This is a genomic window from Pseudoxanthomonas sangjuensis (genome assembly GCF_010211755.1).
GTDB lineage: Bacteria > Pseudomonadota > Gammaproteobacteria > Xanthomonadales > Xanthomonadaceae > Pseudoxanthomonas_A > Pseudoxanthomonas_A sangjuensis.
Window position 1 is genome coordinate 1 of the sequence record NZ_PDWR01000005.1, and the last position, 55738, is coordinate 55738.

Genomic DNA, 55738 nt, shown 5'->3' on the forward strand with positions numbered 1-55738 from the left:
GTCGGGACGCGAGATCCGGTGTGCGGCCCCTGCTGAATTACGGTGCGGCTACACCGAGGCGTTATCGGGCGCGCACACCGGGCTCTCGGCGCTTACAGTAGGGGAAAGCAAAGACATAAGGCGTTAGCTCTTCAGGGGAAAACACGTGGGTCCAAAGTCCTATATCTTGGCCGCCGGGGCCACCCTGTCTCTTGCTGCGGGTGCTCTTGCTCAGCATTTCTACCCATACGCGGAGCGCAGTCCGATAGACATCGGCGTTGCCATTCTTGGCGCGATCCTGATTTTCGCTTGGTACCGGCTGGATGCCGCTCAACTGGGGTTTCGCCGTAGACCTTTGTTAAACGTCGCGGTGATCGCCGTCGCCATTCTCGGGTTGCCTTACTATTTCTTCCGTTCCCGCGGATTCAAGCGCGGACTCGCCGCAACCGGCCTGTTCTTGCTAGCCATTTTGTCGTCTGGTGTCTTGACTATTCTAGGTAGTGCCGCCGTTTACGGGCTGCAGAGCTAACAATTCATTCAAGCCGAACCCGCTTCGCGGCTCGGCTTAATTCAGGCGTTAGCGCTCATGACAGCTCGCAATGCATTGCCAAGAGTCTGCCTGGCCGTACTGATTGCGATTGTCCTTGCCGTCATCCTTGCGATTGCGTCCAGTTGGCTTTTGCAATGGAACACGCCGGGCGACCTGCTTTTTGACCAAGGTCTTGTCCAAAGCTTGGCCCTTGGCGTTCTTCCAACGGCAGCCGTCATCGTCAATTTGCTCATCGCCTCTTACAGAGCCGCTGAGAGACATGCTTGGGCGTGGTTAGCTGCCTCTTTAATTATCTGGCCCTTGAGCTTCTGGTACACAATTGTGGAGGCCCGCGGTGAGCGCTAACAATTCATTCAAGCCGAACCCGCTTCGCGGGTCGGCTTGATCCAGGCCCCAGGTAGCGCACCCTTCGCGGCCGGCATCGGCCTCCGGAAGGAGGGGCGCCATGGCCAAGTTCCGGTCTCCCCTCCCCGTGCGGCGATGGTCGTGCCCGACGGCAGGCGGGAGGCGCCAGGCCGTGCCCGGGGCCACCGGCATGAGACGCCGGTCCGTGTTGGCCGCAACGTGGACTTTCATTCGTTCCACCTTTGCAAGCCCGCATCCGCGTGACCCGATGAGGGACGACTTTGGGAAGCCGGGAGACGACCATGATCCGTTTCTTGTTTCTGTTCCTGGGCCTGTCGGCTTTTGCTTCTTTCGCCGGCGCGCAAACCCCCGCCCCGCGCCCCGCGGTAATCGACATGCACGTCCACGGCGCGAACACCACGCCGCAGCAGGCACGCGAACGCATGGCCGCGCTGAACGTCCGGTACCTGTTCGTGCAAGTCCTGGCGCCGGAGTTGCCCGCCTGGAATGCCGCGTTGGGCGGCGACAATTTCCAGCCTTCACTCGGCTTCCCGTGCCCGGGCGGTCGGGCTCCGTTCGTCGACCGCCCGTGCTGGGAGGGCACGTCGGACTTGCCGGACCCCGCTTGGGTGCGCGAGGAATTGCGCAGCGGCCGGATCAAGGCGTTCGGCGAGCTCGTGCCGCAGTTGTTCGGCATGGCGCCGGGCGACGAGCGCCTTGAACCCTATTGGCAGCTCGCCGAGGAATTCGACATCCCCGTTGCCATCCACATGGGACCCGGGCCGCCGGGCGCCGCGTACGGGTCGGGCGCTTCCCCGGCGAAGTTCCCGGACTTCCGCATGGGCGCCGGGAACCCGCTGCTCCTCGAGGACCTGCTGCTCCGCCACAAGCGCCTGCGCCTGCTCGTGATGCACGCCGGATGGCCCTATTCGGAGTCCATGATCGCACTCCTCTACGCCCACCCGAACGTGTATGTCGATGTCGGGGCGTTGCAGGCCGGGTTCATGGTGCCGCGGGCGAGCTACTACGCTTATTTGCGCAGCCTGGTCGATGCCGGCTTCGCCAAGCGCATCGTGTTCGGCTCCGATTTCCCCAACCAGGTGGAACCGGGCATCGACGCCATCGTCTCCGCCGAATTCCTCAGCGACGCGCAGAAGTCGGACATCCTTTGCGGCAATGCCACGCGTTTCTTGCGGCTGGACGGATCCACGTGCACGCAGTGACCGCATGCCGCTTCCCGCTGCCGGGAACCAGGGCCGCACGACCCTCGGCATGAAGAAGGCGCGGGCCGGCAGTCCGGCCCCCGCTCAGTCCAGCGGCAACGGTGCCTGCAACGGCTCGATGGTGCCCTCGCCGCGCATCACTTTCTTGAACTCGGCGCGGCTGACCGAGACGTAGCGCTCGTTGCCGCCGATCTCGACCTGCGGCCCGTCCAGCACCGCGCGGCCGCTGTCGTCCACGCGCACGGTCATCGTCGCCTTCTTGCCGCTGTGGCAGATCGTCTTGATCTCCTGCAGCTCGTCGGCCCAGGCCAGCAGGTACTGGCTGCCCTCGAACAGCTCGCCGCGGAAGTCGGTGCGCAGGCCGTAGCACAGCACCGGGATGCGCAGGCGGTCGACGACCTCGCTGAGCTGCCACACCTGCGCCTTGCTCAGGAACTGCGCCTCGTCGACCAGCACGCAATCGAGCTTGCCGTGCGCGGCGATGTCGGCTTCGACCCAGCGCTCCAGGTCGGCCGCGTGGTCGAACGCCGCGCCTTCGGCCTTCAGCCCGATGCGCGAGGCGACCGTGCCGCTGCCGGCGCGGTGGTCCAGCTTCGGCGTCAGGATCGCCACGCGCATGCCGCGCTCGCGGTAGTTGTGCGCCGACTGCAGCAGCGTGGTGGTCTTGCCGGCGTTCATCGCCGAATAGTAGAAGTAGAGCTTGGCCATGCCGGCATTCTAACTGTCGGCCACTGTCGCGACCTGCAGCAGCGCTCAATCGCCGCTGTCGGCATCGCCGTCGCGCAGCACTTCCACGTCGCCGACATCGACCCGCGGGTCGAGCAGGTTGCGCCACACCCGGTCCTGGGTTTGCCAGTACAGATCGAGTTTCCAGTAGTCCTCGGCGTACAGGCGCTCCGGGTCGATGCCGGTGGCGGTGCCGTTGACGAACGCGGTGATGCGCAAGGCATTGGCGCCGGAATAGCCGAGCAGGCTGCCGGTCGACCTCGACAGTTCGCGCCGCATCGCCTTCGCCTGCCGCGCCTTGGCGGCTTCGTCGCCGTACTCGGCCAGCATCGCCCGGTCGCGCTGTTTGGCGAGTTCGCGTTCGTCCGGCGCAAGCGCGTTCCAGTACGCCAGCTTCATGTCGGTGAAGATCGGGTAGCCGCGCTCGGCGGCCAGCGCCATCCACAGGAAGCCCTCGACGCGGTCCCGCGTCACGCCCTGTCCGTTCCAGTACATCTCGCCGAGCCGCGCCTGCGACGGCTTGTCGCCGTAGCGGGCGGCGAGCAGGTAATGCTTGCGCGCCGCGTCCGGGTTCCCGGCCTTGTCGCGGCGGAAGCCGGCGTTGCGGTGGAACAGGTCGGGGTGGCCTTCGAGGAAACCGTCGGTCGCGGCGTCCGGCGGCACGTCCGGGACGAACGCGCGCGGCTTCGCCGCATCGGCAGCCCAGGCCGGCGCGGTCGCCAATGGGACGAGAAGCGCGATGGCGATCATCTTCCTGCGCACGGAATCGCTCCAAGCAGCTGTCGACTTCGCACAGGATAGCGCCAAGCCGCGGCGGCCACGATAAACTGACGGCCTATACGCAAGCCCCGTCCGATGCACTCCCTCAACCCCCCCCAACGCGCCGCGGTAGCGCATACCGAAGGCCCGCTGCTGGTGCTGGCCGGCGCCGGCAGCGGCAAGACGCGCGTGATCGTCGAGAAGATCGCGCACCTGGTGCAGTCCGGGCGCTACCCGGCCAAGCGCATCGCCGCGATCACCTTCACCAACAAGGCCGCGCGCGAAATGCGCGAGCGCCTGGCGAAGCGGCTGAAGGGCGACACCGGCGAAGGCCTGACCATCTGCACTTTCCATGCGCTGGGGCTGAAGTTCCTGCAGACCGAGCACGCCGCCGCGGGACTGAAGCGCGGCTTCTCGATCTTCGACGCCGACGATTCGCACGCGCAGCTCAAGGACCTGATGCCGGGCGCGAAGCCGGATTCGATCGAAGCGATCAAGTCGCTGGTTTCGCGCGCGAAGAACGCCGGGCTGTCGCCGGAGCAGGCGCTGGACGCGGCGCGCACCGCGCGCGAGGTCGAGGCGGCGAAGCTGTACGCGCGCTACCAGGCGCGGCTGACCACGTTCAACGCGGTCGACTTCGACGACCTGATCCGGCTGCCGGTGCAGATCCTCGAGGGCCACGAGGAAATCGCCCTGGGCTGGCGCGAGCGCATCGGCTACCTGCTGGTCGACGAATGCCAGGACAGCAACGACGCGCAATACCGCCTGCTGAAGGCGCTGACCGGGCCGCGCGGCAACTTCACCTGCGTGGGCGACGACGACCAGAGCATCTACGCCTGGCGCGGCGCCAACCCGGAGAATCTTTCGCAGATGGCGAAGGACTACCCGAAGCTGCAGATCGTCAAGCTGGAGCAGAACTACCGCTGCAGCAACCGCGTGCTGCGCGCGGCCAACGCGCTGATCGCGCACAACCCGCACGAGCACCTGAAGAAGCTGTGGAGCGACCAGCCCGACGGCGACAAGATCCGCGTCTGGGAATGCCGCGACAACGAGCACGAGGCCGAGCGCGTCGCCGCCGAGATCAGCTTCCTGCACACCGCGCGCGACGCGCCGTGGAGCGAGTTCTGCATCCTGTTCCGCGGCAACCACCAGTCGCGCGCGCTGGAGAAGGCGCTGCAGCTACTGCGCATCCCCTACCACCTGACCGGCGGCACCGCCTTCCTCGAACGCCAGGAAGTGAAGGACGCGCTGTCGTGGCTGCGGCTGGTCGCCAATCCCGACGACGACGCGGCGTTCCTGCGCGCAGTGCAGTCGCCCAAGCGCGAGGTCGGCGCGACCTCGCTGGCCAAGCTGGCCGAGATGGCCCAGCACGCGCACCTGCCGATGGCGCGCGCGGCGCAGGCGCACGGCGCGCTGAAGGCGCTGCCGGCGCGCGCGGCGAACGGGCTGAGCGAGTTCAACGACATCGTCCACGACCTACGCGAGCACGCGGCGAAGCTGACCGCGGCCGATCTGTTGCGCCGTCTCGCGGAGAAGTCCGGCCTGCTCGCCGACCTGCGCGCGCAGTGCAAGGACGAGGCGACGTTCCAGCGGCGCAAGCAGAACCTCGAGGAACTCGCCGAGTGGTTCGAAGGCGGGCGCGGCAGCGCCGGCGACCTCGCCGCGCAGCTGGCGCTGCTGTCGCGCAACGACAAGGACGACGGCGGCAACCAGGTGCGGCTGATGAGCCTGCACGCAGCAAAGGGGCTGGAGTTCCGCTACGTGTTCATCGTCGGCTGCGAGGACGGCACGCTGCCGCACGAGACGGCGATGGAGGAGGGCTCGCTGGCCGAGGAACGGCGGCTGATGTACGTCGGCATCACCCGCGCCAAGCAAGGGCTGTACCTGAGCTACAGCAAGGCCACGCGCCGCTTCCGCGAAACCGTGCGACTGATGCCGAGCCGCTTCCTCGACGAACTGCCGCAGAGCGAGTTGCTGCGCGACGGCACCGACCCGGAAGCGGAAGCCGAGCGCCGCAAAGAGCGCGCCAGCGCCGGCATCGCGGCGATTTCGGCGTTGTTCGACGATTGATCTGCAAGGTGGGCCCCGCCCCACCATTGCGCGTCGCGGCGAACGCATGCGGTGGGCTTGAGCCCGCCCTGCGGCGTCTTTGCGGTTGCAGGTCGGCGTCACGCCCCCGACGGCTTTCCTGCCCCCGAAAGCGGATGGAAATCAATGCATTGCATGACGGCGTCCTGAATTCCGAAGGGTTTGCGTTGGCCAAGATGAACCCCTTGTTCGGAGACTCGTCATGAATAGGGCATCGCTTTGGATGACTGTTGTTTCGGGCACGACGCTGGCGCTTTCGTTTGCTGCGCACGCCGGCGACAAGGACGCCAGGATCGCCCGCGCGATGAGCGCGGGACCGGCGCAGATCGCCGCCAAGGCAAGGATCATGGAGCCCGACGGTACGGTGCTGCGGGAGGGATCGAATGGCTGGACCTGCATGCCGAGCATGGGCCCGGGCATGGATATTCCGCTATGCAACGACGCGACCTGGATGGCGTTCATGCAGGCGTTCGCGGAGAAGAAAGCGCCGAACCCCACCAGCGTCGGGATTGGCTACATGTTCGCCGGCGACATGCCGGTCAACAACGACGACCCGTTCGACACCACCCGGGACCCGGGCGAAACCTGGGTAACCGAAGGGCCGCACATCATGGTGATCGTTCCGAACGCGGAATCCACGCTCAAGGACATGACCAGCGACCCCAATGCCGGTGGCCCGTACGTGATGTTCAAGAATACCCCGTACGCGCACATCATGATCCCGACCGGCCCGCGGGCAACGCCCGGGGAAAACCAGTAAGGCCCAGCGTTCCCCGATCGGGACAGGCCGGCGAAGGCGGGCGCGGGACGTGCCCGCCTTGCCGGCCTCATGCGCGTGGGCACCAAAGGGGTTCGCCCTGCATCTTCCTTGCAAGGCGCAGGGCGATGATGGGTTTCGTTTTGCTCAACCCATCCTACTCGCTCGTTCAGATCCCTATTTCCGACCTTCAAACTTGGCCGGAGCCAATGGCCTGGCGAAATTTCTTCAGTACGACTTGCCGCGCTGCCTGATGAGCGTCATATGCATCCATCAGTTCAGGAAGCAAGGCGGCAGGTTTTCCGGTTATTTCTATGTCGCGTCTAATCCTTGGCTCCAATTGGGTCTTGGATAGAAGATTGCCAAGAGTCCGTAACGCAGCGATATAACTCGTGGCAGAGGCCTTGTCGGCCTCTGTAATGTGCAGGCCATGCCTTATGAGTAGGGCATTGGTCTTGGCGACCATTTCATCAAACGCTGTTGGCTCGAAGCTGTTTGATCTGACGAACAAGTGAATGTCTTCGAGCGACTGCCACACCTCCTTGTATGCGGCTTCGCGATCATCGATAAACCGGCCGGACAGCTTCCCGCGTTTCCATTGCAGATAGCCGATGGTAGCCACGCAGATCGCGACTGCAGCAGCGATAATTTCCTTTGTCGGGAGTTCCATATGCCTCCCCGGGACATTGCTGTTATCCGGCACGCTCGCCGACATGACGGATAATAGCCGCCAAACCACCCGCAGGAACACGTGCCCATGACCCGCTCCAGCCCCGCCTGGCAATGGATCGGCTTCGCCATCGCGCTCATCGGCGTCGGCTTCAAGTACTGGCAGCTGCCGCACGCGCAGGCCTCGCAGCTGCCCGGCGCGCTGCTTGGCCCCGGCCTGGTCGCGGTCGGCGTGGTCGCGATGCTGCTGCGCGCGTTCGGCACGGCGCGATTCCGGAAGGTCTGGCTGCTGGCCGCCGCGACGGTGCCGGTCGCGGTGCTGGTGCGGATGCTCGCCGACACCCAGCAGCACGCCGGCACGCACCACTCGGGGCTGTCCGAACTGGCCATCGCCGCCGGCCTCGGCCTCGCCGCATCGCTGCTCGGCACCGCGATCGGCAGCCTGTTCCTGCTGCGCAGCAGCCGGCGCCCGGGCTGAGCCGCCGCGATGCCGTCGATCTTCGTCCTGCTCGGCATCGCGGTCGCGTGCTACGTGGCGTGGGCCGTGGCCAGCGGCAGCATCGTGGCGCGCAGCGGCATCCGCATGCGTTCCATTCGCCGCGACGAATCGCCACACTACTTCTGGTTCGTCGCCGGCTGCTACCTGCTGCTGGCGCTGGCCCTGATCTTCGTCTTCTGAGCCGACCATGAGCGACGCCGACACTTTCCGTTTGTTCTCCGACTACAACCGCTGGATGAACGGCAAGCTCTACGACGCAGCCGCCGCGTTGCCGCACGCGGAACTGATGGCGGACCGCGGCGCGTTCTTCCGTTCGATCTTCGCCACGCTGAGCCACCTGGTCGTCGCCGACACGATCTGGCTCAAGCGCTTCCGCCAGCACCCCTCCGGCGGCGTGCTGGAACCGCTGGACGCGATCCCGGCGCCGGTCGCGTTGAACGAGTTGCCGTTCGCCGAGTTGCCGGCGCTGCGCGAACGCCGCGACTGGCTCGACGCGCGCATCGCCGGCTGGACGGCGATGCTGGACGAAACGGCATTGGCCGTGCCGCTGGAATACGCCAACACCCGCGGCGAGCGTTTCCGCCGTCCGCTCGCCGGCCTGCTGCTGCACTTCTTCAACCACCAGACCCACCACCGCGGGCAGGCGACCACGCTGTTCCACCAGGCCGGCATCGACGTCGGCGTCACCGACCTGCACACGCTGGTGCCGCACCTGCGCGACGCCTGAAACCGCAGCGCAAAGCGAAGCCCGGTAGAATTCCCCGGATTCCCGTTCCGGTCCCCGCCATGCGCCCGATCCTCCTGCTCGCCTGCGCCGCGCTTGCCCTGGGCGCGTGCAAGTCCGCTTCGTTCACCGCGCCCGCCGCCGCACCGGCCGCCACCGGCCCGGTCGGGCCCGCCGCGCCGACCGCGCCGGCCGACGACAACCTCAACGCGGTGCTCTGGGTGCAGACCGCGGTCGAATACAGGGCGCTCAGCGAACAGGCCTACCGCGCCGCCGCCGACCGGCTGGACCAGGCGCTGAAGGAAAGGAACTGGGACGCGCTGGTACCGGAAGAGCGCGCCAACGCCGCCACCGGCTTGAAACCGGCGGTGGTGCTCGACGTCGACGAAACCGTGCTCGACAACTCGCCGTACCAGGCGCGGCTGATCCGCGACGGCAAGTCCTACGACGACGCGACCTGGGACCTGTGGGTCGCCGAGAAGAAGGCGAAGGCGGTGCCGGGCGTGGTCGATTTCGCCAAAGCCGCCACCGCGAAGGGCGTGACCCTGGTGTACATCTCCAACCGCGCCGTGCACCTGAAGGAAGCGACGCTGGCCAACCTGCGCGCGGTCGGCCTGCCGGTGGCCGGCGACGACGTCTTCCTCGGCCTCGGCACCGTGGTCGAAGGCTGCACCCAGCCCAAGGCGAGCGAAAAGAACTGCCGCCGCCAGCTGGCCGGCCGCAAGTACCGCGTGCTGATGCAGTTCGGCGACCAGCTGGGCGACTTCGTGCAGGTGAAGGACAACAGCGCGGCGGGCCACGCCGCGCTGTACGACGAATATGCCGACTGGTTCGGCGAACGCTGGTTCATGCTGCCGAACCCGACCTACGGCGCGTGGGAAACCCGCTACAGGGGCGAGGCGCGCCGCCAGGCCAAGCGCGACGCGCTGGACGTGGCGGAATGAGCCGCGTGCCGCTGCAACTGGGTCCGCGCGAACGGCTGATCTTCGCGCTGGATGCGCCGGACCGCGCCGAGGCGATCGCGTGGATCGACCGGCTCGGCGATTCGGTGCGGTTCTACAAGATCGGCATGGAGCTGCTGGCCTCGGGCGACTACTTCGTGGTGCTCGACGAACTGGCCAGGCGCGGCAAGAAGGTGTTCGTCGACCTGAAGTTCTTCGACATCCCCGCCACCGTCGCCGGCGCGATCCGCGGCCTGTCGCAGTGGCCGGTGACCTTCTGCACGATCCACGGCTGGCACCCGGCGATGATGGAGGCCGCGGCGGCCGCGCGCGGCGGCGAGCTGCGCCTGCTGGCGGTGACGGTGCTGACCTCGATGGACGGCGGCGACCTGCGGCAGATGGGTATTTCCGCCGAACCGATCGACGCGGTCGTGCAGCGCGCGCGCGCCGCGCAGGCCGCCGGCATCGACGGGGTGATCTGCTCGGGGCAGGAAGCGGCATCGGTCCGCGCCGCGACCGGCGCCGGCTTCGACATCGTCTGCCCCGGCATCCGCCCCGGCCCGGCCGGCGACGACCAGAAACGCACGGTCGGCGTGACCGAGGCCTTCGCCCGCGGCGCCGATGCGATCGTGGTCGGCCGCCCGATCCGGCTGGCGGCCGATCCGCGCGCCGCGGCGGAAGCGGTGCAGGCCGAGATCGCCGGCGCCCTGCGCGGATGAACCGGCAGGCCGACCCGAACCCGCCTTGCGTGTGGCGCTTCGGCGCGGTCGAGGTCGACGAGCGCGCCGCCACGGTGCAGGTCGCCGGCCAGCCGGCGCAACTGGACTGGACCTGCTTCGCGATCCTGCTGGCGCTGCTGCACGCGGCCGGTCGCCCGGTCGGCAAGGACGAACTGCTGCAGGCGGGCTGGCCCGGGCGGATCGTGCACGAGAATTCGCTGGCCAAGGCGATCGGCCGCCTGCGCCAGGCGCTGGGCGACGACGGGTCGGCGCTGGAGACCGTGCATGGCCACGGCTACCGGCTGGCGCCTGCCATCCGCGCCATCCCGATGCCCGACGCCGGGGAACCGCTCGCGACGGCGGTCAACGCAGGGGCTTCCGATGCGAAGCGGAAATTCCCGCGCCCCGCCCTGTTGCTGGCCGCAGCCGCGGCCCTCGGCTTGGCGTTCTGGCTGGCCGTCCGCGTGCCGGGCCAACCGCCCGCCGGGAACGCGGCGTCCGCGAAAGCCGCCGCTTCCCTGCCGCTGCGCACCGAATCGCCCGACACCACCGGCCGCATCCTGTGGGTGGACGACAATCCGGGCAACAACGAAAGGCACCGCCGCCTGTTCGAACAGCGCAAGATCGCCGTCTACAACGCCACCAACAACGTCGATGCGTTGAGCCTGCTGGCGATGAAACGGTACTCCCTGGTGATTTCCGACATGGGCCGCGGCCGCGGCCGGGAACCGCTGGCCGGGCTCAAGCTGCTGCAGGAAATGCGCCGGCGCGGCGACCGCACGCCGTTCTACGTGTTCACCTTCGAAGCCCCGGACGACCTGCGCCGCCTGGTCGCCGAAGCGGGCGGGCAAGGCTTGGCCGACGACCCGCAGGAACTGTACGACCTGGTCCTGCCCCTGTTCGGACCCGCGCCGGCGGCCCGCTGAGGCAGCCGCACATCCCGGATTCGATCCCGGTCACACAATCAGAATCAAGGACTTGCATTGCAATAATTCAGGTATTGCATCAGCTTGGGCCAGCCGCTAGGCTTGTCCCGTCCGGCCCGTGCCGGAATCGCGCCACAACAATGTCCTCCGGCTTCGGCCGGTTATTCGGGGGCCGGGCCAAAAGCGCCGGCCCCTTTTTTGTCGCCGCCATCCACGGCGGGCATCCGCCGGCCATCGCCGGCGCGGCGCCGAGTCGTGCCCGCCCCGCCCGCAGACCGTGCCGCCGTTCCTTGTGCGGCGGCGATGCTGCGGCCAAGATTCGGGCATGGGGAAATCCGTGCCGCACAAGCGGGGGCCGGGCGGTATCGGGGCCGCCGTCGCCGTCCTGCTCGCCGTCGCCGTCGCACTGGCTGCCTGCAAGCCGCAGCCGGCGGCGACGCCAGCCGAACTGCCCGGCGCCGCCAGCGAACCGGCCAGCGCGGTGCGCAGGCTGGCGCAGCGCCTGCACGACAACGACCTGGTCGGCTTCGCCACCGCCGCGGTGCCGGCCTCCGAATACGTGCGCCTCCGGGCCGCGTGGCGCGACAGCGGCAGCCGCTGGCCGCTGACCCTGCTGCCGCTCGACGACCAGTTGCTGCCGTTGCTGAAGACTCTGTCGGCGCCGGAGGCGGAAACGCGGCTCAAGCGCGGCTACGACCTGCAGTTGGCCAACCAGAACCGCGACCTGCGCGACGCGGCGCGCAACCTCGGCCTGTTCGGCGTGAAGTACGTGCAGGAACGCGACGAATACACCGAGGAAGAGCGCCGCCACTACGCGCAGGCGATCGCCGCGCTGAGCGCCTGGGGCCAGCAGGCGCCGCTGGGCGACCCGAAGCGCGCGCACGCGACGATCGACCGGCTGTGCGCGGCCGCGCGCCGCACCGGCATCGACAACGACGAAACCCTGCGCACGCTGGGCATGGAACAGAGCCTGCGGCGGCTGGCGCCGTTCTTCGCCGAGATCAAGGCGGTGCTGGACGACAGCTACGGGTTGCCGCTGGACCAGGCGCTGACGGACCTGCGCAGCGGCCTGGTCGCCGAACTCGGCGAGCACGCGCAGGTGCAGGTGCGCTACCCGCTCGCCGGCAAGGAAATCGACACCGTCGTCGACCTCGAACGCCGCTACGGCCGCTGGTACCTGGCCGGCTACCTGCGCGATGCGGAGAAGATCCTCGCCGCGATCCCGCCGCCGCCGCCGGAGGAAGCGGCCCCGGAACCGGCGGGCGCCGCCGCGACCAGGCCCGCCGACTGATCCGGCCGCCGGCGCCTGCCCCCGGGAACGGCTGGGCCATAATGTCCCGATGCCCGAACAGAATCCGCTGCCGTTCCCCGATTCCCCCGCGCCGGCCGAGCCGACGCCGCAGCCCCCGGCCCCGGAGCACCGCCCGCCGCGCCCGGTACGGCGGCCGCTGTGGGCGCGGCTGCTGGGCCGGATGGCGGACCCGTGGCTGAGCCTGCGCATCGAGCCGGAGCTGCCGGCCGAGCTGGTCGACGGCCGCCCGGTCTGCTACGTGCTGGAGAACTACGGCCTGTCCAATGCGCTGATCCTGGACCGGGCCTGCCGCGAAGCCGGCCTGCCGCCGCCGCTGGCGCCGCTGCCCGGCGACCCGGCCGGGCGCAAGCGCGCCTACGTGGCGCTGTCGCGGCGCAACGTCGGCCCGCCGCTGCCGGACGGCAGCAGCGCCTCGCCGAAGAGCCATTCCGGCTCGCTGGCCAAGCTGCTGCAGGCGCACCGCGCCGACCCGGCGCTGGACGTGCAGCTGGTGCCGGTGTCGATCTTCGTCGGTCGCGCCCCGGACCGGCAGAGCGGCTGGTTCTCGGTGCTGTTCTCGGAAAACTGGGTCATCGTCGGCCGCTTCCGCCGCCTGCTGGCGATCCTGCTCAACGGCCGCCACACCATCGTCCGCTTCTCCGCGCCGGTATCGCTGCGCGAAAGCGTCGACGAGGGCCTGGAGCCCGAACGCACCGTGCGCAAGCTGTCGCGCGTGCTGCGCACCCACTTCCACCGCATCCGCGAGGCGGTGATCGGCCCCGACCTGTCGACCCGGCGCCTGCTGGTCGACCAGGTGCTGGCCGCCGAGCCGGTCCGGGAAGCGATCGCCGACGAGGCGCGGCGCAGCAAGTCCAGGCCCGAGGACGCCTGGAAGAAGGCGCAGGCCTACGCCTGGGAGGTCGCCGCCGACTATTCGAACCCGGTGGTGCGCTCGGCCAGCTTCCTGCTGACCCACGTCTGGAACCGCATCTACGCCGGCGTGCTGGTCCACCACCTCGACAAGCTGAAGGAAGCCGCGCCCGGCCACGAAGTGGTGTACGTGCCGTCGCACCGCAGCCACATGGACTACCTGCTGCTGTCGTACCTGCTGTACGAACGCGGCATCGTGCCGCCGCACATCGCCGCCGGCATCAACCTCAACCTGCCGGTGATCGGCACCATCCTGCGCAAGGGCGGCGCGTTCTTCCTGCGCCGCAGCTTCCGCGGCAACCCGCTGTACTCGGCGGTGTTCTCCGAATACGTGGCGCAGCTGGTGTCCGGCGGCTACTCGATGGAGTACTTCATCGAGGGCGGGCGCTCGCGCACCGGCCGCCTGCTGCCGCCGAAGGGCGGCATGATCGCGATGACCGTGCGCGCGTTCCTGCGCCAGCCGAAGAAGCCCGTCTTGTTCCAACCCGTTTACATCGGCTACGAGAAGGTGATGGAAGCCCGCAGCTACCTCGACGAGCTGGGCGGCCGGCCGAAGGAGAAGGAGTCGATCTGGGCGCTGCTGTGGGGCATCCCGAAGGTGCTGCGCAGCAACTTCGGCCAGGTGGTGGTGAACTTCGGCGAGCCGATCGCGCTGACCGCCATGCTCGCCGAACACGCGCCCGGCTGGGACGGCAAGCCGGTGTCCGAGGACGAGAAACCGGCGTGGCTGTCCGACACCGTCGACGCGCTGGCGTTGCGCATCAACACCAACATCAACCGCGCCGCCGACGTCAACCCGATCAACCTGCTGGCGCTGGCGCTGCTGTCGACGCCGAAGCACGCGATGGGCGAGGCCGACCTGGTCGCGCAGATCGAACTGTGCAAGCACCTGCTGGCCGACCTGCCGTATTCCGACCGCGTCACCGTCACCCCGCATACGCCGGAGCGGATCATCGCCCACGGCCTGGAGATCGGCGTGCTGCAGCGGATTTCGCACCCGCTCGGCGACGTGCTCGACGTGGTCGACGAAGACACCGCGGTGCTGATGAGCTACTACCGCAACAACGTGCTGCACCTGTTCACCACGTCGTCGTGGATCGCCTGCTGCTTCCAGAACAACCGGCGCATGGCCCGCAACCGGCTGCAGTCGCTGGGCAGGTCGCTGTATCCGTTCCTGCAGGCCGAGCTGTTCCTGCCGTGGAGCGAGGACGAATTCGCCGAGCGCATCGACCGCACCGTCGAGGTGTTCATCCGCGAAGGGCTGCTGGAACAGGTCAGCGAGGACGACGGCGGCATCCTCGCGCGCAACGCCGGGCAGACCGACGAGGTATTCCGCCTGCGCGCGATCGGCCATTCGCTGCAGCAGGCGTTCGAGCGCTACTACATCGCGATCAGCGTGCTGGCCAAGAACGGCCCCGGCACGCTCGGCGCGGCCGAGCTGGAAAGCCTGTGCCAGCAGGCCGCGCAGCGGCTCAGCCTGCTGTACGCGCCGGCGGCGCCGGAGTTCTTCGACAGGACCCTGTTCCGCGGCTTCATCCAGAAACTGCGCGAGCTGCGCCTGGTGTGGCCGGACGAGAACAGCAAGCTGTTGTTCGACGAACGCCTCGACGCGTGGGCGCGCGACGCCAAGGTCATCCTCGGCCGCGAGCTGCGCCACACCATCGAGCGCGTGAGCCCGGAAGCGGCGAAGCCGGAAGTGGAACCTCCGTTGGAATAGCCCCGCCTGGCTACCTATACTTGCCGCGCGGCATGCCGACGGCTGCCGCATGGGGAAATTCCAACAACCATTCCGGGGGATGTTCTAGATGCGAATCGCCTGTTTCGCGCGCCTGTCCGCGTGCGCAATCCTGCTTGCCCTGCTGACAGCCTGTGCGCCGTCTTCGTATGCCGTGCGCAATCCGGCGCCGTCCGGCCTGATATTCGACGGCACTGCGCAGGCAACGACAACGACGCTCAACGTGGTCGACAGCCGCACCGGCAACGACCGCGTGTTTTCCAGCGGCGTGTTGCCGGCGGCGTTGACGGTGGATGGCGCGCCCGTCGAGGCCTACGCCTACCTGACCCGCAACCTGCAGGCGGAACTGGCCTCGCGCGGCGTCGACACCGAAGTGAAGAACGCGACCGGCGTCCTGCCGCAGCTGGACCTGAAGTCCTTCCGCATGCAGAACCACCGCACCAACGCCTACAGCCCGTTCGTGACCTTCACGTTCCTCAGCGGCGACCTCGTCACCGACGAAGGCGCGCATCGCCTGGGGGTGTTCGTCAAGCGCGGCAAGGTCCCGGTCTGGAGCTTCAACGAGGTGATCGAGCCGACCCTCAACGAGCCCCTGTCGCTCGCGATCAAGGAACTCGCGGCCAAGATCGCGGGCCGCCTGTACGGCGCGCGCAGCAGCGATGCCGAAGTCGACCGCCTGGCCGCCAAGCTGTCCACCCGCGGCGACAACAGCTACCTCGATGTGTATGCACTGGGTTTCACCAACAATCCCAAGGCCATCGCTACCGTGCAGGCGCTGACCAAGGATCCCGACGAATACGTCCGTATCGCCGCCATCTCCTCGCTGGGCACGCTGGGCGCCAGCGACCAGCTGCCCCTGCTGGAGTCGATCTACCGCGACGGCAACATGTGGCAGGACCGGGCAATGGCGCTGAAGGCCATCGGGGATCTCGACACCGCCGAGGCACGCGCCTTCTTGTCCGAACAGCTCGCCGGCCTGAAGGCCGCGCCCGCCAGCAACGAGACCAACTGGACCCTGCAGGTCATCGGTCTTTACCAGTAACGCACCCGGAATCCGCCCAATCCGGAAAGGCCCGCCCAGTGCGGGCCTTTCCGTGCCTGCCATGGGCTTGCCTGGCAGCGTCGGTCGACCCGGTCCGGCGACATGGGTGCCGACAGTCCGTCACGGCCGCCAGCGCGTATACACCGGGCGGTAGTCCAGCCCGCCGCCATCGATGGCGTCGCGCCAGCCGGCGGGCAGCGGCCCGTCGACGCGGACGACATCCGCGGACAGCATCGGCGTCAGGTCCCAGCGCGGCGCCAGGTAGGCCTGGAACCGGTCGACGAACCGCTTCCGGTCGAGCTGCCACTGCGCCCGCGCCGGCAACCGGTACGGGAAGACCGCGGAATAGAAGATGCGCCGCGCCATCGGCTCCTGCACCACGCAGCGCAGCAGCACGGTCCCGGGCGTCCCCACGCCCGGGTCCCCCACCCGCTCCGGAGCCACGGGCGTCGCCCTGGCCTCGGTCACGTCGTCGTGCGCGTACATCGCCCCCCCTTCGACCCGCCCGGCTCTGCCCGGCCGGCTGGACCGGAATCCAGTTCACCCCAAGCCCGCGCCCCGATTCATTCCCCGTCCCTGAAAACTTCTGAATACTTCTGAACGCCCGCGGAAGTGCGTCGAAACCGCCTGCCTGCGCGGGCCGCGGCAAGCGCCGCTTCGGGCGAACGCGGGCGGCCGGGCGGATCGCTGCGCGCCGGGCGACCGGTCAGGCCGGCTGATCGGGAATGAGGGCGCTCTCGAGCCGGGCGATGCAGTCCTTCAGCCACAGCTTGCGCTTCTTCAGCCGCTTGACCGCCAGTTCGTCGGCCTGCATGCCGGCGACCAACCGCTCGATTTCCGCATCGAGTTCGCGGTGCTCGAGCTTCAGCTCGGCCAGGCGCTGCGCGATCTCGGCGGGATTGGTCGGTTCCACGCGGCCAGCATACACAAGCCGGGCGCAGGCGCGTCATCGCGCCCGGCTACAATGGCGATCCCGATGAACAGCGCCGTCGTTCCCCTGCCGCAAGCCCTCGCCGACCCCGCCCCGCGCGACCCGCGCCGGGTCGAACGCGAGCACGCCAAGCTGGCCAAGCGCCTGCGCCGCCAGGTCGGCCAGGCCATCGCCGACTACGGCATGATCGAGGACGGCGACAAGGTCATGGTCTGCCTGTCCGGCGGCAAGGACAGCTACACGCTGCTCGACGTGCTGCGGCAATTGCAGAGGAAGGCGCCGGTGCGCTTCGAGCTGGTCGCGGTCAACCTGGACCAGAAGCAGCCGGGCTTCCCCGAACACGTGCTGCCGGACTACCTGCAATCGATCGGCGTGGCGTTCCACGTCATCGAGCAGGACACCTACTCGGTGGTGACGCGCGTGGTGCCGGAAGGCAAGACCATGTGCTCGCTGTGCTCGCGCCTGCGCCGCGGCGCGCTGTACGCGTACGCGGAGGAGAACGGCTTCACCAAGATCGCGCTGGGCCACCACCGCGACGACATGGTGGCGACGTTCTTCATGAACCTGTTCCACCACGCCAAGCTGAGCGGCATGCCGCCGAAGCTGCTGTCCGACGACGGCAGGCACGTGGTGATCCGCCCGCTGGCCTACGTGCGCGAGAGCGACATCGTCGAATACGCCGCGGCGAAGCGCTTCCCGATCATCCCGTGCAACCTGTGCGGCAGCCAGGAGAACCTGCAGCGCAAGCAGGTGGGGCTGATGCTGAAGCAATGGGAAAGGGAATCGCCCGGCCGGATCGAGCAGATCGCCCGCGCGCTGGCCGACGTGCGCCCGTCGCAGCTGGCGGACCCGAAGCTGTTCGACTTCCTGTCGCTGGGACACCGCGACGGCGCGGCGCGGGCCGATGCGCATGCGTGGCTTTCGGGCGAGGCGCAGGCCGCGCCGGAAGACGACGAAGCCTGATGCGACGACCTTCTTTCCGTCGCCGTTCCCGCGGTTTTCAACAGTCGAATGGCTGGTCAGGCGGGAATCCCGGGGCGTAGGCGCCGCTTCCTTTTCCCCGAAGCAAAAGCCAGGCCCGTGGATTCCCGCCTTCGCTGGAACGACGAATAAAACACAACCTCACATTCCGACTCTCCGATGTTCTTCAAGAATCTCACGCTGTTCCGCTTCCCCACCTCCCTCGACTTCTCGCAACTCGACGAACTCCTCCCCGAAGCCGCGCTCAAGCCGGTCGGCTCGCTGGAACTTTCCTCGCGCGGCTTCGTCCCGCCGTTCGGCCGCGACGAGGAAGCGCTGTCGCACCGCGTCGGCGACTCGGTCTGGCTGACCGTCGGCGGCGAGGACCGGATCCTGCCGGCGGCGGTGGTCAACGACCTGCTGGCGAAGAAGCTGGCCGAAATCGAGGAGAAGGAAGGCCGCAAGCCCGGCGGACGCACGCGCAAGCGGCTGAAGGAGGACCTGGTGCACGAGCTGCTGCCGCGCGCCTTCGTCAAGCCGTCGCGCACCGACGCGCTGCTCGACCTCGGGCACGGCTTCGTCGCAGTCGACACGTCGTCGAAGAAGACCGGCGAGAACGTCGTTTCCGAGATCCGCCGCGCGCTCGGCTCGTTCCCGGCGCTGCCGCTGAACGCCGAGGTCGCGCCGCGCTCGATCCTGACCGGCTGGATCGCCGGCGAACCGCTGCCGGACGGACTGTCGCTCGGCGACGAGTGCGAGCTGAAGGACGCGCTCGACGGCGGCGCGGTGGTCAAGTGCCAGCGCCAGGAACTGCAGAGCGACGAGATCGCCAAGCACCTCGAGGCCGGCAAGCAGGTGTCGCGGCTGGCGCTGGTGCTGGACGACCACGTTTCCTTCGTCCTCGGCGAGGACCTGGCGGTGCGCAAGCTGAAGTTCCTCGAGGGCGCGGTCGACCAGCTGGAGAACAGCGAACGCGACGACCTGCGCGCCGAACTCGACGCCCGCTTCGCGCTGATGAGCGGCGAGGTGAAGCGCCTGTTCGCGGTGCTGGAGAAGGCGCTGAAACTCAGCAAGGCCGACTGATCCCTCCCGCGGCAAGGGGAAGCGCTACCATTCGCCCATGCCGAGCCTGCTCCGCGACCTCTTCGCTCCGCCCGCGCGCACCGTGGAGCGCGACAGCGTCGAACTCGCGCTGCGCGACGGTTCCAGCGTCGAGATCCTGCGCGTGCGCGACCCGCGCGCGAAACGCATCAAGCTGAGCATCGACGAACGCGGCGCGCGCCTGACCCTGCCGCAACGTGCCAGCCTGAAGGCCGGCAACGACTTCCTGCACGCGCACCTGGACTGGCTGGCGCAGCAGGTCGCGCGCATCGGCACGCAGGCGGACGCGCCCGCGCTGGCCCGCGGCGAAACCGCGTCGTTGCCGCTGCGCGGCGCGCAGGTGCCGCTGCACTGGGGCGAAGGCCGCTTCGCGAAGCTCGATTTCGACGGCGACGGCCTGCGCTTCAGGCTGCCGGCCCGCGCCGGCGACACGGCGATGCGCCGCGCCCTGCGCGAGTTCTACGAGGCGCAGGCGCGCGCCGACGTCGGCCGCTGGCTGCCGCATTACCTGCCGTCGCTGCCGCGCGCGCCGCGGCGGATCCGCTTCAAGGTGCTGTCGTCGCTGTGGGGTTCGCTGGCGCCGGACGCGACGCTGGCGCTGGACCTGTCGCTGGTGCTGGGCCGGCCGTCGGCGTTCGAGTACGTGCTGGTCCACGAGCTGTGCCACCTGCTCCGCGCCGACCACTCGCCGGCGTTCTGGCGCGAGGTCGAGCTGCGCTTCCCCGCATGGTGCGACGAGCGCGACTACTTCCACGCCGAAGGCCGGCGCCTGAAGGCCGGTTTGCGCGCGCTGCTTTCGCCCGCGTAGGGGCGCCGGGCCCGCTCCTACGGGTTCGCCGAGAGGAAATCGCCGATCGCCGCGGCGACCGCCGCCGGGTCCTCCATGTGCAGGTGGTGGCCGCCGGGCAGCACGCGCAATTCGCCGCGCGGCAGCAGCCGCGCGCGCGCGCTGCGCAGCGGTTCGGGGAAATAGCTTTGCGGCGGGTCGGCGTAGAGCACCCGCGCCGGGCATTCGATGGCGGCGACGATGCCGGCGATCTGCGCTTCGCCCATGCGCACCGCGCCGGGCACGGTCAGGCGCTGGTCGGTGCGCCAGACGTAGCCGCCGTCGACTTCGCGCACGCCGCGCTCGACCAGCAGCCGCGCCGCGGCTTCGCCGAGCCCGTTGACCTGCATCCGCGCGCGCACCGGCGCGTCGAGGTCGGCGAACACGCGCAGGTTCTTGCCGCGCAACGCGCGCGCCGCGGCCACGCTCTGGCGCAGGCGCGCGGCGGCGTGTTCCGGCGTTTCCGCCAGCGCGCCCAATGCCTCTATCGCGACCAGCCCGCCGACCCGCTGCGGCACCGCCGCGGCGATCAGGCTGGCGATGCCGGCGCCCATCGAGTGGCCGAGCAGCGCGAACCGCGGCCAGCCCAGCGCGTCGGCGACGTCGAGCACCGCGTTGATCGCGACGAACGACGTGTATTCGGCGCCCGGCGACAGGTGCGCGCTGTGGCCGTGGCCGGGCAGGTCCATCGCGAACAGCTCGATGCCGCCCAGGCGCTCCGCCAGCGGCACGAAGCTCGCCGCGTTGTCGAGCCAGCCGTGCAGGGCGATGACCTTCGGCGCCGACGGATCGCCGCCGCGCAGGCCGGCGATGCGGCCGAGCGGCAGGTCGACGGTCGATTCGCGCAGCTTCAAGCGCCGTCCCCGCGCACGCGCACGCGCCGCGCCAGCGCGGCCAGCGCGTCGGCATGCGCGGCATCGGCATTGAGGCAGGGGATGTAGCGCAGTTCGCCGCCGAGCCTGGCGAAGCCGCGCGCGTAGCCCAGCGCGACCTCCTCCAGCGTCTCCAGGCAGTCGACGGCGAAGCCGGGGCAGACCACGTCGACCCGCCTGGCGCCGCGCGCGGCGAGCTTTCGCAGCGTCGCGTCGGTGGCCGGCTCCAGCCACGCCTCGCGGCCGAAGCGCGACTGGTAGCTCAGCGTCCAGTCGCCGGCGGCCAGGCCGAGCGCGGCGGCGATCGCCGCGACGCTGGCCTCGCAGCGCCGCGGGTACGGGTCGCCGGCGTCGGCCACGCGCTGCGGCAGGCCGTGGAACGAGAACAGCAGGTGCTCGCCGGCGCCGTGGCGCGCGCGCCAGTCGCGGATCGACGCCGCGACCGCGGCGATCCAGCCGGCGTCGGCGGAATAGTCGTCGACGAAATGCAGGCGCAGGCCGTCGGCCTGTTCGCGCACGCGGTCGGCGACCGAGGCGGTGGTGGTGGTCGAGTACTGCGGATACAGCGGCAGCACGACCACGTCGCGCACGCCTTCGTCGCGCATCCGCGCGAACGCGTCCGCCAGCGCCGGTTCGCCGTAGCGCATCGCGTGCGCGACCCGCCATTGCGGCAGGCGCGCCTGCACCGCCACGGCCAGGCGCTGCGTATGCACCGCCAGCGGCGAGCCTTCCGGCAGCCAGACCTGCGCGTATTTCTCCGCCGAACGGCTGCCGCGCAACGGCAGGATCAGTCCGTGCAGCAGCGGCCACCACAGCAGGCGCGGGATCGGGACCACGCGCGGATCGCCGAGGAATTCGCCCAGGTAGCGGCGCACCGCCTTCGGCGTCGGTTCGGATGGCGTGCCCAGGTTGACCAGCAGCAGCGCGGTTTCGGGAGTGTCGGGCATGCCTAATTGTGGCAGATCGGAGTTCCTGCCCCGGTGCGGCGCCACCCGTGCCGCGGCCCTGCCCGCCGCCGCGGCCGGCCTCAGCGCCGATTCATTGCGGAAGTTCTAGTTTCGGGCGGTTGCAGGCATTCCTGCGTATCGCATCAACGGAGCTTCCGATGAAATCCCTTTCCCGCCGCGCCGCCGCCGCATTCGCCGCGCTGCTGCTCGCCGCCCCCGCCTTCGCCGGCCAGAAGGAGGACGACCGCGCCCGCAACGCGGTGCGCGTGCTGCAGGAAATCCAGCGCATCCCCGAGAACGGCATCCCCGACAAGCTGCTCGACGAAGGCCGCGCGATCATCGTCATCCCGGACACGGTCAAGGCCGGCCTGGTCATCGGCGGCCGCCGCGGCCACGGCCTGATGTCGGTGAAGAACCCCGACGGCGCGTGGTCGCAGCCGGTGTTCGTCAAGCTGACCGGCGGCAGCATCGGCTTCCAGGCCGGCGTGCAGTCGTCCGACGTGGTGCTGGTGTTCCGCAACGACCGCAGCCTCGACAGCATCGTCAACGGCAAGTTCACCCTCGGCGCCGATGCCGGCGTCGCTGCCGGCCCGGTCGGGCGCAACGCCGCCGCCGCCACCGACGGCCAGCTGAAGGCCGAGATCTGGTCGTGGTCGCGCGCGCGCGGCCTGTTCGCCGGCGTCGCCCTCGACGGCGCGGTGCTGCAGATCGACAACGCGGCCAACGTCGCCGCCTACGGCGCCAACGCCACCCCGCGCGCGATCTTCGAAAGCCGCGCCGGCGAGCCGTCCGATGCCGTGGTCGCGTTCCGCGACGAGCTGGAGGAAGCCGCCGCCGTGGCCCGCGCCAACCGTGGCGGTGGCGCCAGCGCGCCGCGCCCGGTGGTCAGCGCCGGCGCCCCGGTCGCCTCGCCGCAGCCGGCGCCCCCGGTTTCCGCCCCGGCCGAGACCCAGCCGACGCAAGGCTTCCAGCCGGTCGACGACGGCGGCGTGAAGACCGAACCGCTCGATGGCACGCCGTAACCGCGCCGCATCCTGCGTTCGCGTTATCCTTGTCGTTCCCCAACGACGCAATGGCACCTGAATCATGGGCAGTTTCAGCATCTGGCACTGGCTGATCGTTCTGCTGATCGTGTTGCTGATCTTCGGCACCAAGCGCCTGCGCAACGTCGGCAAGGACCTCGGCGAGGCGGTGCACGAGTTCAAGAAGGGCGTGGGCGGCAAGGAAGACGACAAGCCCGGCCAGCTCAGCGACCAGTCGCGCAGCGACGCGACCAGCGAGTCGAAGGAAAACGACCGCAACGCGCAGTGAGCGCTTGCGCGCAACGCCCTCCCTTCCCGACCCTCCCCTTGACGGGGAGGGCCTGAACCTTCCGCCATGTTCGACATCGGCTTCACCGAACTGCTGGTCATCGCCGTGGTGGCGCTGGTCGTGCTCGGCCCCGAGCGCCTGCCCAAGGCCGCGCGCTTCGCCGGCCTGTGGGTGCGCCGCGCGCGCGCGCAGTGGGATTCGGTGAAGGGCGAACTGGAACGCGAACTGGCCGCCGAGGAGCTCAAGCGCAGCCTGCGCCAGGCGCAGGACGCGGTGCGCGAGGCCGGGCAGGCGGTGCAGGAAAGCGGCGAGGCGCTGCGGCGCGATGTCGAGCAGGCACGCAAGGCGGTGGACGAAACCGCCGGGATCAACCCCGGCGAAACGCCTTCCGATCCGGATGCAGCCGTACGTCCCGAGCGCAGCGACGAAGTCCCGGAATCGACGGACCGTCCTTCGACCCCGGCCCCGCAGGATTGCGCCGAGGACGAACGGCATGCGGAAAGCCTGTCGCCCGAAGCGGACGCAGGCGAACCGGATGCTGCCGGGTCCGATCCGCAGGCCGAGCTGTTTCCGCCGCCAGCGAAGAGCAAGACCCGATGAACGCGCCGCACGCGGACGACGGCGCCGAGGGCAGCCTGATCGAACACCTGATCGAATTGCGCACGCGGCTGGTGCGCGCGCTGCTCGGCGTCGGCGTGGCGCTGCTGGCGCTGCTGCCGTTCACCCGCCGCCTGTACGACTGGCTGGCCGCGCCGCTGGTCGCGCGCCTGCCGGAAGGCCAGCACTTCATCGCGCTCAATCCCGCCGGCGCGTTCTTCGCGCCGCTGAAGCTGACCTGCTTCGTCGCCCTGTTCGCCGCCGCGCCGTGGGTGCTGTACCAGGCCTGGGCCTTCGTCGCGCCGGGCCTGTACCAGCGCGAGAAGAAACTGGCCAAGCCGCTGCTGTTCTCGGCGGTGGCGCTGTTCTACGCCGGCTGCGCCTTCGCCTACTTCGTCGTGCTGCCGTCGGTGTTCAACTTCCTGGTGAAGTTCAGCCCGGCGGCGGTGGCGATCACCCCCGACGCCAACACCTACCTCGACTTCGTCGTGCTGATCTTCTTCGCGTTCGGCGCCAGCTTCGAACTGCCGGTGGCGCTGGTGATCCTGGTGCTGCTGGGCTGGGTGACGCCGAAGCAGCTGGCCGAGGCGCGCGGCTATGCGATCGTCGGCATCTTCGTGCTGGCCGCGGTGATCACCCCGCCGGACGTGGTCTCGCAACTGCTGCTCGCGCTGCCGATGTGCGGGCTGTACGAGCTCGGCATCCTCGCCGCGAAATGGGTGGCGCCGAAAGAGGCCCGCAGCGCCGACTGAGCGGCCGGTCGGACGCGCTTGACTCTGGACCTTGCTCCAGAGTCCATACTGTGCGCAGTCCCCTCCGGAGCACGATCCATGAAGATCGGCGAACTGTCCCGGCGCTCCGGCGTCGGCATCGATGCCATCCGCTTCTACGAGCGCGAAGCGCTGCTGCCGCCGGCGGCGCGGCGCGAATCCGGCTACCGCGACTATCGCGCCGACGACCTCGACCGCCTGCATTTCATCCGCCGCGCGAAGGCGCTGGGCTTCAACCTCGGCGAGATCCGCGAGCTGATGTCGCTGAGCCGGCGCGCCGACGACGACATGGCCGCGGTGCGCGCCGCAGCCGCGGAGAAGCTGGCCGATGTCGAGGCGAAGATGGCCGAGCTGGCACGCATCCGCGACGCCCTGGCCGGCCTGGTCGAGGCCTGCCCCGGCCACGGCCCGCTGGCGCATTGCCCCATCGTCGGCGCGCTGGCGGGGGACGCCGCATGAGACCGCACGATCCGCACGCCCACCGCGGCCACCCGCACGGCCAACACGGCCAATCCGCCTGCTGCAGCCACAAGCACGCCGCCGCGAACGCGGGCCAGGCCCGCGACCCGGTCTGCGGCATGACGGTCGATCCGGCGAAAACCCAACACCACGCCGAGCACGCCGGCCAGGCCTACCACTTCTGCAGCGCCGGCTGCCGCACGAAATTCCTCGCCGATCCGGCGAAGTACCTCGCGCCCGCACCCGCCGCGCCGAATGAGCCCGCGCCCGCCGGCACGCTGCCCCAAAACGGCATGTTCACCTGCCCGATGCACCCGGAGATCCGCCAGGACCATCCCGGCACCTGCCCGATCTGCGGCATGGCGCTGGAACCGGAGATGCCGGGCCTCGACGACGGGGAGAGTCCGGAACTGGTCGATTTCCGCCACCGCTTCTGGTGGACGCTGCCGCTGACCGCAATCGTGTTCGTGCTGGCGATGGGCGGCATGTACCTGCAACACCTGGTTGCGCCCGGCGTGCGCGTGTGGATCGAGTTCGCACTGAGCGCGCCGGTGGTGCTGTGGGCCGGCTGGCCGTTCTTCGTGCGCTGGGCGCAGTCGATCCGCAACCGCAGCCCGAACATGTGGACGCTGATCGGCACCGGCGTGGCCGCCGCGTTCGGCTACAGCGCGGTCGCGACGGTCGCGCCGGGCGCGTTCCCCGAATCGTTCCGCGAACACGGCCACGTCGCCGTGTATTTCGAAGCCGCGGCGGTGATCGTGTCGCTGACCCTGCTCGGCCAGCTGCTGGAGCTGCGCGCGCGTTCGAAGACCTCGGCGGCGATCAAGGCGCTGCTCGGCCTCGCACCGAAAACCGCGCGGTGGTTGCGCGACGACGGCAGCGAGGAAGACATCGAACTGTCGCACGTCCACGTCGGCGACCGCCTGCGCGTGCGCCCCGGCGAGAAGGTGCCGGTCGACGGCGTGGTGCTGGAAGGCCAGTCGCACCTCGACGAGTCGATGCTGACCGGCGAGCCGATGCCGGTGGCCAAGCGCGGCGGCGACCGCGTGATCGGCGCCACGCTCAACGGCAACGGCAGCCTGGTGATCCGCGCCGAGAAGATCGGTTCGCAGACCGTGCTGGCGCAGATCGTGCAACTGGTCGCGCAGGCGCAGCGTTCGCGCGCGCCGATGCAGCGGCTGGCCGACAAGGTCGCGTTCTGGTTCGTGCTGGCGGTGCTGGCGGGGGCGCTGGCGACGTTCCTCGCCTGGGGCCTGTTCGGGCCGGAACCGTCGTGGCCCTACGCGGTGCTCAACGCGGTGTCGGTGCTGATCATCGCCTGCCCGTGTGCGCTGGGCCTGGCCACGCCGATGTCGATCATGGTCGCCAGCGGCCGCGCCGCGCGCGCCGGCGTGCTGTTCCGCGACGCCGAGGCGATCGAGAACTTCCGCCGCATCGACACGCTGGTGGTCGACAAGACCGGCACGCTGACCGAAGGCAGGCCGGGGTTCCGCAGCGCGGTCGCCGCCGACGGCCATGCCGAGGACGACGTGCTGCGGCTCGCCGCCAGCCTCGACCAGGGCAGCGAGCATCCGCTGGCCGCGGCGATCGTCGCCGAAGCGCGCCGGCGCGGGCTGGCGTTGGCGACCGCCGGCGATTTCGAATCGGCGACCGGCATCGGCGTGCGCGGCACGGTCGAAGGCCGCCGCGTCGCGGTCGGCAACGGCGAACTGATGCGCGAGGCCGGCGTCGACGTCGCGGCGCTGCAGCCGCGCGCCGATGCGCTGCGCGGCGAAGGCGCCAGCGTGGTGTTCGTCGCCGCCGACGGCACGCTGGCCGGCCTGATCGCGGTCGCCGACGCGATCAAGGCCTCGACGCCGGAGGCGATCGCCGCACTGCACGCGGACGGACTGCGCATCGTGATGGCGACCGGCGACGGCGCCGCCACCGCGAACGCGGTCGCGCGCGAACTGGGCATCGACGAGGTGCACGGCGAGGTGCGCCCGCGCGACAAGATCGAACTGGTGCGCCGGCTGCAGGGCGAAGGGCGCAAGGTCGCGATGGCCGGCGACGGCATCAACGACGCGCCGGCGCTGGCCGGCGCCGACATCGGCATCGCGATGGGCGGCGGTACCGACGTGGCGATGTCGGGCGCGCAGGTCACGCTGGGCAAGGGCGACCTGCGCGGCATCGCCCGCGCGCGCAGGCTGTCGCAGGCGACGGTGGCGAACATGCGCCAGAACCTCGGCTTCGCCTTCGTCTACAACGCGCTGGGCGTGCCGATCGCCGCCGGCCTGCTGTTCCCGTTCGGCGGGCCGCTGCTGAGCCCGATGATCGCCGCGCTGGCGATGAGCCTGAGCTCGGTGTCGGTGGTGGCGAACGCGCTGCGGCTGGGACGGGCGAAGATCTGACTGGCTGTTGGTTGTTGGTTGTTGGCTGATCGTGATTTGCAGCGTCGAGCTTGCTCGGCGCTGCAAGGACCAGGCGATGACGGAACCACTTTCAGATCGGCGAAGTCGTCCGGACTACATCCCTGCAGTCATTACTCGCCCGGCCTGGCTTTCAGATACCTGCGCCATGCACGAATGGAAACAAGCAGCAAGGCGAAGGAAACAATCACGTGAATGATCGTATATGGCCCCGCGTGCAATATCCGATCTGCAAGGATGAAAGCCGAGTATAGAAACAGGCACACCCATCCGATTGCGGCAATCAAATGCATTGCCGTCCGCAGTTTATCCTGAGTATCGTTGCTCACGATTCATTCCCCGCTTCGGACCTTCCGGCACATTCCCCGGCTTCACGTGGAAACCGGCTCGCCGGATTCAGACCTCGATCTGCGTCGGCGGCAGCGGCGGCGCGGCGCTGCCGGCATCGCGCAGCAGCTGCTTCCACGCGAAGTACGCGGTGCCGGCCAGCAGCGGCATCAGCACCGCCATCAGCAGCAGGTTCATCAGCAACACCGCCGCGCTCGGGCCGAGCAGCAGTTGCACGACCAGCGCGATCAGTTGCGCCGCGAAACCGATCGCCAGCAGCGACACGAACAGCAGCAGCAGGTACACCGCCATCGCCGGCAGGTTGCGCAGGCCGGCGCGCAGGCTGTCGCGCATCGCCGCCAGGCCCGGTTTGCCGCCGAACGCGATCTGCGGCACGGCGATGAAGATCAGCAACGCCACCACGACCGCCAGCGCCAGCGCCAGCAGCAGGCACAGCAGCGCGCCGCCGACCGGCAGGCCGTTCAGCAGGGCGGGATCGGGCTGGCCGCCGGCCTGCTGCGTGGCGCGCATCTGTTCGGCGACTTCGGCGAAGCGCTGCAGCGACTCCGGCCCGATCAGCGCCAGGAACGCCACGCCCAGCACGATGCCTGCCGCGGCCTGCGGCAGCAGCGTCGCCAGCAGGCTGCCGGTGCGGCCCAGCTGCAGGCCGGCGAACAGGTGCGCCGGCAACGCCGGGCGGCCCTCGTCGACCTCGCGCACCGCCCACAGCAGGCCGGCGAACAGGAACGGTCCGAGCAGGGCCAGCGCCAGCTGCAGGGCCAGGCCCAGGGTCGGGTCGAGCGATGCGCCGAGCAGCACCAGCAGCGACAGCGCGCCCCAGGTCAGCCCGAGCAGGCCCAGTCCCAGCGGCTGGCGGCGCAGCAGGGCGAAGGCGTCGAGCAGCCATTGCGCGCCGGCGCTGGCCGGTACCTTGTTGATATTCGGCATCGAAGGAAGCTTCGGTTGGTGGGGGATCAGCGGCCGTGCAGGCCGCGCGCGTGCCGGACGAAACGCCGCAATAGTTTGCGGGCTTGCGGCGCCGCCGTCACCTCGCGGGCGATCGAATTCGGGCAACGCCCCTCGCTGCGCAGGTGCTCGGCGCGGGCGTGGACGTAGCCGCGCATGTGGTGGGTGGCGAACTCGGGGTGGAACTGCACGCCCCAGGCGCGGTCGCGCCAGCGGAACGCATGGCAGTCGTCCTGCTCCGACTTCGCCAGCACGGTGGCGCCTTCCGGCGGACGCGCCACGGTCTGCACGTGGGTGGCGTGGGCGAGGAAGCGCCCCGGCAGCACCGAGAACAGCGGATCGTCGCCGGCGTGCGGGTGCAGCTCGATCCGCACCGTGCCGGATTCGCGGCCGGTCGGGTTGTCCCTGACCTCGCCGCCCAGCGCGTGCGCCAGCAGCTGGTGGCCGTAGCAGATGCCGAGCAGCGACATGCCGTCGTGGGCGGCGTCGCGCAGCCAGTCGGCGCTGCGCTCGCTCCATTCGGCGCGGTCGGTGACCATCGCCGCCGAACCGGTGACGATGACCCCGGCGTACTTGCGGTGCGACGGCAGCGGTTCGCCGAATTCCACGTTGACCACGTCGGCCTCGGCCGCCTCCAGCCCGGCGGCGACGCGGATCCAGTGCGGGAAGCGGCCATGGCGCTTGAGCGACTTGACCGGCTGGCCGGTCTCGACGATCAGGAATTTGCCGTGGGGGGCCGGGGCCTTGGGCGCGGAAATCACGGTAAAACGCGGGGTCGGGAGGGGGTTGACCGTATACTAGCCCGCTTTCAGCAGCCCGACCGGACCATGGCCGCGACGCCGTCGACAAAAATCACTTTCCAGGAGCTGATCCAGACCCTCAACCGGTACTGGGCGGCGCAGGGTTGCGTGCTGATCCAGCCGCTCGACCTGGAAGTCGGCGCCGGCACCTTCCACCCCGCCACCTTCCTGCGCGCGCTGGGCCCTGAGCCGTGGAACGCCGCCTACGTGCAGCCTTCGCGGCGCCCGACCGACGGCCGCTACGGCGAGAACCCGAACCGCCTGCAGCGCTACTACCAGTACCAGGTGGCGATGAAGCCGAACCCGGACAATATCCAGCAGCTATACCTTGATTCGCTAAAGGCATTAGGCATCGACCCGCGCGTGCACGACCTGCGCTTCGTCGAGGACAACTGGGAATCGCCGACGCTGGGCGCCTGGGGCCTGGGCTGGGAAGTCTGGCTGAACGGCATGGAAGTCACCCAGTTCACCTACTTCCAGCAGGCCGGCGGCCTCGAGTGCAAGCCGGTGCTCGGCGAGATCACCTACGGCCTCGAGCGCCTGTGCATGTACCTGCAGAACGTCGACAACGTCTACGACCTGGTGTGGACGGTCGGCCCGCAGGGCGTGGTCACCTACGGCGACGTCTACCACCAGAACGAAGTCGAGCAGAGCGCGTACAACTTCGAGCACGCCGACGTCGCCGAGCTGTTCCACCGCTTCGACGCCTGCGAGAAGGAGGCGCTGAAGCTGGTCGACGCCGGCCTGCCGCTGCCCGCCTACGAGCAGGTGTGCAAGGCCAGCCATTCGTTCAACCTGCTCGACGCGCGCCGCGCGATCAGCGTGACCGAGCGCCAGCGCTACATCCTGCGCGTGCGCACGCTGGCGCAGGCGGTGGCGAAGGCCTATTACGCGCAGCGCGAGAAACTCGGCTTCCCGGGTTTGAACAAGGGCGGCCCCAAGGACACGGAGCGGGCCGCGTGATCCTGATCGGCATGTTCGATTCGCCGTACGTGCGGCGCGTGGCGATCAGCGCCACGCACCTGGGCTTCGCGTTCGAACACCGCAACTGGTCGGTCGGCAGGGACGCGGCGCTGATCCGCGAGTACAACCCGCAAGGCCGCGTGCCGGTGCTGGTGCTCGACGACGGCGAGGCGCTGACCGAGTCGGCGCTGATCCTCGACCACCTGGACCAGCTGGCCGGTCCGCAACGCGCGTTGCTGCCGGCCGCCGGCGCGGCGCGGCGCGAAGCGCAGATCGCGATCGCGCTGGCCACCGGCGCGGTCGACAAGGGCATCCAGCTGGTCTACGAGCGCCTGTTCCGCCCGGAAGAGAAGCGCCACGAGCCGTGGCTGCAGCGCTGCCGCACGCAGGCCGACGGCGCGCTGGCCGCGCTCGACCACCGCTGCGAAGCACGCGGCGCGCACAAGGAATGGCTGGTCGGCGACGCGATGACCCAGGCCGACGTCACCCTGGCCTGTTTCTGCACCTACCTGCACGACGCGGTGCCGCTCGACCTGTCGCCGTACCCCGCGCTGCGCCAGCGCGTGGAGCGCTACGAATCGCTGCCGCTGTTCCGGCAGTTCTACGTTCCCTTCGATGCCCCCGTGACCTGACCGGCTTTCCATGGATCCGAAAACGCAACCGCTCCTGATCGAACTCGGCACCGAGGAGCTGCCGGTCAAGGCGCTGCCGGGACTGGCGCAGGCCTTCTTCGACGGCGTGATCGCCGCGCTGGAAAAGCGCGGCATCGCGGTCGAACGCGGCGACGCCAGGCCGCTGTACACGCCGCGCCGCCTCGCCGTGTTGCTGCCGGGCGTCGCGCTGGAGCAGCCGGAACAGGCTTCGGAAGTGTTCGGCCCGTACCTCAACGTCGCGCTCGACGCCGAAGGCAAGCCGACCCGGGCGCTGGAAGGCTTCGCCGCCAAGGCCGGCGTCGACTGGACGCAGTTGCAGAAGACCAGCGACAACAAGGGCGAGCGCTTCGTGCACCGCGCGGTCAAGCCCGGCGTGCTGACCATCGACCTGTTGCCAGACGTGCTGCGCGAGGCGGCCGCCGCGATCCCGGTGCCCAAGCCGATGCGCTGGGGCGGCAACGACTACGGCTTCGCCCGCCCGGTGCACTGGCTGGTGCTGCTGTTCGGCAAGCAGGTGGTGCCGGCGGAACTGCTCGGCGCGAAGTCCGACCGCATGAGCCAGGGCCACCGCTTCGAGCACGACAAGCCGGTGTGGCTGAGCCAGCCGGAGGACTACGTCGAATTCCTGCGCGGCGCGCGCGTGCTGGTCGACCCGGACGAGCGCCGCGCGCGCATCGTCGCCGAGGTCGAGGCCGCGGCTCGGCAGGTCGGCAGCGACGCGCGCGTCACCGACGACAACCTGGAACAGGTGGTGTGCCTGACCGAGTGGCCGAAAGCGGTGCTGTGCAGCTTCGAGCCGGCGTTCCTCACGGTGCCGCAGGAAGCGCTGATCGAGACGATGGAGGTCAACCAGAAGTTCTTCCCGGTGCTGCGCGACGGCAAGCTGACCCAGTACTTCATCGGCGTCGCCAACATCGAGTCGCGGGACGAATCCGAGGTGCGCAAGGGCTACGAGCGGGTGATCCGCCCGCGCTTCTCCGACGCCAAGTTCTTCTTCGACGAGGACCTGAAGCAGGGCCTGGCGTCGATGGGCGGCGGGCTGAAGTCGGTCACCTACCAGGCCAAGCTGGGCACGGTCGCCGACAAGGTGCAGCGCGTGGCCGCGCTGGCCGAAACCATCGCCAGGGAAGTCGGCGTCGACCCGGCGCAGGCACGCCGCGCGGCGGAGCTGGCGAAGAACGACCTGCAATCGCGCATGGTCAACGAGTTCCCGGAACTGCAGGGCATCGCCGGCCGCCACTACGCGCTGGCCGCGGGCGAGCCGAAGGAAATCGCGCTGGCGATCGACGAGTCCTACCAGCCGCGCTTCGCCGGCGACGACATCGCGCTGTCGCCAGTGGGCAAGGTCCTCGCCATCGCCGAGCGCCTCGACACGCTGGCCGGCGGCTTCGCCGCGGGGCTGAAGCCGACCGGCAACAAGGACCCGTTCGCGCTGCGGCGCAATGCGCTGGGCCTGGCGCGGACGGTGATCGAGAGCGGCTTCGACATCGGCATCCCATCGCTGCTGGCAAAGGCCAACGAAAACCTCGCCGCGAAGAACGTGCAGGCCGACGCTGGCGAAATCTACGACTTCATCCTCGACCGCCTGCGCGGCTACTACGCCGACAAGGGCGTGCCGGCGACGCACTTCAACGCCGTCGCCGAGCTGAAGCCGGCGTCGCTGTACGACTTCGACACCCGCCTCGACGCGATCGGCCAGTTCGCGACGCTGCCCGAGGCCGAGGCACTGGCCGCGGCCAACAAGCGCATCAACAACATCCTGAAGAAGGCCGACATCGAGATTCCACATGCGGTCGACCGCGCGCTGCTCGGCGACCCGGCCGAAGCGGCGTTGGCCGAAGCGGTCGAGGCCGCGATCGGCGACACCGACGACGCCCTGCACCACCACGACTACGTCAAGGTGCTCGGCCGCCTCGCGCAACTGCGCCCGCAGGTCGATGCATTCTTCGACGGCGTGATGGTCAACGTCGACGACCCGAAGATCCGCGCCAACCGGCTCGCCCTGCTGCGCCTCCTCGCCGCCCGCTTCGGCGCGGTCGCGGCGATCGAACACCTGTCGGCGTAACCGCAGGAGCGGCCTGGCCGCGGCCGTTGTTCGCGACGGCCCCGGCGCGGCTCGCGCCGCTCCTGCAAAAACTTACCCGCGCATCATCCTTCGTTAACCCGGTTCATCACCCGCCCGGTATGCTGGCGGCCATGCGCCTCGCCACCCTCGCCACCCTGGCCGTCCTGTTCTGCATCGCCGGCCCGGCGGCCGCGGCGGGCACGATCGACAAGGTGGTGGTCGAGGGCATCGACGACGAGCTGATGATCGAGAACATCAATGTCGCGCTGACGCTGAACCAGTCGCTCGGCAGGCGCCTGGGCGAGTCGCGGCTGGAATACCTGCTGAAGGAAGCGGAGGCCGAGGCGCGCGAGGCGCTGGAGCCGTTCGGCTACTACTCGCCGACCATCACCATCGACGCGCCGCGCGGCGCCGCGAACGCCGAAGGCCGCATCGACGACCACATCGTCGTCACCGTGCGCGTCCAGCTCGGCGAGCCGGTACGGGTGCGCCATTCCGACATCCGCGTCGAGGGCGAAGGCGCGGACGACCGCTACCTGCAGGAGGACATCGCCGCGTTCGCGCCGCAGCCCGGCGCGGTGTTCGACCACACCACCTACGAAGCCAGCAAGCTCAAGATCGTGCAGCGCCTGGCCGAGCGCGGCTACCTCGACGCCGACTTCCTCGACCGCAAGGTCGAAGTGACCCGCGCCGACAGGGCCGCCGACATCCAGCTGAGCTGGATCAGCGGCATCCGCTACGACATGGGTCCGACCACCTTCCACCAGGACTACTTCGAGCCGGGCCTGCTCGAGCGGCTGGTGTACTGGGAAGAAGGCAGCTACTACCACCAGGGCAAGCTGGACCGCCTGCGCCAGTCGCTGGTCGGGCTGGACTACTTCAGCAGCATCGACATCCAGCCCGACCCGGACAACGCGGTCGACGGCCGCGTGCCGATCGAAGTCACCCTGACCCGCGCCAAGCGCACCATCTATACCTACGGCATCAGCTACGGCAGCGAGAGCGGCCCGGGCGTGCGCACCGGCGTCGAGCGGCGCTACGTCAACTCGCGCGGGCACAAGCTGTCGGCGCAGCTGGACTACGCGCAGAAACGCAAGCAGCTGACCACGCTGTACCGCATCCCCGCGTTCAAGTGGCTGGACGGCTGGTACGGCATCGGTGCGACGCTGTACGACGAGCAGACCGACTACATCGACACGCGTCGGGTCGAGTTGTTCGCCAGCCGCAGCGGCGAGGTCAACGAGCACCTGACCGCGAACGTCTCGCTGCACACGCTGCGCGAACGCTGGCGCTACGGCGAGCCCGGCTACCAGTACGCGTCGCTGACCTATCCCGAAATCGGCGCGCAGTACGTCAACGTCGACGACCGCCTGTTCCCGCGCAAGGGCGTGGTCGCCAGCGCGGCGGTCCGTGGCGGCGTCGAAGGCGTCGGCTCCGACGCCAGCTTCGGCCAGTTGCACCTGGCCACGACGTGGCACTTCGGCATCGGCGAGGTCGACCGCCTGCTGCTGCGCGGCGAGGCCGGCACCACCCTGACCAACGACCTGTTCGCGATGCCGCCGAGCCTGCGCTTCTTCGCCGGCGGCGACCGCAGCGTGCGCGGCTATGCGTTCCGCGAGGTCGGCCCGCGCCTCGACAACGGCTACGCGGTCGGCGCCAAGCACGTGCTGACCGGCAGCGTCGAGTACGAGCACTACTTCGGCGGCGGCCCGTGGGGCATGGCCGCGTTCGTCGACAGCGGCAGCGCCTTCGACGACACGCCCGACTTCAAGACCGGCATCGGCGTCGGCGCGCGCTGGCGCTCGCCGATCGGGCCGGTACGCGTCGACATCGCGCACGGCCTCGACGATGCGGATTCGGCGGTGCAGCTGTACCTGAGCATCGGGGTGGGCCTGTGAACCTGCCGGCGGACCGCGACCAGTCCGGCCGCAGGCTGTGGCGACGGCGGCGGCCGGCCGACGACGTCAGCCCGGAAGAGCGCGAGGCGCGCATCGCCGAACTGCGCGCGCGGCGCAAGGCGCGCATGCGCGTGCTGGCGATCCGCAGCGCGATCGGCACCACCGTCCTCGTCGCCGTGCTCGGCATCGGCCTGTACTGGCTGCTGCAGACCGTGGCCGGTCGCGACGTGCTGCTGGCGCAGATCGTCGCGCGGCTGCCGGTCGGTTCGTCGTTCACGTGGAAGGAAGTCGAAGGCCCGCTGGCCGGCCCGCTGACGCTGAAGGGCGTCGATTTCCGCTACGAGAAGATCCATTTCACCGCCGGGCGCGTGTACCTGGACGCGGACATCCGTCCGCTGCTGGGCAAGCGCCTGCGCCTCGACGCGCTGCAGGTGAGCGACGCCACGCTCGACCTGCCGGAAAGCGACGAGCCGTTCAAGCTGCCGATCTGGCCCGACGACGTGCTGCCGAAGATCGAACTGCCGCTGGCGATCCAGGCCGACGCGCTGCAGATCGACGGCTTCCGCCTGAGCCGCCAAGGCGAGCCGCTGATCGACATCGCGCGGGCGCGCGGCGGCATCGACATCGGCGACGGCTACGCGAAGCTGGAGAAGCTGGCGATCGACAGCGACCGCGGCCGCTTCGCCGTCGACGGCGACTACGAACCGCGGCGCCGCTACCGCACCGACCTGGTCGCCACCGGCGTGTTCCCGGCGCCGCGCGGGCGCACGCCGGCGCGGCTGGGGCTGGTCGCGAAGGGCGACCAGTCGCGCATGCTCGCGGCGCTGGCCGGCAGCGCGCCGGCGCCGGTGCGGATCAGCGTCGTCGTCGACGGCGCGAAGAACCCGGACTGGCATTTCCGCGGCGACACCGAATCGCTGGACCCGGCCCTGCTCGGCCTCGTCGACGACAGCCTGCCGCTGGCGTTCCGATTGCGGGCCGACGGCCACGCCGGCACCGCGCAACTGCAGGGTCGCCTCGAAGGCGCGGGTCATGCCGCCGAGATCGAGCCGTCGCGGCTGCGCATCGACGACGACAAGGTGCTGACCGTCGAGCCGCTGGCGCTTCGCGCGCTCGACGGCCGCGCGGTGCTGCGCGGCACCGCCGATTTCGGCGACGGGGAGAACCCGAAGTTCCGCTTCGCGGTCAACGCGCGCGGGCTGCGCTGGGGCGGGGACCCGAAGAACGCCGGCGCCACCGACAGCGGCGCCATCGCCGGCGACGCCGATTTCGGCTTCGCCGGGCAACCGAAGGCCTGGGCCGCGATCGGCAAGGCCACCCTGGTGCGCAACGAACAGCAGGCGACGCTCGATTTCGACGGCCGCGGCGACGACGCGCACGTGGTGCTGCGCAAGCTGGTCGCGGCGATGCCGACCGGGCGGCTCGACGCGACCGGCGACGTCGGCTGGGCGCCGCGGCTGCGCTGGGACATCGACGCGAAGCTGGCCGGCTTCGATCCCGGTTATTTCCTGCCCGACTGGAACGGCGACCTGTCCGGCGCGTTCTCCAGCCGCGGCGCGGCGCGCGACGCCGCGAGCGGGCAGGCACCGGGCTTCGACGCGACGCTCGACGTACCGCAACTGCGCGGCACGCTGCGCGCCCGCGCGCTCGATGCGCACGGCAAGTTCGCGCTGCACGGCGATGCCGGCGAAGGCGAAGTGGCGTTGCGCCTCGGCGACAGCCGCGTCGACGCGAAAGGCAAGGTCGGCGCCACGCTCGACGTGGCCGCGCAACTGCAACCGCTGCACCTGGCCGACCTGCTGCCCGACGGGGGCGGCACGCTCGCCGGCACCCTGCGGCTGACCGGTGCGCGCACCGCGCCGGACATCGACGCCGACCTCGACGGCGATGGCCTGAAGTGGGGCGATTACGCCGCCGGGCGCCTGGGCCTGCACGGACGCCTGCCCTGGCGCGGGGCCGGCCCGGGACGGAACGATGGCGACCTGCGCGTCGAAGCCAGCAACGTCGTCGCCGGCCTGGCGCTGGACAGCGTGCGCCTGCATGCGCGAGGCGCGGCCGAAGACCTGGCCTTCGACGGCGAGGCGCACAGCGCCAGCGTCGGCAGCGCGTCGCTCGCCGGCAGCGCGTTGAAGCGCGGCGCAAACTGGCAGGGCACGCTCGACGCGCTGCAGCTGGCACCGGGCAAGGGCGGCGCGTGGGCGCTGCAGCAACCGGCGCGCTTTGCGCAGAACGGCGCGGCCTGGTCGCTGTCGTCGAGCTGCCTGGCGACCCGCGAGAATGGCGGCGGTTCGCTGTGCGTGCAGGCCGACTGGCCGCGCAGCGGCCTCAGCGCGCACGCCGACGCGCTGCCGCTGACCCTGGCGCAGCCGTGGCTGCCGAGGAACGCCGGCCGCGACCTCGGCCTGCGCGGCGAGATCCGGCTCGACGGCAGCTTCGCCCCGCGCGGCAATGCATGGCAGGGCGAACTGCACCTGGCCTCGCCCGACGGCGGCCTGAAGCTGGGCGCGTCGCAGCGCGAGGTCATCCGCTACGACAACTTCACCTTCGACGCGACCTTCGACCCGGCCGCGATCAAGGGCCGCCTCGGCACCGGCTTCAAGGGCGACGGCTACGTCGACGCGACCTTCGCCACCGGCTGGGACGACTTCTCGCCGCTGCAGGGCAACCTGTACTTCCACAATTCGCGGCTGTTCTGGCTGGAACTGTTCTCGCCCGACCTGGTGCGTCCGCGCGGCGTGCTGGCCGGCCACGTCGCGGTCGCCGGCACGCGCGGCAAGCCACTGCTCAGCGGCGAGGCGACGATGAAGGAGTTCACCGGCGAACTGCCGTCGCTGGGCATCGAACTGGCCGACGGCAACGGCGCGCTGACCGCGCTGCCCGACGGCAGCGCGCGGATCCGCGCCGATTTCCGCACCCAGTCCACCACCGGCGGCGCCACGCCCGACGACGGTCGCCTGAACGTCGACGGCAGCCTGTCGTGGCTCGACGACAGCGCGCCGCTGCGCTTCGCCGTGCGCGGCGAGAACGTGCTGGTCTCCGACACCACGCAGCTGCGCGCGGTGGCCGCGCCCGACCTCGGCGTCGAACTGGCCGACGGCGTGATCCATGTCGGCGGCAAGGTCGCCATTCCCAGCGCCAACATCGACATCGAGAAGCTCGACGCCGGCGTATCCGCGTCGGAAGACGTGGTGGTGCTGGACCCGGTCGATCCGGCCCGCGCGCCGAGCTCGCGCCTCGACCTCGACCTGGCGCTCGCGGTCGGCGACGCGGTGAAGCTGAAGGGCTACGGCCTCGACGGTTCGCTCGCCGGTACGCTCAACGTGCGCTCGCGGCCGGGGCGGCCGATGGCGGCGACCGGGCAGCTGAACGTGGACGGCCGCTACACCGCCTACGGGCAGAAGCTGCAGATCACCGAAGGCCGGCTGGGCTGGAGCAACGACGCGATTTCCGATCCCGACATCAGCCTGCGCGCCGAGCGCGAGGTGGCCAGCGCCGACGTCACCGCCGGCATCCACGTCACCGGCCGCGCGTCGCAGCCGCGCGCGCGGATCTGGTCGGACCCGGAGCTGCCCGAATCCGAGGCGCTGGCCTACCTGGTGCTGGGACGCTCGTTGAACAGCGCGAGCTACAGCGAGAGCCAGCAGATCAACGCGGCGAACTCGGCGCTGTCGGCCGGCGCCGGCCTGCTGGCCTCGCAGCTGGGCGCGAAGATCGGCCTCGACGAGGCCGGCGTGCTGGAATCGCGCACGCTCGGCGGCAGCGTGTTCGGCGTCGGCAAGTACCTGACGCCGAAGCTGTACGTCAGCTACGGCGTGTCGATGATCGGCGCCGGCTCGGCGGTGACGCTGAAGTACCTGCTGCGCAAGGGCTTCGACATGGAAATCGAGTCGAGCAACATCGAGACGCGCGGCTCGCTGAACTGGCGCAAGGAGAAGTGACCCGGGTCCGCCCGCCGCACGGGCTTCAATCCGCGTCCAGTTCCCGGTATTCGAACCACGCGAAATCCGCCGGCTTGCGCGCGCCGGACAGGTCCTGGCAGGCCATGCCGACGAAATTGCCGGTGAATCCGCACGGCACGGCGTGTTCGTCGCTGAGGATCGACGCATCCTGCTCCCAGCCGGCGGCGTGCCAGTCCCCGCCGGCGGGCGAATAGAAGAAGCGGATACGCCCGCCGTCGATGGCGAGCTTCAGGCAGACCGACTCCCAATCGTCGAGCGGATACTGCTTCTCGATCAACTCGCTGACCACGCCCTTCTCGCATTTCATCAGGCCGAGGCACCGCCGCGAATGCGGCGCATGGGTCAGGTACAGGTAGTAGAAGCCGTCGGTGTTGTAGAACGCCACCAGCCCGGCCATCTGCTGGAAGTTGTCCGGATGGAACTCCACGCAGGTGGACGCTTCGACATGGAAGGCCTGCTGGCGCCGCGCCACCAGGCTTTGTTCGAACCGCGAAACGATGCTTTCGCGACCGTACAGGCGCAACCGGCCCTTGCGCGCGGCGAGGCTGGCGATGCCGTCGAATCCCACCCGCGGCGACATCCAGTGCGGCGGCAGGCGTTCGCCGTCGAACACCTCGCGTACCGGTTGCGCCGGCCACGGGTGCGCCGGCAGTTGCGGCACGGCGACGCGGTCCCGCGGTTCGCTGCCGCCGCCGGCGAGCCGCGGCCAGCCGTCCTTCCATTCGACCGGTTGCAGCGCGGTTTCGCGGCCGAGGATCGAACGGCCGTTGCCCAGCGGCCGCCGGCACAGGTGCGCGAGCAGCCAGCTGCCGTCGGCGTTCCGCACCAGGCTGCCGTGGCCGGCGGATTGCAGGCGCAGCCCCGGGTCGCGGTTGCTGCTGACCAGCGGATTGCCGGGCATGGCCTCGTAGGGCCCGGCGATGTCGCGCGAGCGCGCCACCGTCGCCGCGTGCGTCAGGAAGGTGCCGCCTTCGGCGACGAGCAGGTAGTACCAGCCGTCGACCTTGTACAGGTGCGGGCCTTCGACCAGGCCAAGCTCGGTGCCCGCGAAGATGTTGCCGACGGGGCCGACCAGCGACTGCTTCGCGGCGTCGTATTCCTGCAGCAGGATGCCGCCGAAGGCGTTGTGGCCGGGGCGATGGTCCCAGAGCATGTTCACCAGCCACTTGCGGCCGTCGTCGTCATGGAACAGCGACGGATCGAAGCCCGAGCTGTTGAGGTAAACCGGCTCGGACCACGGCCCTTCGATGGACGGCGCGGTCACCAGGTAGTTGTGCGCGTCCTTGAAGCTGCCGGCCCAGTGGCGGACGACGGTGTAGATCAGGAAGAACGTGCCGTCGCACCAGCTCAGGCACGGCGCCCAGATGCCGCCCGAGTTGGGGCAACCGCGCAGGTCCAGTTGCGACTGGCGCGCCAGCGGATTGGCGATGGCGCGCCAGTACACGAGGTCGCGCGAATGCGCGATCTGCACGCCGGGGAACCATTCGAAGGTCGAGGTGGCGATGTAGTAGTCGTCGCCGACGCGCAGCAGGCTGGGATCGGGATGGAACCCGCGCAGGACGGGATTGTCGACGATGGGCATGGGTGCGGTCCGGCGCTGGCGACGCGCGCAGCGTAGCAAGCGCCGCGCTGGTTTCAAACCGGCCGGGGACGAACATCCCCGGCCGTTTTCCGTTACTCCGCCAAGTAAGCGCGAACCTTCGGGTCATTCAGCAGCACCATAACGCTCTCCGCAATGCAGCCATTGAGGTCCTGCAGCAGCACGCCGCTACCGTGCGGTACGGTCTTCATGACGGTTTCACCGTTACCCAGCTTAGCCACGAACTTCAATTCGCTGTTCCAATAGAAGAACTTGTAGGTACTCTTGAGCGACTCGACCTTCAGTTCGATGGACTTTGACGCACCTGTCTCGGGCCGGGCCGCTTTGGCCAGTTCTGTCTGCGTCTGTTTCACCATGACATCGGTAATCGACCGCAGGTCCGACGACAACTTCGTCCCGCCATAGGAATAGACGATAACAGGTGCCGTGGACGACTGTGCATTGGCGGTTTCCACCTGCCCCTTTACGTTCACCGGTGGAATCAACCCATCGCGGAGCGGGTATTCGACCGGTGTATATGGAACTGTCCCGCACGCGGACAAAACCAGCGCTGCCGCCAGCGCGATCAATAAATGACGCATATCTCCCCTTTTCTGTTGCAGTATGGAAAGACGGCCGGTTGTTCATCCGACACGGCTCACCTGCTCATGGTTCCCCCATGCAGGCACCGCAATCATATCGCTGGTCAATGCGTGACGACCACACTGCCACGCAGCCGCGGCTTGCCTTCGGAGATGTCGGTCCAGACCAGATGGACCACATCGCCACGCAATGCCATTTGCGGGAAACCGGTCGCGCGGCCACGACCCTGCAGATCGGCGACGCGGACGCGGCCGATGCTGCGCCGCAGGTCCGGCGTGTATGCCGCCAGCCACAACGATTGCGCACTGGCGTCCTCGCGCAGCCAGGCGACCCAGACCGCTTCGTCGTCCGCGACGACCGCGGCCCGGCCCTGCACCGCATCGCCGCCTTCGATTTCCACCGGCGCCCCGAAACCGTCGCCCGCATCGGGCGAATGCGCCAGCAGCGCGCGCGGCCGGTCGTCCGCCGCCGTGTACCACGCCACCCAGGCGTCGTTGCCGCGCGCGGCCACCGACGGCCCGTTGACCGGGCAGGCCGGCATCCGCCACTGGTCGTCATGCACCTTGTGCGGCGACGTCCACGCCTCGCCATCGCGGCGCGCGACCACGATGTCGCGGATTTCGTTTTCGTCGCGATCGCGCCACGCCAGCAACGGTCCGCGCGACGTCCGCGCCATCGCGGTCTGGCAGCAATCGCAGGTGCGCGCGTCGAGTTCGCGTTCCGAAATGCGTTCGCCGGTCGCATCGAACAACGCCGTGCGCAAGGTCATCGCGCCGCCATGGCCTTCGTGCCCGCCATGCCCGCCGCCGGCCTTGCGTCCATCCAGCCAGGCGATGCCGAGCGCGCCATTGGCTTCCGGCCACATCGAAACGAAACCGTGTTCGCCGTGCACGCCATCGGTATTCACCAGCGTCGGCGCCGACCACGTCGCGCCTCGGTCGTCCGAACGCGACAGCACCACGTCATAGGCATGGCCCGTCGCCTCGGACTTGCGCAACCAGTGCGCCCACCAGGTTGCGCCACTGGCCGCGACGTGCGGCGTGTCGGCCCAATTGGCGACCCAGTCGTCGCCACGCGCGACTTCACGCGGTGTATCCCAAACCTTGCCGTCGAACTTCGACAACTTCAGCACGTGGCTGCCGCCTTCGCTTTCCATCCACGACAGCAGCAGGCCGCCATCGGATGCCTCGATCAGATCGGGCTGTGCCGACGGATTGGCGACTATTGGCAATTCCCACGGCTTCGCTTCAAGGCGAGTCGCAGCAGCGGCTGCATCGATCGTTTCTGTCGCAGGCCGCGGCGACTGCGCATCGCAGCCCACCAGAAGCAAGGCAGCGAAGATCGCACGACGCATGCGGGTCCGGTTCACGCCACCCGCGCGCGCCGCGCGCGTTCCAGGTGCACCAGCAGCAGCGAAATCGCCGCCGGGGTCATGCCGGGGATGCGCTGCGCCTGGCCGATGGTCTGCGGGCGCACGCGTTCCAGTTTCTGCTGCACTTCCGCCGACAGGCCGCGCACCGCGGCGTAGTCGAAGCCGTCGGGAATGACCGTACCCTCGTTGCGTTGCTGGCGCGCGATCTCGTCGCGCTGGCGGTCGAGATAGCCGGCGTACTTGACGCCGATTTCGACCTGCTCGGCAACCTTGGCGTCTTCGACCGCCGGACCGATGCCGGGCACCGACGTCACCTTCGCGTAGTCGAGCTCCGGGCGCTTGATCAGGTCGAGCACGTTGGTCTCGCGGCTGACCGCCACGCCGAGGACGGCTTCGACCTCGCGGCCCAGCGCATTGGCCGGCGTCGCCCACAGCGCGCGCAGGCGCCCGGCTTCGCGCTCGATCGCCTCGCGCTTGCGCGAGAACCTCTCCCAGCGCGCGTCGTCGACCAGGCCCAGCTCGCGGCCCTTTTCGGTCAGGCGCAGGTCCGCATTGTCCTCGCGCAGCTGCAGCCGGTATTCGGCGCGGCTGGTGAACATGCGGTATGGCTCGTTGGTGCCGTGGGTGATCAGGTCGTCGATCAGCACGCCGATGTAGGCCTCGTCGCGACGCGGCGACCACGCCTCGCGGCCCCGCACGAAACGCGCGGCGTTGAGGCCGGCGACCAGGCCCTGCGCGGCGGCTTCCTCGTAGCCGGTGGTGCCGTTGATCTGCCCGGCGAAGAACAGGCCGGCGACCAGCTTGGTTTCCAGCGAGGATTTCAGCCCGCGCGGGTCGAAGAAATCGTATTCGATCGCGTAACCGGGGCGGGTGATGTGCGCGTTCTCGAAGCCGCGGATGCTGCGCACCAGGTCGAGCTGCACATCGAACGGCAGCGAGGTCGAGATGCCGTTGGGATAGATCTCGGTGACGTCGAGGCCTTCGGGCTCGACGAAGATCTGGTGCGATGCCTTTTCGGCGAAGCGCACCACCTTGTCCTCGATGCTCGGGCAGTAGCGCGGGCCGATGCCTTCGATCTGCCCGGAATACAGCGGCGAGCGGTGCAGCGCGCCGCGGATGATCTCGTGGGTGCGTTCGGAGGTATTGGTGATCCAGCACGACACCTGGCGCGGGTGCTCGCGCACGTCGCCGACGAACGACATCACCGGCAGCGGATCGTCGCCGGGCTGTTCTTCCATCAGCGAGTAATCCAGTGTGCGCCCGTCGATGCGCGGCGGCGTGCCGGTCTTCAGGCGGTCGATCGCGAACGGGCGCTCGCGCAGGCGCGCGGCGAGCGTGGTCGACGGCGGATCGCCCATGCGCCCGGCGGCGAACTGGGTTTCGCCGACGTGGATCTTGCCGGCGAGGAAGGTGCCGGCGGTCAGCACCACCGCCGGCGCCTCGAAGCGCAGGCCGGTCTGGGTGATCGCGCCGCGCACGCGGTCGCCTTCGATGGCCAGGTCGTCGACCGCGGCCTGGAAGACCGTCAGGTTTTCCTGCGCCTCGACGATGCGGCGGATCGCGCTGCGATACAGCGCGCGGTCGGCCTGGCAGCGCGTCGCGCGCACCGCCGGGCCCTTCGACGCGTTGAGCGTGCGCCACTGGATGCCGGCGAGGTCGGCCGCATGCGCCATCGCGCCGCCGAGCGCATCGACTTCCTTGACCAGGTGGCCCTTGCCGATGCCGCCGATCGCCGGATTGCAGCTCATCGCGCCGACGGTTTCGACGTTGTGCGTGAGCAGCAGCGTGCGCGCGCCGCTGCGCGCGGATGCGAGCGCGGCCTCGGTGCCGGCATGGCCGCCGCCGATCACGATCACGTCGTAGCGATGGAAGTTGTCGTGCATGTCCGTCTTCGTCGTGCTGCCGGACGCGGCCGCGCCGCGCCCCATGATTTCGTGCCGCCACCCATGGCGCAATCCGGCCGGCTTCGCCCGGCCCGTGTCCGGCGCCGATCACGACCGCGTCGTGGCGATCAAGAAAGCCGTTCGTGGGCGGGCATTTTCCCACTGGGCCGGGGGTGCGCCAAACCGCCCCCGACCCGGCCCGCGGGAAAGTTGGCACGCTTCCTGCTTTATCCCTACAGCACCCGATGTGGCAAGCGACTCAGGGGCGCCAGCGCTGGACTTGGAACAGGGGCCAGCCATGCGCACGTCGGGGACGCCCGGGGGCCGGTAGTCGGGGGACTGCCGGCCCCTTTCTTTTTTCCGCCGCCAAAAGCGAAGCCCGGCCTGGGCCGGGCTTCGCCATGCATGGGCGCCGACGCCCGGCAGGGCCGGAACAGGGGGGATCCAGATTTCCCCGCCGGACGTCGACATGGACCGTTGTTGGCCGATTACGTCAAAAACCGACGCAACCGGTCACCGCGGGCAGAATAGCCTGCACCAACACCCCGTACAACCGCGGAAGCGCGACCGCGGTCAACGTTCCTCGTCGCGGGGAAGGGTCTTGCGGCGCATTTCGGCGCGGCTGGACGCCGGCAGCGACGGCCGGCGCTGGTTGCCGCTCGAAGCCCGCGGCACCGGCCGCGGCTGCGGGGCCGGCTGCATGCGCTGTGCCGGCGCCGGGCCCTGGCGGGAAGCGGTGCCCTGGCGGTTGTCGCCCGGACGCAGGTTGAAGCGCTGCTCGTTACGCGGGCGCGGCGGCGGATCGCGGTTCTGGTCGCCGCCGCTGTAGCCGCCCGGCCGGCGCCACGGCGGCGGGTTGTCGTCGCGGTCGCCCGACTGGTGGCCGTCGTGGTCGTGGCCACCGCCGTCGTGGCCGCCGGGGCGATGCGGCGGACGCGGGTAGTAGTTCGGATGGCGGTAGTACGGCGAGTAATACGGGTAGCCGTAGCCGTAATAGCCGTAGGAACCGTAGTAGCCGTACGGATAGTAGCCGCCGCCGTAGTAGTACTCGGTGTACGGGCGCCCGGAGTAGTAGCCGCCCGGCGCGCGCGCGCCGACGGTGTCGTAGGTGACGCAGCCGCTCAGCGCGGAAGCGGCGAGCGCGGCGGCGAGAAGGTGGCGGGCTTTCATGGCGTTCCCCCTGGGTACGGCGCATCCGCGCGATTGCGGATGCCGGCAGATTCCGGCCCGGGCATTGAATCCGCGCTTAATCCGCCCGGCCGCGACGCGGCGCCCGGCACGCCGTTCAGCCGCCCGCTTCGCGTAACCGCTTCCATGCCGTTACCCTTTTGCGCATGAACCCTTCCGACGAGACGCCGGCGGCATCGCCTTCCCTGCCCGCATTCGAGGACGTCCTCGCCGCCGCCGCACGCATCGCTCCGCACGCCCGCGCCACCCCGGTCCTGCGTTCGCGCGCGCTGGACGAACTGGCCGGCTGCGAGCTGCATTTCAAGGCCGAGCACCTGCAGCGCGGCGGCGCGTTCAAGTTCCGCGGCGCCTGCAACGCGGTGTGGTCGCTCGACCTCGATCGCGCCCGGTGCGGCGTCGTCACGCATTCGTCCGGCAACCATGGCGCGGCGCTGGCGCTTGCGGCGAAGACCCGCGGCATCGCCTGCCACGTGGTGGTGCCGGAAGGCGCGGTCGAAGCCAAGCTGGAATCGATCCGCCGCTACGGTGCGGTGCTGCACCGCTGCGCGCCGACGATCGCCGCGCGCGAGGCCGTGTGCGCCGAAGTGCAGCGCGAGACCGGCGCGGAACTGGTGCACCCGTACGCCGATCCGCGGGTGATCGCCGGCCAGGGCACCGCGGCGCTGGAATTGCTGCGCGAAACCGGCCCGCTCGACGCGCTGCTGGCGCCGGTCGGCGGCGGCGGCCTGCTCGGCGGCAGCGCGATCGCGACCGCGGCGCTGGCGCCGGGCTGCAAGGTGTTCGGCGCCGAGCCGGAAGGCGCGGCCGATGCCGCGCGCTCGCTGGCCGCCGGCGAGCGCCGCATCGACTTCGTCCCCGACACGGTCTGCGACGGCCTGCGCGGCACGCTGGGCGAGCCGAACTTCGCCCTGCTGCGCCGGCACGCGGTCGAGGTCGTCGTGGTCGACGACGCCGAAACCGTCGCCGCGATGCGCCTGTTCTGGCGGATCGCCAAGCAGACCATCGAACCGTCGTCGGCAACGGTGCTGGCCGCGGTCCTCAAGCAGCGCGAACGCTTCGCCGGCAAGCGCGTCGGCCTGGTGCTGTCGGGCGGCAACGTCGACCTCGACGCACTGCCGTGGAGCGCGGCATGAACGCGCGACGCCGGCGCGGCTGGTGGAGCTGGGCCTGGAAACTGTTGCTGTTGCTGCTGCTGTGGCTGGCCGGCGTCGCCGCATGGATCGTCCACGTCGGCCAGCGCGACGAGGCCGCGCCGGCCGACGTGATCATCGTGCTCGGCGCCGCCGCCTACGACGCACGGCCTTCGCCGGTGTTCGAGGAGCGCATCCGCCATGGCATCGACCTGTACAAGCGCGGCATGGCCGGGCGCCTGATCTTCACCGGCGGCTACGGCGGCGTGGGCGCGCGCTTCTCCGAATCGCAGGTGGCGCGGCGCTACGCGCTGAAGCACGCGGTGCCGGCGGAAGCGATCCTGATCGAGTCGTCGTCGCGCACCACCCGCGAGAACCTGGAGCAGGCGCGCGAACTGATGCGGGTCAACGACCTGCGCCGCGCCATCGTGGTCAGCGATCCGCTGCACATGGCGCGCGCGCTGCGCCTGTCGCGCGAGCTGGGCATCGAGGCGCTCGGCTCGCCGACGCCGACCAGCCGCTTCCGCAGCTTCGCCACGCGCTGGCGCTTCCTGCTGCAGGAGGTCTACTTCTTCCACCGCGACCTGGTGCTGGAATCGCGCTGACCGCGCCGCTTCCGGTGCGCGGCGCGGCGGCGCTATGATGCGCTCCCGCCCCCCCCGCACCGAACGGCATGAAGATCGACGGCACCCGCAAGCAGGACCGCGCCATCGAGCTGGTGCTGGCGTACTACGCCGCGTTCAACCGCGGCGACCGCGACGGCATGCTGGCGCTGCTCGACGACGCCGTGGTCCACGACCTCAACCAGGGCCCGCGCGAGACCGGGCGCGCGGCCTTCGCCGCGTTCCTGGCGCGGATGGACGCCTGCTACCGCGAACAGCTGCGCGACATCGTCGTGCTGGCCTCGCTGGACGGCGACCGCGCCGCCACCGAATACGTGGTGCACGGCGAATACCTGCAAGGCGACGAGGGCCTGCCGCCGGCGACGGGGCAGAAGTACGTGCTGCCGGGCGGCGCGTTCTTCGAGATCCGCAACGAACGCATCGCGCGGGTGACGAACTACTACAACCTGCAGGACTGGATCGCGCAGGTATCGGGCTGAGAAACGAGCGAAGAGGAGTGAGCGAGAGCGGGAAGTACCGCTCACTCCTCACTCCTCTCCGCTCACTCCTCGCTCCTGCCCTTGCGGCGGATCGGGATCGACTTCAGCGGCACCGCGGCGATCTCGTGGCCGCCTTCGCGGATCGGCGCGCCGGCTGGCGGCGCCCAGGCGTGGGCGTAGATCACTTCCCAGGTGCCCGGCAGCTTGCCGTCGGCGTCGCGCAGCGGCTCGTAGGCCGCGGCCGCGGCGGCGAAGCGCGCGCGTCCGGTCAGCGTGTGCCGGCGCGAACTGAGCGCGTTGGTCGCGCCGAGCGCGCGCAGCTCGCGCATCAGCGCGGGCAGGTCGTCGTAGCCGAGGCCGAAGCGGTCGCGGTCGAGCACCGGGTCGCGGAAGCCGGCGTGCACCAGCGCGTCGCCGAACTGCGCGATCGACGCGAACGGGCTGACGTGCGGGCGCTCGTCGGCCGCGGCGAACGCATCGCGCAGTTCCTGCAGCGTCTCCGGGCCGAAGGTCGAGCACAGCAGCATGCCGCCGGGCTTGAGCACGCGGCGGAAGCCGGCGAACACCGCCGGCAGGTCCTCGATCCATTGCAGGCAAAGGTTGCTGTACAGCACGTCGACGCTGGCTTCGGCGAACGGCAAGGCGCGGGCATCGGCGTTGATGCGGGCGAAATCCCGGTTGCGGGCCCGTTGCCACCATCCCGCCTGCCTCCGCGCCTGCCCCAGCATCGGCATCGCCAGGTCGAGCGCGACCACCTGCGCGCGCGGCCAGCGCTGCTTCATCGCCGCCGCCGCATGTGCCGGGCCGCAACCGACGTCGAGCACGACCTGCGGCTCGCGCTTCGCCTCCTCGCCCTGGCGCAGCGCAAGATAGTCCAGCGATTCGAGCAGGCGCCCGCCGACCTCGCGTTGCAACGCGGCGGCCGCGTCGTAACCGGCGGCCGCGCGCGAGAACGCGTGGCGGATGTGGTGTTGGTCGAACAGGGATGCCATGCAATGCCGTCGCAGGAGCGGCGCGAGCCGCGATAAGGGGTCGCGGAAAAGCGTTCGCGGCTCAGGCCGCTCCTGCGAGACCGGAAACGAAAGCGGCGATTTTATCCGCGACCAGCCCGGCGTGCCCGATGAACGGCGCGTGGCCGCCGCCGGCGATGTCGAGATGCTCGGCGTCCGGCGCGAGCATCGCCGCGGCGGCGACCCCGGCCGCCGGCACCAGCCGGTCGCGGCGCCCGGAGATCCACAGGTTCGGGATGGCGAGCGCAGCGGCCTGCTGCCGCAAGTCGCTGCGTTCGAGCAGGCGCAGGCCCTGCTGCAGGACCGACGGCGCCGGCTCGCCGCGCGCGAACAGGGTCTGCTTGAGGCTGCGCAGCTCGGCGCGCGCGTGTTCGGAACCGAGCGTGTCGAGCGCGAGGAAGCGATCCAGCGTGCCGCGGTAGTCGTTCTGCAGATCGTGGCCGAACTGCGCGAACACGCTGCGCTCCACCGCGTGCGGCCAGTCGTCGCCGACCACGAAGCGCGGCGTCGCCGCCAGCATCACCAGGCCGCGCACCTGCGGACAGGTCGCCGCCGCCTTCAACGCGAACAGGCCGCCCAGCGACCAGCCCAGCCAGGCCGCCGGCGGCGTGCGCGCGGCGATTTCGTCGATGCAGGCGTCGAGCACCAGCGGCAGCGGCACGTCGCGGCTGTAGCCGTGGCCGGGCAGGTCGACGAGGTGGAATTCGATGCGGTCGGCGAGCCGCTCGACCAGCGGCGCGAACACGCCGCCATGCAGCGCCCAGCCGTGCAGCAACACCAGCGGCGGGCCCTTGCCCGCGACTTCGATATGCAGGTCCATCGCGTGGATCTTACCGGCGATGCATGCTCAGGCCGCGCCGCGCACCCGCGACACCGCGTCGCGCGAACGCGCCAGCGCATCGACCAGCGCGTCGACCTCGGCCGCGGCGTGCAGCGCCGACAGGGTCACGCGCAGCCGCGCCTTGCCTTCCGGCACGGTCGGCGGGCGGATCGCGGGGACCAGGTAGCCGGCGGTTTCCAGCGCCGACGACATCGCCAGCGCGGTGGCTTCGTCGCCGCACATCACCGGCTGGATCGGCGAATCCGAAGGCAGCAGTTCCAGCCCGCGCTGCCGGGCCTGCACGCGGAAGCGCTCGACCAGGCCCTGCAGCTTTTCGCGACGCCAGTGCTCGCGGCGGGCGTAGCGCGCCGCGGTGGTCGCGGCGGCGGCCACCGCCGGTGGCAGGGCGGTGGTGTAGATGTACGGACGCGCGGTCTCGGCGAGGTGGCGGACCAGCGCTTCGTCGCCGACCACGACCGCGCCGTAGCCGCCCAATGCCTTGCCCAGCGTGACCAGCTGCAGCGGCACTTCCTTCGGCCCGAGCCGCGCCTCGGCGACGCTGCCGCGGCCCTCGGGACCGCGCACGCCGACGCCGTGCGCGTCGTCGACGTACAGCAGCGCCTCGGACATGCGCGCGGCCAGGCTCAGCGCGCGCAGCGGGGCGACGTCGCCGTCCATGCTGAACACGCCGTCGGTGGCCAGCATCGCCGCGCCGCCGGGAGCGAGCTTCAGCTGCCGCACCGCGCCTTCCGGATCGGCGTGCGGATAGCGGCGCAGGCGGCAGCCGGCCAGGCGCGAAGCGTCGATCAGGCTGGCGTGGTTGAGCCGGTCCTGCACGCAGACGTCGTCTTCCTCGGTCAGCAATGCCTGCTGCACGGCGAGGTTGGCGAGGAAGCCGCTGCCGAACAGCAGGCCGCGCGGATAGCCGAGCCAGTCGGCGATCTCGCGTTCCAGCACCTCGTGCGCGGTGTGGTGGCCGCTGACCAGGTGCGAGGCGCCGGCGCCGACGCCGTCGCGCGAGGCGGTGTTCTGCAGCGCGTTGACCACGTTGAACTGCTGCGCCAGGCCCAGGTAGTCGTTGCCGCAGAACTCGAGCAGCCAGCGCCCGTCGACCTCGACGCGCACGCCGTCGCGGCGTTCGATGGTGCGGCGCGTGCGCACGCGGTTCTGCGCGGCGCGTTGCTGGCGCTGCTGGCGGATGCGCTCGTGGAAGTCGGGACGGGACATCGCGGGGTTCTTGGTTGCCGGTTCTTGGTGGTTGGAAAGAAAAAGGGAAGCCGTCACCGAAGAACCAGGAACCAATTGCCGGGAACCCGTTCCCTCAGGCCGCCTGCCCGCATGCCGGCACCTCGACGATGTCCGCGTGCACGGTGCCGGCCTCGACTTCCACGGGCATCGGCCGCAAACCGAGCCGCGCGAACAGGGCCATGTCCCGTTCGGTGTCCGGGTTGCCGGTGGTCAGCAGCTTTTCCCCGTAGAAGATCGAGTTGGCGCCGGCGGCGAAGCACAGCGCCTGCAGTTCGTCGCCCATGCCTTCGCGGCCGGCCGACAGCCGGACCATAGACTGCGGCATGACGATGCGCGCAACTGCGACGGTGCGCACAAATTCGAAGGGGTCCAGTTCGGCGGTGCCGTGCAGCGGCGTGCCCGCGACCTGCACCAGCCGGTTGATCGGCACCGAGTCCGGGTGCGCCGGCAGGTTGGCCAGCGCCTGCAGCAGGCCGGCGCGCTGCTCGCGCGTCTCGCCCATGCCGACGATGCCGCCGCAGCAGGTCTTCATGCCCGCGTCGCGCACGTGCGACAGCGTGTCCAGGCGGTCCTGGAACTCGCGGGTGTGGACGATCTCGCCGTAGAAGTCCGGCGCGGTGTCGAGGTTGTGGTTGTAGTAGTCCAGGCCCGCGGCCTTGAGCGCGTGCGCCTGCTCGCCGCTGAGCATGCCGAGCGTCGCGCAGGTCTCGAGGCCGAGCGCCTTCACCGCGCGGATCATCTCGGCGACCTTCGGGATGTCGCGGTCCTTCGGGCTGCGCCACGCCGCGCCCATGCAGAAGCGCGACGCGCCCGCGGCCCGGGCCTGCTTCGCCTTCGCCAGCACCGCCTCGGTGCTCATCAGCTTCTGCGCCTCGACCCCCGTGTGGTAGCGCTGCGCCTGCGGGCAGTAGGCGCAGTCCTCGGGGCAGCCGCCGGTCTTGACCGACAGCAGGGTCGATACCTGCACCTCGGCCGGGTCGAAGTATTGGCGATGCACGCTGGCGGCGCGATGCAGCAGTTCGGTGAACGGCAGCTCGAACAGGGCGAGCAGTTCTTCGCGGCGCCAGTCGTGGCGGATCGTGGCCGACATTCGGAATTCCCTGACAGACAAGACAATGCGGGGCCGGCAGTCTGTTCGGCATGTCCGGCACTGTCAACCTGGATTCCGCTCCGAAAGTCGACAGCCGCCGCGGCGACGGCTGGTGGCGCCGCGCCGGCCGCTGGCTGTTGCCGCCGCGCTGCCTGTTGTGCGGCGAAGCCGGCGCGCACGGCCGCGACCTGTGCGCCGCCTGCGCCACGGTCCTGCCGTGGAACCGCAGCGCCTGCACGCGCTGCGCCCTGCCCCTGCCCGAACCGGGCGTCTGCGGCGAATGCCTGCAGCGGCCGCCGGCGCTGACCGAAACCCGCGCGGCCTTCGTCTACGGCTTCCCGCTGGACCGGCTGGCGCCGCGCTTCAAGTTCCACCGCGACCTCGCCGCCGGCCGCCTGCTGGCCGAACTGATGGCCGACGGCCTCGTCGCCGCGCCGCGCCCCGAAGCGCTGGTGCCGGTGCCGTTGCACCGTCGCCGCCTGCGCCGGCGCGGCTACGACCAGGCGCTGGAACTGGCCAGGCCGCTGGCGCGCACGCTCGGCATCCCGCTCCACGCCGACCTGCTGTCGCGGCAGCGTGCGACCGCGCCGCAATCCGAGCTCGACGCCGCCGCACGGCAACGCAACCTGCGCAACGCCTTCGCCGTTCCGCCGAATCGGGCGATGCCGCAACACGTGGCGCTGGTCGACGACGTGATGACCACCGGCGCGACCCTGCGCGCCGCGGCACGCGCGCTGCTCAAGGCCGGCGTGCTGCGCGTCGACGCGTGGGTCTGCGCACGGGTGCCTTGAGGAAACGCCCGGGCTCGCCTCTCGCCTGAAGGCGCGCTTCGGCTGGAATCTCAGCCGCCTGCCGGCAGTACCGGCGGCACGTAGTCCAGGGTCATGCCGAGCAGCCACAGCAGGCCCAGCACCAGCGGGACATGCACGACCAGCTGGACGAAGGTGAAGCCGACGATGTCGCGCGCCTTCAGTCCCAGCACGCCCAGCAGCGGCAGCATCCAGAACGGGTTGACCAGGTTCGGCAGCGCCTCGGCGGCGTTGTAGACCTGCACCGCCCAGCCCAGGTGCGCGTGCAGTTCGTTCGCCGCCTGCATCACGTACGGCGCCTCGATCAGCCATTTGCCGCCGCCCGACGGCACGAAGAAGCCGAGGATCGCCGAATACGCCCCCATCACCAGGGCGAAGCTGTCGGTATCGGCGACCCGCACGAACACTTCCGACAGCCGGTGCGCCAGCGTCTCGCCGCCATGCCCCGCCGCCTTGGTCAGCAGCGCGGCGATGCCGCCGTACAACGGGAACTGGATCAGCACGCCGGTGGTGCCGGGCACCGCCTTCGCGACCGCGTCGAGGAAGCTGCGCGGGCGCCAGTGCAGCAGCAGGCCGAGCGAGAGGAACAGGAAGTTGTAGGTATTGAGGTTGGCGATCGCGGCCACCACCGGCTTGCCGGCGAATTCGCCGAACAGCCAGCCGAACGCCAGCAGCGACAGCAGCACGGTCAGCAACGGGCTGTATTCGAGCCACTCGCCCGGGCGCGCCCGCGGCGGCAGCGCCGGCGCCTCGGCCTTCGTCGCCGCCTCGCCGAAATCCCGCGCGGTGCGCGCCGCGCGGCCGCCCGGCGCGGTCAGCCACGCGACCAGCAGCGACACCGCGATCAGGATCGCGGTCAGCGCGATCGACTGCCACAGGAAGATGGTCTCGGTGAACGGCAGCACCCCGGTGATCTCGACCAGGCCCGGCGGCATGCTCGCCGGGTTGGCCTGCAACTGTGCCGCCGACGAGCTCAGGCCCATCGCCCACACCGCGCCGAGGCCGAGGTAGGCCGCGGCGCCGGCGGCGCGGTAGTCCATGCGCAGTTCCTCGCGCCGCGCCAGCGCGCGCACCAGCAGGCCGCCGAACACTAGCGAGAAGCCCCAGCTCAGCAGCGAGGCCAGCATGCTGACCAGGCCGACGTAGACCACCGCGCCGCGCCCGCCGTTCGGCACGCGCGCGAGCAGGTCGATGAAGCGCGACACCACCGGCGCGGTCGCCACCGCGTAGCCGCCGATGACGACGAAGGCCATCTGCATGGTGAACGGGATCAGGCTCCAGAAGCCTTCGCCGAACGCCGTCGCGGCCGCCTTCGGGGTGGCGCCGAACGCCAGCGCCGCCAGCGCGACGATGACCACGCCGAGCACGGCGAAGACGTAGGCGTCGGGGAACCATCTCTCGGCCCAGGCCGCGCAGCGCAGCGCCACGCGCGCCAGCACGCCCTCGGTGGCTGCGGTCGATTCGGCGCTCATCTCCACTCTCCCCGTTTTGTCGAATCCGCGATTACTTCCTCAGCGCATAGCCGAGCGCTATCCCCGCGAACACCGCCATCCCCACCCAGTTGTTGTGCAGGAACGCCCTGAAGCAGGCCGCGCGTTCGCGATCCCGCGCAATGGCGAATTCGTACGCGACCAGCAGCGCCGCCGCGCCCAGCCCGATCCAGTAGTACGTGCCGAGGCCGGCGCGATGCCCGACCAGCGCCAGCGTGCCCAGCGTCAGCGCATACAGGATGCCCTGCGCGACCAGGTCCATGTCGCCGAACAGGATCGCGGTCGACTTCGAGCCGGCGCGGATGTCGTCGTCGCGGTCGACCATCGCGTACCAGGTGTCGTAGGCGGTCGCCCACAGGATGTTCGCGCCGTACAGCAGCCACGCCAGCGCCGGCACCGAGCCCTGCACCGCGGCGAACGCCATCGGGATGCCCCAGCCGAAGGCCATGCCCAGGTACACCTGCGGCAAATAGGTGTAGCGCTTCAGGTACGGATAGGTCGCGGCGAGGAACAGGCCGGCGAAGCTCAGCAGCACCGTCAGCCGGTTCATCGTCAGCACCAGCGCGAACGCGACCAGCATCAGCCCCGCGAACAGCCCCAGCGCCTCGCGCCCCGACACCGCGCCGGTGGCCAGCGGCCGGTCCCTGGTGCGCTCGACCTGCGGATCGAGCCAGCGGTCGGCGTAGTCGTTGATCACGCAACCGGCCGAGCGGGTCAGCCACACGCCGGCGCTGAACACGAACAGCGTCCACAGCGGCGGCACGCCCTGCGCCGCGATCCACAGCGCCCACCAGGTCGGCCACAGCAGCAGCAGCACGCCGATCGGCCGGTCGCCGCGCATCAGCTTCCACAACTGCGCGCGCTTGGCCCGCCCCGGCGGGACGGCAGGCGTCTCGAAACGTTCGTATCCCATGCGCGAAGGTTACCAGCCCGTGCCTGTCGCGTGATTGTTGCGGCCGGCGACGGCATCATAGGCAACCCAAGGCCCGGCCCGCCGATCCAACCAGGAACACCCATGTCCGTCACCGTTTCGATCACCGACAGCGTCAAGGTCGCCAACGACGCGCCGTTCGTCCTGTTCGGCGGCCTCAACGTGCTGGAAGACCTGGACTCGACCCTGCGCGCCGCCGAGCACTTCGCCGGGGTGACGGCGAAACTCGGCATCCCGTACGTGTTCAAGGCCTCGTTCGACAAGGCCAACCGCTCGTCGATCAAGTCCTATCGCGGCGTCGGCCTGCACGAAGGCCTGCGCATCTTCGAGGAAGTGAAGCAGCGGCTCGGCGTCCCGGTGATCACCGACGTGCACGAGGTCGAACAGGCCGCGCCGGTCGCCGAAGTGGTCGACGTGCTGCAGATCCCGGCGTTCCTCGCGCGGCAGACCGACCTGGTGGTGGCGATCGCGCGGACCGGGCGCGCGGTCAACATCAAGAAGCCGCAGTTCATGAGCCCGACGCAGATGCAGCACGTCACCGGCAAGATACGCGAGGCCGGCAACGAACGCATCGTCCTGTGCGAACGCGGCAGCCAGTTCGGCTACGACAACCTCGTCGTCGACATGCTCGGCTTCCGCGAGATGATCGAATCCACCGGCGGCCTGCCCGCGATCTTCGACGTGACCCACAGCCTGCAGCGCCGCGAATCCGGCAGCGAGGCCAGCGGCGGCCGCCGCCGCCAGGTCGCGGAGCTGGCCCGCGCCGG

General features: G+C 70.0%; 54 protein-coding genes (1 of these 54 cut by a window edge). 33 read left to right on the plus strand and 21 right to left on the minus strand.

Features of this window, described 5'->3' with window-relative positions:
* The first annotated feature begins 145 nt into the window (after positions 1-145).
* The 3 genes from CSC71_RS03600 (at position 146) to CSC71_RS03610 (ending at position 2097) form a co-directional block, all read left to right on the plus strand.
* Positions 146-508, plus strand: coding sequence for a hypothetical protein (locus CSC71_RS03600; RefSeq protein WP_162372985.1), 363 nt, complete (start codon positions 146-148; stop codon positions 506-508).
* Positions 509-565: 57 nt separating this feature from the next.
* Positions 566-874, plus strand: a complete 309-nt coding sequence (locus CSC71_RS03605) for a hypothetical protein (protein ID WP_162372986.1) — start codon at positions 566-568, stop codon at positions 872-874.
* A 302-nt stretch (positions 875-1176) separates the two neighbouring features.
* On the plus strand, positions 1177-2097 hold the full coding sequence (locus tag CSC71_RS03610) for an amidohydrolase family protein (protein ID WP_162372987.1): 921 nt from the start codon (positions 1177-1179) through the stop codon (positions 2095-2097).
* A gap of 84 nt (positions 2098-2181) precedes the next feature.
* Here CSC71_RS03610 and CSC71_RS03615 read toward each other — a convergent pair whose 3' ends face one another.
* Together CSC71_RS03615 and CSC71_RS03620 are read right to left on the minus strand one after the other, a co-directional pair.
* Positions 2182-2805 (minus strand): thymidine kinase, encoded by a 624-nt coding sequence (locus tag CSC71_RS03615; protein ID WP_162372988.1) that lies wholly within the window; start codon positions 2803-2805, stop codon positions 2182-2184.
* 45 nt (positions 2806-2850) lie between these two features.
* Positions 2851-3585, minus strand: coding sequence for a tetratricopeptide repeat protein (locus tag CSC71_RS03620; RefSeq protein WP_246191944.1), 735 nt, complete (start codon positions 3583-3585; stop codon positions 2851-2853).
* A gap of 93 nt (positions 3586-3678) precedes the next feature.
* Between CSC71_RS03620 and CSC71_RS03625 the strand changes: the two genes are divergently transcribed.
* Positions 3679-5652: a UvrD-helicase domain-containing protein gene (locus tag CSC71_RS03625; protein ID WP_162372989.1), complete on the plus strand. Its 1974-nt coding sequence runs from the start codon at positions 3679-3681 to the stop codon at positions 5650-5652.
* A 220-nt stretch (positions 5653-5872) separates the two neighbouring features.
* On the plus strand, positions 5873-6430 hold the full coding sequence (locus CSC71_RS03630; protein WP_162372990.1) for a hypothetical protein: 558 nt from the start codon (positions 5873-5875) through the stop codon (positions 6428-6430).
* Positions 6431-6617: 187 nt separating this feature from the next.
* On the opposite strand, the gene CSC71_RS03635 is transcribed toward CSC71_RS03630, so the two are convergent.
* Complete coding sequence (locus CSC71_RS03635; protein WP_162372991.1) at positions 6618-7142, minus strand: hypothetical protein; 525 nt, start codon at positions 7140-7142, stop codon at positions 6618-6620.
* A gap of 42 nt (positions 7143-7184) precedes the next feature.
* Between CSC71_RS03635 and CSC71_RS03640 the strand changes: the two genes are divergently transcribed.
* The 9 genes from CSC71_RS03640 (at position 7185) to CSC71_RS03680 (ending at position 15903) form a co-directional block, all read left to right on the plus strand.
* Positions 7185-7574 carry a hypothetical protein gene (locus CSC71_RS03640; protein ID WP_162372992.1) on the plus strand — a complete coding sequence of 130 codons (390 nt, stop codon included), beginning with the start codon at positions 7185-7187 and terminating at the stop codon, positions 7572-7574.
* Positions 7575-7583: 9 nt separating this feature from the next.
* Entirely contained in the window at positions 7584-7775 is a 192-nt protein-coding gene (locus tag CSC71_RS03645; RefSeq protein WP_162372993.1) for a hypothetical protein, read from the plus strand.
* Positions 7776-7782: 7 nt separating this feature from the next.
* Positions 7783-8322 (plus strand): DinB family protein, encoded by a 540-nt coding sequence (locus CSC71_RS03650; protein ID WP_162372994.1) that lies wholly within the window; start codon positions 7783-7785, stop codon positions 8320-8322.
* A 59-nt stretch (positions 8323-8381) separates the two neighbouring features.
* A complete protein-coding gene (locus CSC71_RS03655) occupies positions 8382-9263 on the plus strand; it encodes a 5'-nucleotidase, lipoprotein e(P4) family (RefSeq protein WP_162372995.1) in 882 nt (293 codons plus the stop codon).
* Positions 9260-9979 (plus strand): orotidine-5'-phosphate decarboxylase, encoded by a 720-nt coding sequence (gene pyrF / locus CSC71_RS03660; protein WP_162372996.1) that lies wholly within the window; start codon positions 9260-9262, stop codon positions 9977-9979. Before CSC71_RS03655 ends, pyrF begins: the two co-directional genes overlap by 4 nt.
* On the plus strand, positions 9976-10905 hold the full coding sequence (locus tag CSC71_RS03665; protein WP_162372997.1) for a winged helix-turn-helix domain-containing protein: 930 nt from the start codon (positions 9976-9978) through the stop codon (positions 10903-10905). Before pyrF ends, CSC71_RS03665 begins: the two co-directional genes overlap by 4 nt.
* Before the next feature lie 325 nt (positions 10906-11230).
* Complete coding sequence (locus CSC71_RS03670; RefSeq protein WP_162372998.1) at positions 11231-12196, plus strand: hypothetical protein; 966 nt, start codon at positions 11231-11233, stop codon at positions 12194-12196.
* A 49-nt stretch (positions 12197-12245) separates the two neighbouring features.
* Positions 12246-14843 (plus strand): glycerol-3-phosphate 1-O-acyltransferase PlsB, encoded by a 2598-nt coding sequence (gene plsB / locus CSC71_RS03675; RefSeq protein ID WP_162372999.1) that lies wholly within the window; start codon positions 12246-12248, stop codon positions 14841-14843.
* Between the two features lie 88 nt (positions 14844-14931).
* On the plus strand, positions 14932-15903 hold the full coding sequence (locus CSC71_RS03680; RefSeq protein WP_162373000.1) for a HEAT repeat domain-containing protein: 972 nt from the start codon (positions 14932-14934) through the stop codon (positions 15901-15903).
* Between the two features lie 120 nt (positions 15904-16023).
* On the opposite strand, the gene CSC71_RS03685 is transcribed toward CSC71_RS03680, so the two are convergent.
* Positions 16024-16389: a hypothetical protein gene (locus CSC71_RS03685; protein WP_162373001.1), complete on the minus strand. Its 366-nt coding sequence runs from the start codon at positions 16387-16389 to the stop codon at positions 16024-16026.
* 220 nt (positions 16390-16609) lie between these two features.
* Positions 16610-16816, minus strand: a complete 207-nt coding sequence (locus CSC71_RS03690; RefSeq protein WP_162373002.1) for a YdcH family protein — start codon at positions 16814-16816, stop codon at positions 16610-16612.
* Positions 16817-16879: 63 nt separating this feature from the next.
* Here CSC71_RS03690 and ttcA point away from each other — a divergent pair, with 63 nt between their 5' ends.
* From ttcA to CSC71_RS03705, 3 genes are all read left to right on the plus strand, one after another.
* The gene (ttcA, locus tag CSC71_RS03695; protein ID WP_162373003.1) at positions 16880-17797 is read left to right on the plus strand and encodes a tRNA 2-thiocytidine(32) synthetase TtcA; all 918 of its coding nucleotides are present in this window, start codon (positions 16880-16882) and stop codon (positions 17795-17797) included.
* Between the two features lie 177 nt (positions 17798-17974).
* Positions 17975-18877, plus strand: coding sequence for a recombination-associated protein RdgC (locus CSC71_RS03700; protein ID WP_162373004.1), 903 nt, complete (start codon positions 17975-17977; stop codon positions 18875-18877).
* A gap of 37 nt (positions 18878-18914) precedes the next feature.
* Positions 18915-19703: a M48 family metallopeptidase gene (locus CSC71_RS03705; protein ID WP_162373005.1), complete on the plus strand. Its 789-nt coding sequence runs from the start codon at positions 18915-18917 to the stop codon at positions 19701-19703.
* A 17-nt stretch (positions 19704-19720) separates the two neighbouring features.
* Here the strand turns inward: CSC71_RS03705 and CSC71_RS03710 are convergent, their stop codons facing one another.
* The gene (locus CSC71_RS03710; RefSeq protein ID WP_425501917.1) at positions 19721-20569 is read right to left on the minus strand and encodes an alpha/beta fold hydrolase; all 849 of its coding nucleotides are present in this window, start codon (positions 20567-20569) and stop codon (positions 19721-19723) included.
* Between the two features lie 2 nt (positions 20570-20571).
* On the minus strand, positions 20572-21540 hold the full coding sequence (gene hemH / locus CSC71_RS03715) for a ferrochelatase (RefSeq protein WP_162373007.1): 969 nt from the start codon (positions 21538-21540) through the stop codon (positions 20572-20574).
* A 158-nt stretch (positions 21541-21698) separates the two neighbouring features.
* Here hemH and CSC71_RS03720 point away from each other — a divergent pair, with 158 nt between their 5' ends.
* From CSC71_RS03720 to CSC71_RS03745, 6 genes are all read left to right on the plus strand, one after another.
* On the plus strand, positions 21699-22562 hold the full coding sequence (locus CSC71_RS03720) for a lipid-binding SYLF domain-containing protein (RefSeq protein ID WP_162373008.1): 864 nt from the start codon (positions 21699-21701) through the stop codon (positions 22560-22562).
* A 64-nt stretch (positions 22563-22626) separates the two neighbouring features.
* Positions 22627-22851, plus strand: coding sequence for a Sec-independent protein translocase subunit TatA (gene tatA, locus CSC71_RS03725; RefSeq protein ID WP_162373009.1), 225 nt, complete (start codon positions 22627-22629; stop codon positions 22849-22851).
* Between the two features lie 66 nt (positions 22852-22917).
* A complete protein-coding gene (gene tatB, locus CSC71_RS03730; protein ID WP_162373010.1) occupies positions 22918-23451 on the plus strand; it encodes a Sec-independent protein translocase protein TatB in 534 nt (177 codons plus the stop codon).
* Positions 23448-24200, plus strand: a complete 753-nt coding sequence (tatC, locus tag CSC71_RS03735; protein WP_162373011.1) for a twin-arginine translocase subunit TatC — start codon at positions 23448-23450, stop codon at positions 24198-24200. The genes tatB and tatC overlap by 4 nt, the downstream gene beginning before the upstream one ends.
* A 78-nt stretch (positions 24201-24278) precedes the next feature.
* Complete coding sequence (locus CSC71_RS03740; protein ID WP_162373012.1) at positions 24279-24677, plus strand: heavy metal-responsive transcriptional regulator; 399 nt, start codon at positions 24279-24281, stop codon at positions 24675-24677.
* Positions 24674-27067, plus strand: coding sequence for a heavy metal translocating P-type ATPase (locus CSC71_RS03745; protein WP_162373013.1), 2394 nt, complete (start codon positions 24674-24676; stop codon positions 27065-27067). Before CSC71_RS03740 ends, CSC71_RS03745 begins: the two co-directional genes overlap by 4 nt.
* A gap of 131 nt (positions 27068-27198) precedes the next feature.
* Here the strand turns inward: CSC71_RS03745 and CSC71_RS03750 are convergent, their stop codons facing one another.
* The 3 genes from CSC71_RS03750 to CSC71_RS03760 all read right to left on the minus strand — a co-directional run bounded on the left by CSC71_RS03750 (position 27199) and on the right by CSC71_RS03760 (position 29136).
* Complete coding sequence (locus CSC71_RS03750) at positions 27199-27414, minus strand: hypothetical protein (protein WP_162373014.1); 216 nt, start codon at positions 27412-27414, stop codon at positions 27199-27201.
* A gap of 67 nt (positions 27415-27481) precedes the next feature.
* Complete coding sequence (locus CSC71_RS03755) at positions 27482-28360, minus strand: BPSS1780 family membrane protein (RefSeq protein ID WP_162373015.1); 879 nt, start codon at positions 28358-28360, stop codon at positions 27482-27484.
* Between the two features lie 26 nt (positions 28361-28386).
* Positions 28387-29136, minus strand: coding sequence for a glutamine amidotransferase (locus tag CSC71_RS03760; protein WP_162373106.1), 750 nt, complete (start codon positions 29134-29136; stop codon positions 28387-28389).
* Positions 29137-29205: 69 nt separating this feature from the next.
* Here CSC71_RS03760 and glyQ point away from each other — a divergent pair, with 69 nt between their 5' ends.
* From glyQ to CSC71_RS03785, 5 genes are all read left to right on the plus strand, one after another.
* Positions 29206-30141 carry a glycine--tRNA ligase subunit alpha gene (gene glyQ, locus CSC71_RS03765; protein WP_162373016.1) on the plus strand — a complete coding sequence of 312 codons (936 nt, stop codon included), beginning with the start codon at positions 29206-29208 and terminating at the stop codon, positions 30139-30141.
* A complete protein-coding gene (locus tag CSC71_RS03770; protein WP_162373017.1) occupies positions 30138-30773 on the plus strand; it encodes a glutathione S-transferase family protein in 636 nt (211 codons plus the stop codon). The genes glyQ and CSC71_RS03770 overlap by 4 nt, the downstream gene beginning before the upstream one ends.
* Positions 30774-30783: 10 nt before the next feature.
* On the plus strand, positions 30784-32859 hold the full coding sequence (gene glyS, locus CSC71_RS03775; protein ID WP_162373018.1) for a glycine--tRNA ligase subunit beta: 2076 nt from the start codon (positions 30784-30786) through the stop codon (positions 32857-32859).
* Positions 32860-32990: 131 nt separating this feature from the next.
* Positions 32991-34757: an autotransporter assembly complex protein TamA gene (locus tag CSC71_RS03780; RefSeq protein WP_425501915.1), complete on the plus strand. Its 1767-nt coding sequence runs from the start codon at positions 32991-32993 to the stop codon at positions 34755-34757.
* Between the two features lie 125 nt (positions 34758-34882).
* Positions 34883-38695, plus strand: coding sequence for a translocation/assembly module TamB domain-containing protein (locus tag CSC71_RS03785; RefSeq protein WP_162373107.1), 3813 nt, complete (start codon positions 34883-34885; stop codon positions 38693-38695).
* A 25-nt stretch (positions 38696-38720) separates the two neighbouring features.
* Here the strand turns inward: CSC71_RS03785 and CSC71_RS03790 are convergent, their stop codons facing one another.
* From CSC71_RS03790 to CSC71_RS03810, 5 genes are all read right to left on the minus strand, one after another.
* Complete coding sequence (locus tag CSC71_RS03790) at positions 38721-40298, minus strand: glycoside hydrolase family 43 protein (RefSeq protein ID WP_162373020.1); 1578 nt, start codon at positions 40296-40298, stop codon at positions 38721-38723.
* A gap of 92 nt (positions 40299-40390) precedes the next feature.
* Positions 40391-40897, minus strand: a complete 507-nt coding sequence (locus tag CSC71_RS03795) for a hypothetical protein (RefSeq protein WP_162373021.1) — start codon at positions 40895-40897, stop codon at positions 40391-40393.
* 104 nt (positions 40898-41001) lie between these two features.
* Positions 41002-42129 carry a sialidase family protein gene (locus CSC71_RS03800; RefSeq protein ID WP_162373022.1) on the minus strand — a complete coding sequence of 376 codons (1128 nt, stop codon included), beginning with the start codon at positions 42127-42129 and terminating at the stop codon, positions 41002-41004.
* Between the two features lie 134 nt (positions 42130-42263).
* Positions 42264-44153, minus strand: a complete 1890-nt coding sequence (mnmG, locus tag CSC71_RS03805; protein WP_162373023.1) for a tRNA uridine-5-carboxymethylaminomethyl(34) synthesis enzyme MnmG — start codon at positions 44151-44153, stop codon at positions 42264-42266.
* A 573-nt stretch (positions 44154-44726) separates the two neighbouring features.
* Positions 44727-45323, minus strand: coding sequence for a hypothetical protein (locus tag CSC71_RS03810; protein WP_211367842.1), 597 nt, complete (start codon positions 45321-45323; stop codon positions 44727-44729).
* 164 nt (positions 45324-45487) lie between these two features.
* Here CSC71_RS03810 and CSC71_RS03815 point away from each other — a divergent pair, with 164 nt between their 5' ends.
* The 3 genes from CSC71_RS03815 to CSC71_RS03825 all read left to right on the plus strand — a co-directional run bounded on the left by CSC71_RS03815 (position 45488) and on the right by CSC71_RS03825 (position 47573).
* Positions 45488-46474 (plus strand): pyridoxal-phosphate dependent enzyme, encoded by a 987-nt coding sequence (locus CSC71_RS03815; protein ID WP_162373024.1) that lies wholly within the window; start codon positions 45488-45490, stop codon positions 46472-46474.
* Entirely contained in the window at positions 46459-47076 is a 618-nt protein-coding gene (locus CSC71_RS03820) for a YdcF family protein (RefSeq protein ID WP_162373025.1), read from the plus strand. The genes CSC71_RS03815 and CSC71_RS03820 overlap by 16 nt, the downstream gene beginning before the upstream one ends.
* 68 nt (positions 47077-47144) lie before the next feature.
* A complete protein-coding gene (locus tag CSC71_RS03825; RefSeq protein WP_162373026.1) occupies positions 47145-47573 on the plus strand; it encodes a ketosteroid isomerase-related protein in 429 nt (142 codons plus the stop codon).
* Between the two features lie 62 nt (positions 47574-47635).
* Here CSC71_RS03825 and bioC read toward each other — a convergent pair whose 3' ends face one another.
* The 4 genes from bioC to bioB form a co-directional block, all read right to left on the minus strand.
* Complete coding sequence (bioC, locus tag CSC71_RS03830; protein WP_162373027.1) at positions 47636-48565, minus strand: malonyl-ACP O-methyltransferase BioC; 930 nt, start codon at positions 48563-48565, stop codon at positions 47636-47638.
* A gap of 61 nt (positions 48566-48626) precedes the next feature.
* Complete coding sequence (gene bioH, locus CSC71_RS03835; protein ID WP_162373108.1) at positions 48627-49397, minus strand: pimeloyl-ACP methyl ester esterase BioH; 771 nt, start codon at positions 49395-49397, stop codon at positions 48627-48629.
* Positions 49398-49430: 33 nt separating this feature from the next.
* Positions 49431-50630 carry an 8-amino-7-oxononanoate synthase gene (gene bioF / locus CSC71_RS03840; protein WP_162373028.1) on the minus strand — a complete coding sequence of 400 codons (1200 nt, stop codon included), beginning with the start codon at positions 50628-50630 and terminating at the stop codon, positions 49431-49433.
* Positions 50631-50724: 94 nt separating this feature from the next.
* Positions 50725-51741 (minus strand): biotin synthase BioB, encoded by a 1017-nt coding sequence (gene bioB / locus CSC71_RS03845; RefSeq protein ID WP_162373029.1) that lies wholly within the window; start codon positions 51739-51741, stop codon positions 50725-50727.
* Between the two features lie 50 nt (positions 51742-51791).
* Between bioB and CSC71_RS03850 the strand changes: the two genes are divergently transcribed.
* Positions 51792-52532 carry a ComF family protein gene (locus CSC71_RS03850; RefSeq protein WP_162373030.1) on the plus strand — a complete coding sequence of 247 codons (741 nt, stop codon included), beginning with the start codon at positions 51792-51794 and terminating at the stop codon, positions 52530-52532.
* 50 nt (positions 52533-52582) lie between these two features.
* On the opposite strand, the gene CSC71_RS03855 is transcribed toward CSC71_RS03850, so the two are convergent.
* Positions 52583-54022, minus strand: a complete 1440-nt coding sequence (locus tag CSC71_RS03855; RefSeq protein WP_211367844.1) for a short-chain fatty acid transporter — start codon at positions 54020-54022, stop codon at positions 52583-52585.
* A 31-nt stretch (positions 54023-54053) separates the two neighbouring features.
* Positions 54054-54953, minus strand: coding sequence for a 4-hydroxybenzoate octaprenyltransferase (gene ubiA, locus CSC71_RS03860; RefSeq protein WP_162373031.1), 900 nt, complete (start codon positions 54951-54953; stop codon positions 54054-54056).
* A gap of 102 nt (positions 54954-55055) precedes the next feature.
* Here ubiA and kdsA point away from each other — a divergent pair, with 102 nt between their 5' ends.
* Positions 55056-55738 carry the 5' portion of a 3-deoxy-8-phosphooctulonate synthase gene (gene kdsA / locus CSC71_RS03865; protein ID WP_162373032.1) on the plus strand. The gene runs 169 nt beyond the window's last position, so 683 of the gene's 852 nt are visible here — the first part of the coding sequence; it begins with the start codon at positions 55056-55058; its stop codon lies off the right edge, out of view.

Coding starts and splice junctions, on each gene's coding strand:
- tatB (WP_162373010.1), top strand. CDS start 22,918: ATGTTCGACATCGGCTTCACCGAACTGCTGGTCATCGCCGTGGTGGCG.
- tatA (WP_162373009.1), top strand. CDS start 22,627: ATGGGCAGTTTCAGCATCTGGCACTGGCTGATCGTTCTGCTGATCGTG.
- CSC71_RS03625 (WP_162372989.1), top strand. CDS start 3,679: ATGCACTCCCTCAACCCCCCCCAACGCGCCGCGGTAGCGCATACCGAA.
- CSC71_RS03705 (WP_162373005.1), top strand. CDS start 18,915: ATGCCGAGCCTGCTCCGCGACCTCTTCGCTCCGCCCGCGCGCACCGTG.
- CSC71_RS03720 (WP_162373008.1), top strand. CDS start 21,699: ATGAAATCCCTTTCCCGCCGCGCCGCCGCCGCATTCGCCGCGCTGCTG.
- CSC71_RS03850 (WP_162373030.1), top strand. CDS start 51,792: ATGTCCGGCACTGTCAACCTGGATTCCGCTCCGAAAGTCGACAGCCGC.
- CSC71_RS03815 (WP_162373024.1), top strand. CDS start 45,488: ATGAACCCTTCCGACGAGACGCCGGCGGCATCGCCTTCCCTGCCCGCA.
- ubiA (WP_162373031.1), bottom strand. CDS start 54,953: ATGGGATACGAACGTTTCGAGACGCCTGCCGTCCCGCCGGGGCGGGCC.
- CSC71_RS03685 (WP_162373001.1), bottom strand. CDS start 16,389: ATGTACGCGCACGACGACGTGACCGAGGCCAGGGCGACGCCCGTGGCT.
- CSC71_RS03605 (WP_162372986.1), top strand. CDS start 566: ATGACAGCTCGCAATGCATTGCCAAGAGTCTGCCTGGCCGTACTGATT.
- CSC71_RS03855 (WP_211367844.1), bottom strand. CDS start 54,022: ATGAGCGCCGAATCGACCGCAGCCACCGAGGGCGTGCTGGCGCGCGTG.
- CSC71_RS03670 (WP_162372998.1), top strand. CDS start 11,231: ATGGGGAAATCCGTGCCGCACAAGCGGGGGCCGGGCGGTATCGGGGCC.
- pyrF (WP_162372996.1), top strand. CDS start 9,260: ATGAGCCGCGTGCCGCTGCAACTGGGTCCGCGCGAACGGCTGATCTTC.
- CSC71_RS03755 (WP_162373015.1), bottom strand. CDS start 28,360: ATGCCGAATATCAACAAGGTACCGGCCAGCGCCGGCGCGCAATGGCTG.
- plsB (WP_162372999.1), top strand. CDS start 12,246: ATGCCCGAACAGAATCCGCTGCCGTTCCCCGATTCCCCCGCGCCGGCC.
- CSC71_RS03795 (WP_162373021.1), bottom strand. CDS start 40,897: ATGCGTCATTTATTGATCGCGCTGGCGGCAGCGCTGGTTTTGTCCGCG.
- CSC71_RS03790 (WP_162373020.1), bottom strand. CDS start 40,298: ATGCCCATCGTCGACAATCCCGTCCTGCGCGGGTTCCATCCCGATCCC.
- CSC71_RS03700 (WP_162373004.1), top strand. CDS start 17,975: ATGTTCTTCAAGAATCTCACGCTGTTCCGCTTCCCCACCTCCCTCGAC.
- CSC71_RS03680 (WP_162373000.1), top strand. CDS start 14,932: ATGCGAATCGCCTGTTTCGCGCGCCTGTCCGCGTGCGCAATCCTGCTT.
- bioB (WP_162373029.1), bottom strand. CDS start 51,741: ATGTCGGCCACGATCCGCCACGACTGGCGCCGCGAAGAACTGCTCGCC.
- CSC71_RS03825 (WP_162373026.1), top strand. CDS start 47,145: ATGAAGATCGACGGCACCCGCAAGCAGGACCGCGCCATCGAGCTGGTG.
- CSC71_RS03655 (WP_162372995.1), top strand. CDS start 8,382: ATGCGCCCGATCCTCCTGCTCGCCTGCGCCGCGCTTGCCCTGGGCGCG.
- CSC71_RS03650 (WP_162372994.1), top strand. CDS start 7,783: ATGAGCGACGCCGACACTTTCCGTTTGTTCTCCGACTACAACCGCTGG.
- CSC71_RS03615 (WP_162372988.1), bottom strand. CDS start 2,805: ATGGCCAAGCTCTACTTCTACTATTCGGCGATGAACGCCGGCAAGACC.
- glyQ (WP_162373016.1), top strand. CDS start 29,206: ATGGCCGCGACGCCGTCGACAAAAATCACTTTCCAGGAGCTGATCCAG.
- tatC (WP_162373011.1), top strand. CDS start 23,448: ATGAACGCGCCGCACGCGGACGACGGCGCCGAGGGCAGCCTGATCGAA.
- mnmG (WP_162373023.1), bottom strand. CDS start 44,153: ATGCACGACAACTTCCATCGCTACGACGTGATCGTGATCGGCGGCGGC.
- CSC71_RS03740 (WP_162373012.1), top strand. CDS start 24,279: ATGAAGATCGGCGAACTGTCCCGGCGCTCCGGCGTCGGCATCGATGCC.
- CSC71_RS03665 (WP_162372997.1), top strand. CDS start 9,976: ATGAACCGGCAGGCCGACCCGAACCCGCCTTGCGTGTGGCGCTTCGGC.
- CSC71_RS03745 (WP_162373013.1), top strand. CDS start 24,674: ATGAGACCGCACGATCCGCACGCCCACCGCGGCCACCCGCACGGCCAA.
- CSC71_RS03610 (WP_162372987.1), top strand. CDS start 1,177: ATGATCCGTTTCTTGTTTCTGTTCCTGGGCCTGTCGGCTTTTGCTTCT.
- CSC71_RS03630 (WP_162372990.1), top strand. CDS start 5,873: ATGAATAGGGCATCGCTTTGGATGACTGTTGTTTCGGGCACGACGCTG.
- CSC71_RS03780 (WP_425501915.1), top strand. CDS start 32,991: ATGCGCCTCGCCACCCTCGCCACCCTGGCCGTCCTGTTCTGCATCGCC.
- bioF (WP_162373028.1), bottom strand. CDS start 50,630: ATGTCCCGTCCCGACTTCCACGAGCGCATCCGCCAGCAGCGCCAGCAA.
- bioC (WP_162373027.1), bottom strand. CDS start 48,565: ATGGCATCCCTGTTCGACCAACACCACATCCGCCACGCGTTCTCGCGC.
- glyS (WP_162373018.1), top strand. CDS start 30,784: ATGGATCCGAAAACGCAACCGCTCCTGATCGAACTCGGCACCGAGGAG.
- hemH (WP_162373007.1), bottom strand. CDS start 21,540: ATGCCCGACACTCCCGAAACCGCGCTGCTGCTGGTCAACCTGGGCACG.
- CSC71_RS03785 (WP_162373107.1), top strand. CDS start 34,883: ATGCGCGTGCTGGCGATCCGCAGCGCGATCGGCACCACCGTCCTCGTC.
- CSC71_RS03640 (WP_162372992.1), top strand. CDS start 7,185: ATGACCCGCTCCAGCCCCGCCTGGCAATGGATCGGCTTCGCCATCGCG.
- CSC71_RS03810 (WP_211367842.1), bottom strand. CDS start 45,323: ATGAAAGCCCGCCACCTTCTCGCCGCCGCGCTCGCCGCTTCCGCGCTG.
- ttcA (WP_162373003.1), top strand. CDS start 16,880: ATGAACAGCGCCGTCGTTCCCCTGCCGCAAGCCCTCGCCGACCCCGCC.
- CSC71_RS03645 (WP_162372993.1), top strand. CDS start 7,584: ATGCCGTCGATCTTCGTCCTGCTCGGCATCGCGGTCGCGTGCTACGTG.
- CSC71_RS03635 (WP_162372991.1), bottom strand. CDS start 7,142: ATGTCGGCGAGCGTGCCGGATAACAGCAATGTCCCGGGGAGGCATATG.